At 59.3% G+C, this 57,671-nt stretch carries 49 protein-coding genes (1 of these 49 only partly in view); 25 read left to right on the forward strand and 24 right to left on the reverse strand.

What is annotated here, in order from left to right; translation table 11 throughout:
* Window positions 1–542, reverse strand: a 542-nt coding sequence (locus tag ACSIPU_RS09100) for a BCCT family transporter (RefSeq protein ID WP_435321888.1), incomplete at its 3' end; no start/stop codon positions are given.
* A gap of 128 nt (window positions 543–670) precedes the next feature.
* Between ACSIPU_RS09100 and betI the strand changes: the two genes are divergently transcribed.
* The 3 genes from betI to betA are packed head-to-tail and all read left to right on the forward strand — an operon-like array spanning window position 671 to window position 4,426.
* Window positions 671–1,264, forward strand: a complete 594-nt coding sequence (gene betI / locus ACSIPU_RS09105; protein ID WP_004111216.1) for a transcriptional regulator BetI — start codon at window positions 671–673, stop codon at window positions 1,262–1,264.
* A gap of 10 nt (window positions 1,265–1,274) precedes the next feature.
* Window positions 1,275–2,747: a betaine-aldehyde dehydrogenase gene (betB, locus tag ACSIPU_RS09110; RefSeq protein ID WP_196557932.1), complete on the forward strand. Its 1,473-nt coding sequence runs from the start codon at window positions 1,275–1,277 to the stop codon at window positions 2,745–2,747.
* A gap of 14 nt (window positions 2,748–2,761) precedes the next feature.
* Window positions 2,762–4,426 (forward strand): choline dehydrogenase, encoded by a 1,665-nt coding sequence (gene betA / locus ACSIPU_RS09115; RefSeq protein ID WP_017146393.1) that lies wholly within the window; start codon window positions 2,762–2,764, stop codon window positions 4,424–4,426.
* A 133-nt stretch (window positions 4,427–4,559) separates the two neighbouring features.
* Here betA and ACSIPU_RS09120 read toward each other — a convergent pair whose 3' ends face one another.
* Entirely contained in the window at window positions 4,560–5,255 is a 696-nt protein-coding gene (locus ACSIPU_RS09120) for a GNAT family N-acetyltransferase (RefSeq protein ID WP_004100037.1), read from the reverse strand.
* A gap of 209 nt (window positions 5,256–5,464) precedes the next feature.
* On the opposite strand from ACSIPU_RS09120, the gene ACSIPU_RS09125 reads away from it, so the two are divergent.
* From ACSIPU_RS09125 to ACSIPU_RS09145, 5 genes are all read left to right on the forward strand, one after another.
* The gene (locus tag ACSIPU_RS09125; protein WP_004100036.1) at window positions 5,465–7,033 is read left to right on the forward strand and encodes an ABC transporter substrate-binding protein; all 1,569 of its coding nucleotides are present in this window, start codon (window positions 5,465–5,467) and stop codon (window positions 7,031–7,033) included.
* Between the two features lie 164 nt (window positions 7,034–7,197).
* Window positions 7,198–8,247 carry an ABC transporter permease gene (locus tag ACSIPU_RS09130; RefSeq protein ID WP_004100034.1) on the forward strand — a complete coding sequence of 350 codons (1,050 nt, stop codon included), beginning with the start codon at window positions 7,198–7,200 and terminating at the stop codon, window positions 8,245–8,247.
* Entirely contained in the window at window positions 8,247–9,080 is an 834-nt protein-coding gene (locus ACSIPU_RS09135; RefSeq protein WP_004100032.1) for an ABC transporter permease, read from the forward strand. Before ACSIPU_RS09130 ends, ACSIPU_RS09135 begins: the two co-directional genes overlap by 1 nt.
* The gene (locus ACSIPU_RS09140) at window positions 9,073–9,909 is read left to right on the forward strand and encodes an ABC transporter ATP-binding protein (protein ID WP_023320527.1); all 837 of its coding nucleotides are present in this window, start codon (window positions 9,073–9,075) and stop codon (window positions 9,907–9,909) included. The genes ACSIPU_RS09135 and ACSIPU_RS09140 overlap by 8 nt, the downstream gene beginning before the upstream one ends.
* Complete coding sequence (locus ACSIPU_RS09145) at window positions 9,896–10,600, forward strand: ABC transporter ATP-binding protein (RefSeq protein ID WP_004100030.1); 705 nt, start codon at window positions 9,896–9,898, stop codon at window positions 10,598–10,600. Before ACSIPU_RS09140 ends, ACSIPU_RS09145 begins: the two co-directional genes overlap by 14 nt.
* A gap of 96 nt (window positions 10,601–10,696) precedes the next feature.
* Here the strand turns inward: ACSIPU_RS09145 and ACSIPU_RS09150 are convergent, their stop codons facing one another.
* On the reverse strand, window positions 10,697–12,034 hold the full coding sequence (locus tag ACSIPU_RS09150) for an aspartate aminotransferase family protein (protein ID WP_196557934.1): 1,338 nt from the start codon (window positions 12,032–12,034) through the stop codon (window positions 10,697–10,699).
* Between the two features lie 182 nt (window positions 12,035–12,216).
* Between ACSIPU_RS09150 and ACSIPU_RS09155 the strand changes: the two genes are divergently transcribed.
* Complete coding sequence (locus ACSIPU_RS09155; RefSeq protein ID WP_004100028.1) at window positions 12,217–12,981, forward strand: SDR family NAD(P)-dependent oxidoreductase; 765 nt, start codon at window positions 12,217–12,219, stop codon at window positions 12,979–12,981.
* Between the two features lie 709 nt (window positions 12,982–13,690).
* Here the strand turns inward: ACSIPU_RS09155 and ACSIPU_RS09160 are convergent.
* The 4 genes from ACSIPU_RS09160 to ACSIPU_RS09175 are packed head-to-tail and all read right to left on the reverse strand — an operon-like array spanning window position 13,691 to window position 16,667.
* Window positions 13,691–14,452: an amino acid ABC transporter ATP-binding protein gene (locus ACSIPU_RS09160; RefSeq protein WP_196557936.1), complete on the reverse strand. Its 762-nt coding sequence runs from the start codon at window positions 14,450–14,452 to the stop codon at window positions 13,691–13,693.
* Complete coding sequence (locus ACSIPU_RS09165; RefSeq protein WP_004100026.1) at window positions 14,445–15,110, reverse strand: amino acid ABC transporter permease; 666 nt, start codon at window positions 15,108–15,110, stop codon at window positions 14,445–14,447. Before ACSIPU_RS09165 ends, ACSIPU_RS09160 begins: the two co-directional genes overlap by 8 nt.
* A 14-nt stretch (window positions 15,111–15,124) precedes the next feature.
* Window positions 15,125–15,766 carry an amino acid ABC transporter permease gene (locus ACSIPU_RS09170; protein ID WP_023329417.1) on the reverse strand — a complete coding sequence of 214 codons (642 nt, stop codon included), beginning with the start codon at window positions 15,764–15,766 and terminating at the stop codon, window positions 15,125–15,127.
* 49 nt (window positions 15,767–15,815) lie between these two features.
* Window positions 15,816–16,667, reverse strand: coding sequence for a transporter substrate-binding domain-containing protein (locus ACSIPU_RS09175; protein WP_004100024.1), 852 nt, complete (start codon window positions 16,665–16,667; stop codon window positions 15,816–15,818).
* Window positions 16,668–16,901: 234 nt separating this feature from the next.
* On the opposite strand from ACSIPU_RS09175, the gene ACSIPU_RS09180 reads away from it, so the two are divergent.
* On the forward strand, window positions 16,902–18,368 hold the full coding sequence (locus ACSIPU_RS09180) for a MocR-like pyridoxine biosynthesis transcription factor PdxR (protein ID WP_204746164.1): 1,467 nt from the start codon (window positions 16,902–16,904) through the stop codon (window positions 18,366–18,368).
* On the opposite strand, the gene ACSIPU_RS09185 is transcribed toward ACSIPU_RS09180, so the two are convergent.
* Window positions 18,365–19,699, reverse strand: a complete 1,335-nt coding sequence (locus tag ACSIPU_RS09185) for an aminotransferase-like domain-containing protein (protein WP_196557939.1) — start codon at window positions 19,697–19,699, stop codon at window positions 18,365–18,367. The genes ACSIPU_RS09180 and ACSIPU_RS09185 overlap by 4 nt on opposite strands.
* A 108-nt stretch (window positions 19,700–19,807) precedes the next feature.
* Between ACSIPU_RS09185 and ACSIPU_RS09190 the strand changes: the two genes are divergently transcribed.
* Window positions 19,808–20,698, forward strand: coding sequence for a DMT family transporter (locus ACSIPU_RS09190; protein WP_195606994.1), 891 nt, complete (start codon window positions 19,808–19,810; stop codon window positions 20,696–20,698).
* 183 nt (window positions 20,699–20,881) lie between these two features.
* Here the strand turns inward: ACSIPU_RS09190 and ACSIPU_RS09195 are convergent, their stop codons facing one another.
* From ACSIPU_RS09195 to ACSIPU_RS09225, 7 genes are read right to left on the reverse strand one after another with little or no spacing between them, the layout of a single operon-like run.
* Window positions 20,882–22,150: a Zn-dependent hydrolase gene (locus tag ACSIPU_RS09195; protein ID WP_004100018.1), complete on the reverse strand. Its 1,269-nt coding sequence runs from the start codon at window positions 22,148–22,150 to the stop codon at window positions 20,882–20,884.
* Complete coding sequence (locus ACSIPU_RS09200; protein WP_196557942.1) at window positions 22,140–23,324, reverse strand: amidase; 1,185 nt, start codon at window positions 23,322–23,324, stop codon at window positions 22,140–22,142. Before ACSIPU_RS09200 ends, ACSIPU_RS09195 begins: the two co-directional genes overlap by 11 nt.
* A gap of 18 nt (window positions 23,325–23,342) precedes the next feature.
* Window positions 23,343–24,353, reverse strand: coding sequence for an ABC transporter ATP-binding protein (locus ACSIPU_RS09205; RefSeq protein WP_196557944.1), 1,011 nt, complete (start codon window positions 24,351–24,353; stop codon window positions 23,343–23,345).
* Window positions 24,343–25,386 carry an ABC transporter ATP-binding protein gene (locus ACSIPU_RS09210; protein ID WP_023320521.1) on the reverse strand — a complete coding sequence of 348 codons (1,044 nt, stop codon included), beginning with the start codon at window positions 25,384–25,386 and terminating at the stop codon, window positions 24,343–24,345. The genes ACSIPU_RS09205 and ACSIPU_RS09210 overlap by 11 nt, the downstream gene beginning before the upstream one ends.
* Window positions 25,387–25,389: 3 nt before the next feature.
* Window positions 25,390–26,283, reverse strand: a complete 894-nt coding sequence (locus ACSIPU_RS09215) for an ABC transporter permease (protein ID WP_004100014.1) — start codon at window positions 26,281–26,283, stop codon at window positions 25,390–25,392.
* Between the two features lie 2 nt (window positions 26,284–26,285).
* The gene (locus tag ACSIPU_RS09220) at window positions 26,286–27,239 is read right to left on the reverse strand and encodes an ABC transporter permease (protein ID WP_004111182.1); all 954 of its coding nucleotides are present in this window, start codon (window positions 27,237–27,239) and stop codon (window positions 26,286–26,288) included.
* 18 nt (window positions 27,240–27,257) lie between these two features.
* Entirely contained in the window at window positions 27,258–28,922 is a 1,665-nt protein-coding gene (locus ACSIPU_RS09225; RefSeq protein ID WP_105889878.1) for an ABC transporter substrate-binding protein, read from the reverse strand.
* A 324-nt stretch (window positions 28,923–29,246) separates the two neighbouring features.
* Between ACSIPU_RS09225 and ACSIPU_RS09230 the strand changes: the two genes are divergently transcribed.
* The gene (locus ACSIPU_RS09230) at window positions 29,247–30,362 is read left to right on the forward strand and encodes a YbdK family carboxylate-amine ligase (protein WP_196557946.1); all 1,116 of its coding nucleotides are present in this window, start codon (window positions 29,247–29,249) and stop codon (window positions 30,360–30,362) included.
* 51 nt (window positions 30,363–30,413) lie between these two features.
* Window positions 30,414–31,133, forward strand: a complete 720-nt coding sequence (locus ACSIPU_RS09235; protein WP_163524691.1) for a phosphodiester glycosidase family protein — start codon at window positions 30,414–30,416, stop codon at window positions 31,131–31,133.
* A 486-nt stretch (window positions 31,134–31,619) separates the two neighbouring features.
* Here the strand turns inward: ACSIPU_RS09235 and ACSIPU_RS09240 are convergent, their stop codons facing one another.
* The 3 genes from ACSIPU_RS09240 to ACSIPU_RS09250 form a co-directional block, all read right to left on the reverse strand.
* Complete coding sequence (locus ACSIPU_RS09240; protein WP_196557753.1) at window positions 31,620–34,712, reverse strand: efflux RND transporter permease subunit; 3,093 nt, start codon at window positions 34,710–34,712, stop codon at window positions 31,620–31,622.
* 10 nt (window positions 34,713–34,722) lie between these two features.
* Entirely contained in the window at window positions 34,723–35,805 is a 1,083-nt protein-coding gene (locus tag ACSIPU_RS09245) for an efflux RND transporter periplasmic adaptor subunit (protein ID WP_049127372.1), read from the reverse strand.
* Between the two features lie 69 nt (window positions 35,806–35,874).
* Window positions 35,875–38,589 (reverse strand): cation-transporting P-type ATPase, encoded by a 2,715-nt coding sequence (locus ACSIPU_RS09250; protein WP_148673696.1) that lies wholly within the window; start codon window positions 38,587–38,589, stop codon window positions 35,875–35,877.
* A 503-nt stretch (window positions 38,590–39,092) separates the two neighbouring features.
* Between ACSIPU_RS09250 and ACSIPU_RS09255 the strand changes: the two genes are divergently transcribed.
* Entirely contained in the window at window positions 39,093–39,341 is a 249-nt protein-coding gene (locus ACSIPU_RS09255) for a DUF1158 domain-containing protein (RefSeq protein ID WP_004100000.1), read from the forward strand.
* Here the strand turns inward: ACSIPU_RS09255 and ACSIPU_RS09260 are convergent.
* Window positions 39,270–40,892, reverse strand: a complete 1,623-nt coding sequence (locus tag ACSIPU_RS09260) for an alpha/beta hydrolase-fold protein (RefSeq protein ID WP_023329407.1) — start codon at window positions 40,890–40,892, stop codon at window positions 39,270–39,272. The two genes, ACSIPU_RS09255 and ACSIPU_RS09260, sit on opposite strands and share 72 nt — an antisense overlap.
* Before the next feature lie 153 nt (window positions 40,893–41,045).
* On the opposite strand from ACSIPU_RS09260, the gene ACSIPU_RS09265 reads away from it, so the two are divergent.
* Window positions 41,046–43,190 (forward strand): TonB-dependent siderophore receptor, encoded by a 2,145-nt coding sequence (locus tag ACSIPU_RS09265; protein WP_004099998.1) that lies wholly within the window; start codon window positions 41,046–41,048, stop codon window positions 43,188–43,190.
* Between the two features lie 36 nt (window positions 43,191–43,226).
* On the opposite strand, the gene ACSIPU_RS09270 is transcribed toward ACSIPU_RS09265, so the two are convergent.
* Together ACSIPU_RS09270 and ACSIPU_RS09275 are read right to left on the reverse strand one after the other, a co-directional pair.
* Window positions 43,227–43,568 carry a RamA family antibiotic efflux transcriptional regulator gene (locus ACSIPU_RS09270; RefSeq protein WP_004099996.1) on the reverse strand — a complete coding sequence of 114 codons (342 nt, stop codon included), beginning with the start codon at window positions 43,566–43,568 and terminating at the stop codon, window positions 43,227–43,229.
* A 32-nt stretch (window positions 43,569–43,600) separates the two neighbouring features.
* Entirely contained in the window at window positions 43,601–44,701 is a 1,101-nt protein-coding gene (locus ACSIPU_RS09275) for an MBL fold metallo-hydrolase (protein WP_004111167.1), read from the reverse strand.
* Between the two features lie 190 nt (window positions 44,702–44,891).
* Here ACSIPU_RS09275 and ACSIPU_RS09280 point away from each other — a divergent pair, with 190 nt between their 5' ends.
* The 9 genes from ACSIPU_RS09280 to ACSIPU_RS09320 all read left to right on the forward strand — a co-directional run bounded on the left by ACSIPU_RS09280 (window position 44,892) and on the right by ACSIPU_RS09320 (window position 51,504).
* Window positions 44,892–45,473, forward strand: a complete 582-nt coding sequence (locus tag ACSIPU_RS09280) for a TetR/AcrR family transcriptional regulator (RefSeq protein ID WP_004099994.1) — start codon at window positions 44,892–44,894, stop codon at window positions 45,471–45,473.
* Complete coding sequence (locus ACSIPU_RS09285; RefSeq protein WP_004099993.1) at window positions 45,473–45,841, forward strand: MmcQ/YjbR family DNA-binding protein; 369 nt, start codon at window positions 45,473–45,475, stop codon at window positions 45,839–45,841. The genes ACSIPU_RS09280 and ACSIPU_RS09285 overlap by 1 nt, the downstream gene beginning before the upstream one ends.
* A gap of 118 nt (window positions 45,842–45,959) precedes the next feature.
* The gene (gene nfsB / locus ACSIPU_RS09290) at window positions 45,960–46,613 is read left to right on the forward strand and encodes an oxygen-insensitive NAD(P)H nitroreductase (RefSeq protein WP_004111163.1); all 654 of its coding nucleotides are present in this window, start codon (window positions 45,960–45,962) and stop codon (window positions 46,611–46,613) included.
* 248 nt (window positions 46,614–46,861) lie between these two features.
* On the forward strand, window positions 46,862–47,296 hold the full coding sequence (locus ACSIPU_RS09295; RefSeq protein ID WP_004111161.1) for a PTS sugar transporter subunit IIA: 435 nt from the start codon (window positions 46,862–46,864) through the stop codon (window positions 47,294–47,296).
* The gene (locus tag ACSIPU_RS09300) at window positions 47,289–47,759 is read left to right on the forward strand and encodes a PTS sugar transporter subunit IIB (protein WP_004099987.1); all 471 of its coding nucleotides are present in this window, start codon (window positions 47,289–47,291) and stop codon (window positions 47,757–47,759) included. The genes ACSIPU_RS09295 and ACSIPU_RS09300 overlap by 8 nt, the downstream gene beginning before the upstream one ends.
* A gap of 14 nt (window positions 47,760–47,773) precedes the next feature.
* Window positions 47,774–48,517, forward strand: a complete 744-nt coding sequence (locus tag ACSIPU_RS09305; protein ID WP_004099986.1) for a PTS mannose/fructose/sorbose/N-acetylgalactosamine transporter subunit IIC — start codon at window positions 47,774–47,776, stop codon at window positions 48,515–48,517.
* A gap of 2 nt (window positions 48,518–48,519) precedes the next feature.
* On the forward strand, window positions 48,520–49,374 hold the full coding sequence (locus ACSIPU_RS09310; protein WP_004099982.1) for a PTS system mannose/fructose/sorbose family transporter subunit IID: 855 nt from the start codon (window positions 48,520–48,522) through the stop codon (window positions 49,372–49,374).
* Between the two features lie 17 nt (window positions 49,375–49,391).
* On the forward strand, window positions 49,392–50,453 hold the full coding sequence (locus tag ACSIPU_RS09315) for an SIS domain-containing protein (protein WP_004099981.1): 1,062 nt from the start codon (window positions 49,392–49,394) through the stop codon (window positions 50,451–50,453).
* A 64-nt stretch (window positions 50,454–50,517) separates the two neighbouring features.
* A complete protein-coding gene (locus ACSIPU_RS09320; RefSeq protein ID WP_004099979.1) occupies window positions 50,518–51,504 on the forward strand; it encodes an SIS domain-containing protein in 987 nt (328 codons plus the stop codon).
* Between the two features lie 52 nt (window positions 51,505–51,556).
* Here ACSIPU_RS09320 and ACSIPU_RS09325 read toward each other — a convergent pair whose 3' ends face one another.
* The 3 genes from ACSIPU_RS09325 to ACSIPU_RS09335 all read right to left on the reverse strand — a co-directional run bounded on the left by ACSIPU_RS09325 (window position 51,557) and on the right by ACSIPU_RS09335 (window position 56,475).
* Entirely contained in the window at window positions 51,557–54,286 is a 2,730-nt protein-coding gene (locus ACSIPU_RS09325) for a sigma 54-interacting transcriptional regulator (protein ID WP_016809123.1), read from the reverse strand.
* Between the two features lie 91 nt (window positions 54,287–54,377).
* Complete coding sequence (locus ACSIPU_RS09330) at window positions 54,378–55,415, reverse strand: DUF2157 domain-containing protein (protein WP_196557750.1); 1,038 nt, start codon at window positions 55,413–55,415, stop codon at window positions 54,378–54,380.
* Window positions 55,416–55,608: 193 nt separating this feature from the next.
* A complete protein-coding gene (locus ACSIPU_RS09335; RefSeq protein ID WP_004099973.1) occupies window positions 55,609–56,475 on the reverse strand; it encodes a helix-turn-helix transcriptional regulator in 867 nt (288 codons plus the stop codon).
* 109 nt (window positions 56,476–56,584) lie between these two features.
* Between ACSIPU_RS09335 and ACSIPU_RS09340 the strand changes: the two genes are divergently transcribed.
* Window positions 56,585–57,671: the 5' portion of an MFS transporter gene (locus tag ACSIPU_RS09340; protein WP_004099971.1), read on the forward strand. The gene runs 341 nt beyond the window's last position; the window shows 1,087 of its 1,428 coding nt (coding positions 1–1,087); its start codon is at window positions 56,585–56,587; its stop codon lies beyond the right edge, outside the window.

The raw sequence follows: 57,671 nt of genomic DNA on the forward strand, positions 1-57,671 counted from the left end.
ATCGGATAGAGCGCGGAGCGGATGGTCAGGGGTAAATTATAACGATAGCTAAAGTATCCCAGCGCCATCCCCATCAGGGCATACATCGACCAGCCGGTCAGCCCGTAGTGAAACAACGTCCATACCATCGCCTGGCGCGCCGCCTCCATGGTCTGCCCCGCCCCTTCCGGCGGCTGCATATACTGGGTCACCGGTTCGGCGACGGAGAAAAACATCAGGTCGATACCGATACCGGCGGCGAACAGCATTGCCGCCCAGCTCATGACGCTAAACTCCGGCTTCGAGTGCTCCGGCCCGAGCTTCACCGAACCGAAACGCGAGCAGGCGATGCACACCACAAACACGATATACAGCGTTGCCGCCAGCAAATAGTACCAGCCGAAGGTCTTTGAAACCCAGTTCAGGGTACGGCCAATCCAGGCCGCGGAAAAATCGCTGAAGAAGAGAGTCATCAGGGAAAACAACAAAATCAGTCCGGCGGAGGTATAAAAAACCACCGGATTGATTTTGTCCTTTTCTCTGCTCGGCGAAAGGTCTGTCATCCATTCTCCTTACTTTTTTTGCAACTATTAAAACCAAAATCGGCAACAATTAAGACACATTTTATATTGAACGTCCAATCAAAAACCGCTTTAATAGATAAACAAAGCTGATGAATGGAGTCTGAGAAATGCCCAAACTGGGGATGCAACCGATACGGCAGCGGCAGCTGATTGACGCGACCCTGGCCGCCATCAATGAAGTGGGAATGCACGATGCCACCGTCGCGCAGATCGCCCGACGTGCTGGCGTATCGACCGGCATCATCAGCCACTATTTCAAAGATAAGAACGGCCTGCTGGAGGCGACGATGCGCGATATCACCGGCCAGCTGCGCCAGGCGGTGTTGAGCCGCCTGCACGCCCTGCCCGGGGCCGGCCCGCGGGAACGCCTGCGCGCCATCGTGGCCGGCAACTTCGACGAGAGTCAGATAAGCAGCGCGGCAATGAAGGCCTGGCTCGCCTTTTGGGCCAGCAGCATGCATCAGCCGATGCTCTATCGCCTGCAGCAGGTCAGCAGCCGACGACTGCTGTCGAATATCGTCTATGAGTTTCAGCGCGCCCTGCCGCGCGAAGAGGCGCAGGAGGCCGGATACGGTCTCGCCGCGCTGATCGACGGGCTGTGGCTACGCGCGGCGCTGAGCGGTAAACCGCTCGATAAAGCCCGCGCCGAAACGCTCGCCGAGCACTTCATCAGCAAATATCTGCCACCGACTTCTCAATAATGGAGGACCCATGTCCCGAATGGCCGAACAGCAGCTTTACATCGACGGTGGTTATGTTTCCGCCACCAGCGGTAAAACCTTCGAGACGATTAACCCCGCCAACGGGGAAGTGCTGGCGACCGTCCAGGCCGCCGGTCGCGAAGACGTCGACCGGGCGGTAAAGAGCGCCCAAAAAGGGCAAAAAATCTGGGCGGCGATGAGCGCCATGGAACGTTCGCGCATTTTGCGTAAAGCGGTCGACATTCTGCGCGAGCGCAACGACGAACTGGCGCGTCTGGAAACTCTCGATACCGGCAAACCGCTGAGCGAAACCGCCGCCGTCGATATCGTCACCGGCGCTGATGTCCTGGAGTACTACGCGGGCCTGATCCCGGCGCTGGAAGGGAGCCAGATCCCGTTACGCGAAAGTTCATTCGTCTATACCCGCCGGGAACCGCTGGGCGTCGTCGCCGGGATCGGTGCCTGGAACTACCCGATCCAGATCGCCTTATGGAAATCAGCCCCGGCGCTGGCGGCCGGGAACGCGATGATCTTTAAGCCGAGTGAAGTCACCCCGCTCACCGCCCTGAAGCTGGCGGAAATTTACCGCGAAGCGGGACTCCCGGCGGGCGTATTTAACGTGCTGCCGGGCACCGGCGCCGAAACCGGCCAGTATCTCACCGAGCACCCGGACATCGCCAAAATCTCCTTTACCGGCGGCGTCGCCAGCGGCAAAAAAGTGATGGCCAACTCCGCCGCCTCCTCACTGAAGGAAGTGACTATGGAGCTGGGCGGCAAATCACCGCTGATCGTCTGCGAAGACGCCAACCTCGACCTCGCCGCCGACATCGCGATGATGGCTAACTTCTACAGTTCAGGCCAGGTCTGCACCAACGGCACCCGGGTATTCGTTCCGGCGCGCCTGAAAGCGGTATTTGAAGAGAAAGTCCTCGCCCGCGTGGCGCGTATCCGCCCCGGCGATCTGTTTGCTGAAAGCACCAACTTCGGACCGCTGGTGAGCTTCCCGCACCGCGAGAACGTGCTGCGCTACATCGAGACGGGTAAACAAGAAGGCGCGCGCCTGCTCTGCGGCGGCGAAGTGCTGAAAGGGGAAGGCTTCGACCACGGGGCATGGGTCGCCCCGACGGTATTTACCGACTGCGATGACCAGATGACCATCGTCCGCGAAGAGATCTTCGGCCCGGTGATGTCGATTCTGAGCTACGACGATGAGGAAGAAGCGGTTCGCCGCGCCAATGCCACCGAATACGGCCTCGCCGCTGGCGTCGTCACGCCGGATTTAAACCGCGCCCATCGTCTGATTCATCGGCTGGAGGCCGGGATCTGCTGGATCAACACCTGGGGCGAATCCCCTGCGGAGATGCCGGTCGGCGGCTACAAGCACTCCGGGATTGGCCGCGAAAACGGCGTACAGACGCTGCACAGCTACACCCAGATAAAATCCATCCAGGTTGAGATGGGTCAGTTTCAATCCATATTTTAACCAGGAGGTCATTTTTGCAGTTTGACTACATTATTATTGGTGCCGGTTCCGCCGGCAACGTACTGGCTACACGACTGACGGAAGATCCTGACACCACCGTCCTGCTGCTGGAAGCGGGCGGCCCGGATTACCGTTTCGACTTCCGCACCCAGATGCCCGCCGCGCTGGCGTTTCCTCTACAGGGGCGTCGCTATAACTGGGCCTACGAGACCGAGCCTGAACCGCATATGAACCATCGCCGCATGGAGTGCGGACGCGGTAAGGGACTCGGCGGATCCTCGTTAATCAACGGCATGTGCTATATCCGCGGCAACGCTATGGATCTTGATAACTGGGCCTCGGCGCCGGGGCTTGAGCACTGGAGCTACCTGGACTGCCTGCCCTATTACCGCAAAGCAGAATCCCGCGATATCGGCGCCAACGATTACCACGGCGGCGACGGCCCGGTCAGCGTCACCACGCCAAAGCAGGGCAATAATCCGCTGTTCCACGCGATGATTGAAGCTGGCGTACAGGCTGGCTATCCGCGCACCGACGATCTTAACGGCTACCAGCAGGAGGGATTTGGCCCGATGGATCGTACCGTGACGCCGCAGGGACGCCGCGCCAGCACCGCGCGCGGCTATCTCGACCAGGCGCGCGCGCGTCCCAATCTGACTATTCGCACCCATGCGCTGACCGATCATATTATTTTTGCCGGCAAGCGCGCCGTCGGCGTCGAGTGGCTGGAGGGCGACAGCACCGCGCCGTCGAAAGCGACCGCCAATAAAGAAGTGCTGCTCTGCGCGGGGGCTATCGCTTCGCCGCAAATTCTGCAGCGATCCGGCGTCGGCAGCCCGGAACTGTTGCGCCAGTTCGATATTCCGCTGGTACACGCCCTGCCGGGCGTCGGGGAAAACTTGCAGGATCATCTGGAGATGTATCTGCAGTACGAATGCAAAGAGCCGGTGTCGCTTTACCCGGCGCTGCAGTGGTGGAACCAGCCGAAAATCGGCGCCGAATGGCTGTTCGGCGGAACCGGCATCGGCGCCAGCAACCAGTTTGAAGCGGGCGGATTTATTCGCAGCCGGGAAGCCTTTACGTGGCCGAATATTCAGTATCACTTCCTGCCGGTCGCGATTAACTACAACGGCTCAAACGCGGTGAAAGAGCACGGCTTCCAGTGCCACGTCGGCTCTATGCGCTCCCCGAGTCGCGGCCACGTGCGGCTGAAATCGCGCGATCCGCACGAACATCCGGCGATTCTGTTTAACTATATGTCCAGCGAACAGGACTGGCAGGAGTTTCGCGATGCGATTCGGATTACCCGCGAAATCATGCATCAGCCGGCGCTGGATAACTATCGCGGCCGGGAGATCAGCCCGGGTGCGGAGTGCCAGAGCGATGCCGAGCTGGATGAGTTCGTGCGCAATCATGCGGAAACCGCCTTCCATCCGTGCGGCACCTGTAAAATGGGCTATGACGAGATGGCGGTGGTCGATGGCGAAGGTCGGGTTCACGGACTGGAAGGCCTGCGCGTGGTCGACGCCTCGATCATGCCGCAGATTATTACCGGCAACCTTAACGCGACCACAATTATGATTGGCGAAAAAATGGCTGATGCCATTCGTGGCCGTCAGCCGCTGCCGAAGAGCACGGCGGCGTATTACGTGGCGAACGGCGCGCCGGTTCGCCGGTAAGAGGCGGTTCCCGTCACCCCGCCCTCTCCCCAACGGGGCGAGGGCGAAAACCGCATCAGTAGCCCCCTCAGGCCCTGTGCCGGGAGGCAACGTTTGCGCCGAACGGCTCCCTCTCCCTCCGGGAGAGGGAAAACTAGCGAAAATCTTCCAGCCGCTTTATCTGCCGTCCATTAGCATCAAAATTCTCCGGCGCCAGCCAGGCCCGCAGCGCCGCATCGCGCGCGGGCCATTCGCTGTCGATAATCGACAGCATATCGCTATCGCGGGTTCGTCCTTTACGCACCATCCTCTGGCGAAGTCGTCCTTCCCAGGTGAATCCCAGTCGGTCGGCGGCGCGGCGGGAAGCAATATTCATTGAATCGCACTTCCACTCCAGTCGACGATAGCCATGGGCAAAACCATTTTGCAGCAGCAGCCAGACCGCCTCGGTGCCGAGCGGCGTATTTTTCATCGCCCGCGACCAGGTGACGTGGCCAATCTCCACCGTGCCCATCGCCCGCTCAATCGCCATATAGCTGACCAGCCCGACGGCTCGCTCGCAGCGCAGATCGACAACCGCGTAGGGCACCAGTCCGTCATCCATAACCTTGCCGGTGATCCAGTTCGCCGTTGACTCAACGCTCTGCGGACGCGTGCTCGCCAGCCACGTCCAGTCACTGTCGTCGCCGAGAGCATAGGCAGCAAACAGATCCGCCGCGTGCCGGTCGGTATCCAGCGGCTCCAGTCGGCAATAGCGGCCATTTAACGCCGTGCGGCGCAGAAACCCCGCCCCCCGCCACCCGGGCACGCGATCGTTGACCTGCTGACCAAATTCATTAATTTCCGGCACGCTTATCCCTCCCGTATTGTTATCAAATTGTTATAGCAAGAAAGCCGAACGGGCGGAAGATGCCCGGTACGATCGATCGTCATAACCCATTGGTCTTGCTTATGCTTTTTAAGAATAAACTTAGCCGATCTTTGACTTTACGCCCGTAATTAAGCGGCCTAACGTAGCGAAACATCAATAATCACAATAACTTTTTTCAGGGATCGCATATGACTAAAAAACTGCTGCCGCTGCTGGCGCTCGCCGCGTTATCCGCCGCCGTTCACGCCGCCACGCCGCCGGGGACCCTTGTGGTCGCCCAGGGCCTCGACGATATCGTCAGCCTCGACCCGGCGGAAGCCAACGAGCTCTCCAGCATCCAGACGGTACCGAGCCTTTATCAGCGTCTGGTGCAGCCGGACCGCGATAACCCTGAAAAAATCACCCCGATCCTGGCCGAAAGCTGGCAGGCCGATCCGGCGGCGAAAACGCTGACCATCAAGCTAAAGCCCGACGCCAAATTCGCCTCCGGTAACCCGCTACGCCCGGAAGATGTCATTTACTCATACACCCGCGCGGTCACCCTGAACAAATCGCCGGCGTTTATTCTTAACGTCCTCGGCTGGCAGCCGGATAACATCGCCAGCCAGTTGAAGAAGGTAGACGACCATACCCTCACGCTACGCTGGACTGCCGACGTCAGCCCGGCGGTGGCGCTGAATATTCTCTCCACGCCGATCGCCTCTATCGTCGATGAGAAACAGGTCGCCCCGAACGCCAAAGATAACGACTTCGGCAACGGCTGGCTGAAAATGCACTCGGCGGGCAGCGGCGCGTATAAAATGCGGGTCTATCAGCCGCATCAGGCCATCGTGCTGGAGGCCAACAGCAGCGCACCCGGCGGCGCACCGAAGCTGAAAAGCATCATCATTAAAAACGTTCCGGACCCGGCCTCACGTCGTCTTCTCATCCAGCAGGGTGATGCTGACGTGGCGCGCGATCTCGGCGCCGACCAGATTGCGGCTCTGCAGGGTAAAGCGGGCGTCAAGGTTCTCAGCATCCCCTCCGCTGAGCAGAACTATCTGGTCTTTAATACCGGCAACAGCGCTAACCCGCTGCTGAAAAACCCGGCCTTCTGGGAAGCGGCGCGCTGGCTGGTGGATTACAACGGCATCACGAAAGATTTGCTGAAAGGGCAATATTTCGTCCATCAGAGCTTCCTGCCGGTCGGCCTGCCGGGCGCGCTGGAGAATAACCCGTTTACATTCAACCCGCAAAAAGCCAAAGACATCCTCGCTAAAGCGGGCATTAAAGAGGCGCATTTCACCCTCGACGTCGAAAACAAGCCGCCGTTTATCACCATTGCTCAGTCGATGCAGGCGAGCTTCGCCCAGGGCGGCGTGAAGGTGGATTTGCTGCCGGCCGCGGGTAGCCAGGTCTATGCTCGCGTGCGCGCCAAACAGCATCAGGCGGCGATTCGGCTGTGGATCCCTGACTATTTCGACGCCCATTCTAACGCCAGCGCCTTTGCCTACAACGACGGTAAATCCAGTACCGTCGCCGGGCTAAACGGCTGGCAGATCCCGGAGCTGAATAAAGCGACCCTGGCGGCAGTCGCCGAGCCGGACGCAGCGAAGCGCCAGGATCTGTATAAAAACATTCAGGAGGAACTGCAGCGCAATTCGCCTTACGTGTTTATCGATCAGGGTAAAACCCAGATTGTGGTTCGCGATAACGTGAAGGGTTATCAGCAGGGTCTCAATGCCGATATGGTGTGGTATGACCGGGTAACCAAATAACGCCTGGGGCAGGTACGATCAGGTAGCCCGGACAGGCGCAACGCGCCGCCTCCGGGAACGCAGGCCCCGATACCTTATGTTTTCCCGTTGGCGCTGCGCTGACCGGGCTACAACAACAGATCGCACCAGCTGATAACACTGTACTTTTTACCAACGGAATAACCATGTCTGCTGTTTTACCTCCCCGAGCAGAGCGGCGCGCAAAACGCCCCCTGCTCGCGCTGTTTCAGGGACTGCTGACGCTGGCCCTGACGCTGCTCGGCCTGCTGCTGGTGACCTTTGCGCTCTCTGCGCTGTCGCCGGTTGATCGGGTGCTGCAAATCGTCGGCGACCACGCCAGTCAGTCCACCTATGACCAGGTACGCCACCAGCTCGGCCTCGACCAGCCGTTGCCGCTGCAGTTCTGGCACTATCTGCTGAATCTCGCCCACGGCGATCTTGGAATCGCCAGCTCAACCGGCCAGCCGGTGCTGCACGACCTGCTCGCCGCTTTCCCGGCAACCCTTGAGCTGGCCACGTTGGCGTTGATTATCGGCGCGCTGTCGGGCGTTATCGCAGGCGTTCTCTGCGCCCGCTACGTCGGCTCGCCGTGGGATCTGGCGATGCGCACCTTTACGCTGCTCGGCAACTCGGTGCCGATCTTCTGGCTCGGCCTGCTGATGCTGGCGCTGTTTTACGCCAAACTGCAGTGGACGCCGGGGCCGGGGCGGCTGGACGATATTTATCAATACACCGTCGAACCGCGCACCGGCTTTGCGCTCATTGATACCTGGCTCTCGGGTGATAAAGAGGCGGTTAAAAACGCCGCCGGGCACCTGCTGCTGCCGGTGCTGCTGCTGGCCTATTACTCTCTGGCGAGCATCACCCGCCTGACCCGTTCCGCCTGCCTGAGCGAAATGAACAAAGAGTACATCCTGCTGGCGCGCGCCAAAGGGGCCGGTGAGATGACGATTCTGCTGCGTCACGTCCTGCCCAATATCCGCGGCACCCTGCTGACGGTGACCGCCCTCGCCTGGACCTCCATGCTGGAAGGGGCGGTGTTGACCGAAACCGTCTTCTCCTGGCCGGGAATTGGCCGCTATCTGACCACCGCGCTCTTTGCCGGCGATACCACGGCGATTATGGGCGGTACGCTGCTGATCGGCGCGAGCTTTGTGCTGATTAATAACCTCACCGACCTGCTGGTGCGGCTGACCGATCCGAGGATACGCTGATGCCTGGCTACCTTTTTTTACGCCGCCTGCGCCGTTCTCCCGCCGCCTTTTGCGGTCTGATCATCATTACGTTACTCCTGCTGACTGCGCTCTTTGCGCCCTGGCTGGCTCCGCTCGACCCGAACTGGCAGGACGCCGCCGCGCGGCTGCAGGGTCCGGGCGCGCGGCACTGGCTCGGCACCGACAGCTACGGTCGCGATCTTCTCTCAAGGCTGATTTTCGGCACCCGTCCGGCGCTGGGGCTGGTTGCGCTGGTGACGGCGATTACGCTCCCCGCCGGTCTGCTGGTGGGGATCCTGTCCGGCTATTACGGCGGCTGGCTGGAGCGCGTGCTGATGCGTTTTACCGACGTGGTAATGTCGATGCCGCGGCTGATTCTGGCCTTCGCGTTTGTCGCGATGCTCGGCCCGGGCCTGGTGAACGGCGCCCTGGCGCTGGCGCTAACGACCTGGCCCGCTTACGCCCGTCAGGCGCGCAGCGAAATTCAGCGCCTGCGCCACAGCGACTATCTGGCGGCGGCGGAGATGATGGGCATTCGCGGCTGGCGTCTGCTGATTGGCCATATTCTGCCGCTCTGTCTGCCCTCGGCGATCGTCCGGCTGGCGCTGGATCTAGCCGGGATTATTCTCGCCGCTGCCGGTCTCGGCTTCCTTGGTCTCGGCGCCCGCCCGCCAATGGCGGAATGGGGCGCGATGATCGCTGACGGCATGCAGGTCATTTTTGACCAGTGGTGGATCGCCGCCGCCCCTGGCGCCGTCATCCTGATCGCCAGCCTGGCGTTTAACCTGCTGGGCGATGGCCTGCGCGACGTTCTGGAGCCGCAACATGACTGATACTCGTCTGATCGTTCAGGGACTGACCATCGACTATCCCACCGCCAGAGTGGTGGACCATTTAAGCTTCACGCTCGGCAACGAGCGACTGGCGCTGGTCGGCGAATCCGGTTCCGGTAAATCCATGACCGCACGCGCCCTGATGGGGCTGGTCCGCCGGCCCGGCGTCGTCAGCGCCGATGCGCTCAACGTGCTGGGGCGCGACGCATTAACCCTTCGCGAGCGCGGCTGGCGCGCGCTACGCGGCAACAATATTGCGATGGTGCTGCAGGATCCGCGCTACGCGCTCAATCCGGTAAAAAGCATTCAGGCGCAGCTGGAAGAGGCATTAACTCTGCATCAGCGCCTTAGCCGCCGCGCGCGGCTGGAGGCGGTCAAAGCCGCCGTTGCCGCCGTCGGTCTGGATTTACCGGTACTCAACCGCTATCCTGGCGAACTCTCCGGCGGGATGGGCCAGCGGGTGATGATTGCCCTTGCGCTGCTCAATAATCCGCAGGTGCTGATCGCCGATGAGCCCACTTCAGCCCTCGATGCCCGACTGCGCAATCAGATCCTTGAACTGCTGGTAGAGCAGTGCGAACAGCGGCGGATGGCGATGCTGTTGATTAGCCACGACCTGCCGCTGGTGGCCGAGCACTGCCAGCGGGTGCTGGTCCTGTATCAAGGGAAAAAGGTCGATGAGATGGCGGCGCGAGATCTGCCGACGGCGACGCATCCCTACACCCGTACGCTCTGGACCTGTCGCCCGGCCGCGCAAACTTACGGTCAGATGCTGCCGACCCTCGACCGAACCCTGAACTTGACGGAGGCGGCGCATGGCAATCGTTAATCTCAACAATCTACAGGTGAATTTTGCTGAAAAAACCGCGGTGTCCGCCGCCAGCTTTGCCGTTGATGCAGGGGAAACGTTCAGCCTGATCGGCGCATCCGGCTGCGGAAAATCAACGATTCTCCGGGTATTAGCCGGGCTGCAGCGGGACTGGCGCGGCCGCGTTGAACTGTTCGATAAGGCCATTACGCCGGGCGCGCGTTTTCAGGGCGAACTGCGGCGCAACGTACAGATGGTGTTTCAGGACCCGTACGCCTCGCTGCATCCCAATCATACGCTATGGCGTACGCTGGCGGAGCCGCTGAAAATTCACGCTATCGGCGAGATCGAGCAGCGGGTGTCCACCGCCCTGGAAGAGGTGGGGCTGCCTGCCGACGCCGCGCGCCGCTATCCGCACCAGCTTTCCGGCGGCCAGCGCCAGCGGGTGGCGATTGCTCGCGCGCTGCTGCTGCGGCCAAAGATTCTGCTGCTGGATGAGCCAACGTCGGCGCTGGATATGTCGGTGCAGGCGGAAATACTGAATCTGCTCAATCGGCTAAAGCAGGAGCACGGAATGACCTATCTGCTGGTCAGCCACGATGCCGATGTGATTGCCCATATGTCGGACCGGGCAGCGTTTATGGCGGAAGGCGTGATTCAGCGCTTCTTTGACCGCGAAGCGCTGGCGAACGGCGAACATCGGTTAGACTGAAAACCCGCCCCCGCTTGCGGGGCTACGGGTTCGCCGCCATCTGCGAGAAGGTCGCCCGGGTAAGGCGTTTACGCCGCAACCCGGAAAATCATCCCCTTACTGAGCCAGGTTCGCGAAGCGGGCGAATACCGCATCAAAAATCGCCAGGCCTTTTGCCACCTGCCCGGCGCTGATGGTGCACGGCGGCACCACATGAATGCGGTTCTCCACCACAAACGCCAGCAGGCCGGCTTCGGTTAACGCGCCTTTAATGGCCGCCATATCGGCAGCGCCCAGCGGCGTTTTATGTTCGCGGCAGCTGACCAGCTCCAGCGCCTGGAACAGACCGCGGCCGCGCACGTTGCCGATAATCGCGTGCTTCTCCGCCAGCGCCTCCAGCCCCGGACGCAGCACCTCGTTGCCGATGGTCGCCGCGTTCTCCACCACCTTCTCTTCCTTCATCGCGTCAATGGTGGCGACAATCGCCGCCATCGCCAGCGGATGGCCGGAATAGGTCAGCCCCCCGGCAAAGAAATGGTCATCAAAGTAGCGGGCGATTGGCTCGCTAATCAGCACGCCGCCGGCCGGGACGTAGCCCGCATTGACCCCTTTGGCGAAAGTCACCAGATCCGGCACCACGCCATCCTGCTCGAAGGCAAACCAACTCCCGGTACGACCAAAACCGGCCATCACTTCATCAAGGATCAGCACAATACCGAACTCATCGGCCAGCGCCCGCACCCCCTGCATATAGCCCTCGGGCGGGACAAGAATCCCGGCGGTGCCCGGAATCGACTCCAGCAGAATCGCGGCTATCGCGTTCGGGCCTTCGCATTCAATCATCCGCCGCAGATGGGCCAGCGCGCGCTGGCACTCCTCCTCTTCCGTCGCGGCGTTAAATTCGCTGCGATAGAGGTAGGGATTGAAAAAGTGTACGTGGCCGCGGGAATACTCGTTCGGCACCCGGCGCCAGTCGCCGGTGGCGGCAATGGCGCTGCCGGTGTTGCCGTGATAGGAGCGATAGGCGGAGAGCACTTTATCGCGCCCGGTATAGAGCCGCGCCATGCGGATGGCGTTCTCGTTGGCGTCGGCGCCGGCGTTGGTGAAGAACACTTTGCTAAAGCCTTCCGGCGCCAGCTCGACGATGCGCTTCGCCGCTTCGCCGCGGGCGAGGTTGGCAGTGGCGGGCGCGATGGTCACCAGCTCTTCCAGTTGGGCTTTCATCGCCGCCAGCACGCGCGGATGCTGATAGCCAATGTTGACGTTGACCAGCTGGCTGCTGAAATCCAGGTAAGTATTGCCTTCGTAATCCCACAGCTCGCAGCCTTTAGCCCCGGCGATCACCAGCGGATGTAAATTGCCCTGCATCGACCATGAATGAAACACATAAGCGCGATCCAGCTGCCGAACTTCATCATTGCTTATCGCTACCTCGTTCTGTAGTGCCAGCTTCATACCCTGCCCTCTCTCATGTCGTTGTTGTTGGCCTCATCATTGGTCGTTCAGGGCAGAAACGGATAGAGCCAGTCAGGCGAAAATGATGTGACACCGTGTCACATCGCCGCGCGCCGACTGGCTCTGTGCCCGCGCGCGCGGGGTTTTTATAGTGGGAGCGACAACCTGCACAGGAGAATGAAATGGCAACGAGCAAAGTGGTGTTTATTACCGGGGCGACCTCGGGTTTTGGGGAAGCAGCGGCGCAGGTCTTCGCCGATGCGGGCTGGTCGCTGGTGCTGAGCGGACGCCGTTTTGAGCGGCTGAAGGCGCTACAGGATAAGCTCGCCTCGCAGGTGCCGGTGCACATTATCGAACTCGACGTCCGCGATAGCGATGCGGTCGCCGGGGCCGTGGCGGCGCTGCCCGCTGAATTCGCCGATATCACGACGCTGATTAACAACGCCGGGCTGGCGCTGTCGCCGCAGCCCGCGCAGAAAGTGGATCTGGACGACTGGAAAACGATGATCGACACCAATGTCACCGGGCTGGTCAACGTGACCCATGCCCTGCTACCGACGCTGATTCGTCACGGCGCGGGGGCGAGCATCATCAATATTGGCTCTATCGCCGGGCAGTGGCCCTATCCCGGCAGCCACGTCTACGGCGCCAGTAAGGCTTTCGTGAAGCAGTTCAGCTATAACCTGCGCTGCGATCTGCTCGGGACCGGGGTGCGCGTGACCGATCTCGCGCCGGGTATTGCCGAAACGGAATTTACCCTGGTGCGCACCAAAGGCGACCAGGCGGCGTCGGACAACCTGTATCGCGGTACCACGCCGCTGAGCGCGCGGGATATTGCCGAACAGATGTTTTATATCGCCACCCTGCCGGACCATATGAACATCAACCGGGTCGAGGTAATGCCGGTACGTCAAGCCTGGCAGCCGTTCGCGATCGATCGGGATTGAGGTTTGGTAGGGCGGAGAGGCGCGTCAAGCGCCGCCTCCGGGAATGGTAGCCCGGACAGGCGCGATAAGCGCCGCCTCCGGGAAAGTGTGCAGGGGTTCCGTTCACTATTATCCCGCAGAAAATGTCTCAACGTGGTAGGTGAACGGGTAAAGGGGGAGAAAACCGTCTCCCCCTTTACAATCCCCGCGGTCCCGCAAAGAAATCGGTGCTGCGCACTGCGCTCACCTCCCGGACCTCAGCCTGCGGTCGGCTCAACTCGACATCACTGTCTCGATTCGCCTCTGTCCGCCATCCCTGGCGGCCAGCCCTTGTCTTCGGTCCTCCGGTTCGCCGATTTCAGCGGGGGCCAGGGCATCGCTGCATCTCACGTTGTTTCAGAAATATCCCCGCTGCTGTATGAAACTCTCCCGGAGGCGGCGCTTGACGCGCCTGTCCGGGCTACTCAATCTGCCACCCTCAGGCGCCGGGCCCGGAAATCCCGGGTCGCGGCGTAAACGCCTTACCCGGGCTACCGCCCCTGCATGAACATCTCCCGGAGGCGGCGCTTATCGCGCCTGTCCAGGCTACTCAATCTGCCACCCTCCAACACCGAGCCCGGAAATCCCGGGTCGCGGCGTAAACGCCTTACCCGGGCTACCGCCCCGCAGACGGCTGGAAACCCGTAGCCCCGGTAAGCGCAGCGCGACCGGGGAGATTGGCCGCTGGAGATTACCGGCTGCTCTGCAGAAACTGCCTGACGCGCTCGGAGTCCGGGTTGCTGAAAAACTTCTCCGGCGGCGCTTTCTCAATCAACAATCCCTTCTCAAGAAACACTACCTCATCCGATACCTGTCGCGCAAAGTCCATCTCGTGGGTCACTACCACCATCGTGTAGCCCTCGGCGGCCAGCGCCTTCATCACCCCCAGCACCTCATTGACCAGCTCGGGGTCCAGCGCCGATGTCGGCTCATCAAACAGAATCACCTCCGGCGACATCGCCAGCGAACGGGCAATAGCCACCCTCTGCTTCTGTCCGCCGGAGAGCGTGATCGGGTAAACGTCGGCTTTATGCGCCATCCCCACTTTCTCCAGCTGCTGCATGGCGATAGCCTTCGCTTCATCACGCTTCATCCCCTTGACGTGCAGCAGCGCTTCGCTGACGTTCTGCTGCACCGTCAGGTGCGGCCACAGGTTAAAGCTCTGAAACACCATCCCTACCCGCTCGCGGATTTTCGACAGCTGACGATGGGACATCGCCCGGCCATTTTGCTCATCAATCCCCAGCAGCTGGCCGCTGATGCGGATCTCGCCGCGATCCGGCTGTTCCAGCCAGTTCATGCAGCGCAGCAGCGTTGATTTACCTGACCCCGACGAGCCGAGTATGCTCACCACGGTCCCTTTCTCTACCGTCAGATTGATATCACGAAGAACTTCAACATTATCAAACTGTTTTGAGACGTTTTTGACGCTTACAGCAGTCGTATCAGGCATGACTCATTCCTCTTCTCGCTCCCCAGGCGCTCAGACGCTTAATCAACAGCTCCAGCAGGATGCTGATCGCCCAGTAGAGCCCAATGGCGACAATAAAGGCGTTAAACGGGATAAAATAGGTGGCCTGCACGCTGTTAGCCGCGGCGGTTATCTCCTGGACGGTGATAATGCTGAGGAAAGCGGTATCTTTCAGGCAGATAATCAGCTGATTGCCCATCAGCGGTAGTGCCGATGACAAAATATTGGGCAGAATAATGCGGCGGAATATTTTGTAGCGCGAGAATCCCTGCGCTACCGCCGCCTCGATATAGCCTCCGGAAAAGACCCGACGCTGGCTGCGCAAAATCTCAAAGAAATAGGCGCCGTGGTAGATAATCAGGGCGATTAATCCGGCGGTCCAGGGCTCCAGACTAATACCCACTTGCGGCAGTCCGTAATAGAGCAAATAGGCGAGGATCAAAAAGGGAATCGCCCGCATTAAGCTGACAAAGCCAATAATAAGCCGGTTAAGAGTTTTCTTTTGATACTCGGTTAAATAGCACAGGGCCACGCCGATAATTAAGCCGGCTATTGCCGCAGTAATAAAAAGCTCAAGGGTGGCGAGTAAACCGGCAATAAAGCTGTCGCGCACCGACCAGATAACGGCCCACTGATTCATAGCACCTCCTCTCTTTATCGTGCCAGACGCTTCGCTTTACGCTCGGCCATCCCCTGCAGTTTCAGCAGCAGGCCAATAATCACCACGTACAGCAGACCCGCCGCCAGAATCGGCGAAAGCGGCTCATAGGTGACCGAAGAAATTCGGTTGGTCACGCGCGTCAAATCCACCACGCCAATCACCGCAATGGCGGGACTGCCCTTAATCAGGAACGACATCTCATTAACCAGCGCGGGCAGGCTTTCAATCCACATTTGCGGCAGCATGATGTAGCGGAAGTAAGCCCAGCGGCGCATCCCTACCGACTCCGCCGCTTCCCGCTGTTCGCGGGGGAAAGTGCGAAAGGCATTGCGCCAGATTTCGGCGTTGAAGGCCGAGGTGTTGAGCGTCAGCGCCACAATCGCCGCGACGTTTTTATCGAGATTAATCCCGATGGTCGGCAGAGAAAGAAACAGGAACAGCACCAGCGTAACCAGCGGCGTCGCGCGGGCAAGGCTGATATAGACCACCAGCAGCTGATCGATAACCGGGATACGCAGCATGCGCACCAGCGCGATCAGCAGACCAATCACCACCCCAAAGGCAATGGCGATGGCCGAAATCCAGAGGGTCGTCCATGCGCCTTCAATCAGTAACTGCCAGGAAATTGCATCCATGAAGCCCTCCTTCACCTGAACAGGCGGCGGTTTCCCGCCGCAGAACTCATTACAGCCCGGCTAATTTATGGAACTGTTCCGGGCTGGTAATCGCTTCGGTCGGCAGGTCGTCATAGGTTTCGCCAAACCACTTTTTCTGGAGTTCCGCGAGCTTGCCGGTCTCCTTCATGTGGTTCATAAATTTGGTCATATAGGCCAGCAGCTGCGGCGAGTTTTTCGGGATCGGCCACGCCATATAGCCCGGGCCGGATACCGCCAGACCTTTGGCAAACACCTTCGGCTTAGCCTTCGCCAGGTCGTTGACCGAGATAACCACGTTAATCACGTAGTCCAGGCGTTTGTTGGCGAGGTCGGCGTAGGCTTCAGGATAGGAGGGATACTCCACCACCGGCCCCAGCTTACCGCCGGTTTTCTCCAGCATCGCTTTCAGTTCTGGCAGCCTTGCCAGCAGCGCGCTGCCCGCCTGAACGCCCACTTTTTTCCCGCTCAGTTCGGCAATGGTATTCAGGGAATTATCGCCCGCGCGTTTGACAAAATAGTGCTGCGCTGACGCCCACGGCGGCGTGAAATCAAAGACCTTGAGACGGTCATCGGTAATCACCGCGCCGGTTAACGCCATGTCGTATTGCCCGGTGGAGACCGCCGCCAATAATCCGGTCCATGGCAGAATGCTCTGGTCGACGTTGAATTTCGCGTATTTACGTAATTCATCGAGCATATCTTTGTTGAAGCCATCCGCCTGGCCGTTATTCATAAAGTTAAAAGGCGCGTAATCATCTTCGGTCGCGACTTTCAGGGTGCCGGATTTTTCTATTTCCGGAAGATCTGCGGCGGCTGCGTGATAAGAAAAGGCCATCGCCATGATGGCGCCCAGACAAATTGAACCTAATGATTTGTTCATTAATTCACCCCTAATTAATTCGCCAGACGTGTTCATTCCAGAACATGAAAAGGTTTTGCAAAATATGTGCCGACGGAAGTTCCGGTCCGCGACTGATGAATACGTTTTTACTGTAGGGAGCGTTTTAAATTTCCGGATAGAGCCAGATTCATCGTGCGGATGTGTCAGTCATTCTCAGGGTGGTATGGAATTTGCTCCGGTTCCTGTACAGAGCGTTTGAGTAAGGAGCCAGCCATGATCCGACACCGGTTACACGTTGATTTCGACCCGCGCCGCGGTTTGCAGGAGCAGGTACGCGAAACGCTGATTAACGCCATTCTGGGCGGCATTTTTTCCGCCGACACGCCGCTTCCCTCCTGCCGCCAGCTGGCCAGCCAGCTGCGGGTATCGCGCAACACCACGGCGCTGGTGTTTGAGGGGCTGGTTAACGAGGGATATCTGGTGAGTCGCCCGCGCAGCGGTTATTACCTGCATGCGGATTATCAGCACGCAGCTCCTTCCACGGTAACGGAAGCTGCACCGCAGGACGCGGGTTCTGCACCACGCTGGGGCACGCGGCTGCAAATTACCCCCAGTCAGCAGGAGTCGATTCTCAAACCGGCCGGCTGGATGAACTACCGCTATCCGTTTATCTACGGTCAGCCTGATACCCGCCAGTTCCCGCTGGCGACCTGGCGCTCGGCGGCGAACTGGCTGCACGGCGGCGTAAGGGACCCGGAGTGGGTGGTGGATCATATCGATCGGGACGTGCCGATGCTGATTGAGCAGATCCGCACCCGGGTGCTGCCCAAACGCGGAATTGTCGCCTCGGCGGACGAGATTCTGATAACCCTCGGTTCGCAAAACGCGCTCTACCTGCTGACCCGCCTGCTGATGTCCCCCGGCACGCGCGTTGGCGTGGAGAATCCCTGTTTTCGCGAGGCTATTAACACTTTTCTGCTTGCCGATACCGATATCGTGCCGCATCCGGTGGATGAACAGGGGATCGTCCTTAATGACGCCCCCTGCGATTACTACTATGTGACTCCCGGGCATCAGGTGCCAACCGGGGTGGCGATGAGCAAAGCGCGCCGCAGCCAGCTGCTGGAGCATGCCGCCCGCCATGATGCGGTGATTATTGAGGATGATTACGACTCTGAAAGTAACTTTATGCTCAACCCGCTGCCGGCGCTGAAGGCCAGCGATCGCTGCGGACGAGTGATCTACGTGAGCAGCCTGTCAAAGGCGCTCTCGCCTGGCCTGCGGCTGGGCTTTATGGTCGCTGACCCGGATCTGATTGACGAAGCCCGGGCGCTGCGGCGGCTGGTGTATCGTCATCCGCCAACCAACATTCAGTATCAGATGGCCCATTTTCTCGCCCAGGGTCATTATGAAACCCACCTGCGGCGCTACCATTACGACTCTGCCCAGCGCTGGGAGCGCCTCAATAACGCGCTGCGGCAGCACCTGCCAGAATGCCAAATCATCCCAGGCAGCGAACACGCCAATGCCTTCTGGCTGACCACCCCGGAGCAAATCAACACCCAGCAGCTGACCTGGCGCGCCGCCCACGCCGGGGTGCTGATCGAGCCCGGCGCCCGGCATTTTCTCAGCGACGCGCCGCCGGATAACTTTTTTCGAATGGGCTTTCACGCCATTAACCCTGACGCCATCGAACAAGGCGTGGAGGTGCTGCGCGGCCAGCTGGCGCAGATGGGCTAGCGGTATTGTTCAAATGCCACGGCCTGGCGAACCTCGACCAGCGCCGCGCGCAGGGTATCAAGCGGAACAGAACCGAGGGCGATGCGCAGCGCCTGCGGAACAGTTGCGGCAACGCAGAAGGGTTCGGCGGTCGACACGGAAATATGGCGCGCCATCAGCGTTTTCGCCAGCCTATCGGCCCGACTCTCCTCGCCCAGAGGTAGCCAGAGAAAGTACGAATCCTCATGGCTCACGAAGGGCAGCCCGTCGAGCGCCGCACGGGCAAGCCGCTGCCGCTGCCGCGCATCCTGGCGCTTCTCATTTTCAAAGCGTGCAACCGTGCCATCTTCAATCCAGGCGCAGATCAGCGAGCTCATCAATGACGGCGTATTCCACGTCGTCGCTCGTATGGCGCGCTCAATCTCAGTCCGATAGCGAGGTGGGCAGATGACCGTCCCTATGCGCAGACCGGTGGCGACGTTTTTCGAGAAGCCGGTGACATATACCGTTCTTTCCGGCGCATAGCTCACCAGCGGCGGCGGCGGATTGCGCACCAGGCTGGCATAGGCGGCATCTTCAACGATCAGCAGGTCGTGCTGGCGGGCGAGTTCCGCCAGCGTCTGCCGTTGGCGAGGGCTGAGCACCCAGCCCAGCGGATTGTGCAGCGTCGGCATGGTATACACCGCCCGGACGCGCCGCTGCTGGCATAGTCGGTGGAGCGCATGCAGATCCGGTCCGTCCGCGCGGCAGGGGATCGCCGCCAGTTCCAGATGATACAGCGCCGCCAGAACCTTAAAGCCCGAGTAGGTGAGCGCATCGACCGCCACCACGTCCCCCGGGCGCAGAAGCCCCATCACGGTCACCGCCAGCCCGTGCTGGGCGCCGTTGACGATCAGCACATTTTCCGCGTCAGGGGCAAAGCGGCTGCTGGTCAGATAGCGAGCGATAATTTCACGTTCCGGGAGCCGTCCGGCATGCGGCTGGTAGCGCAGATGAGCCTCGATATCCCCTACCCCCGCCAGCTGCCTGAGCGCCTCGCGCAGCGCATCCCCCTGCGTCGGCAGTGAAGGATAGTTGAAGTTGAGATCCACAACATCGGCTGCCACCGCCTGCTGATCGACACCGTGTCCCGGCGGTAGCGCGATGTCCCGCACGAAGGTGCCGCGACCGGTTTCGCCGCTGACCAGCCCCATCGCTTCCAGTTCATGATAAACGCGCGTGGCCGTGGCCAGCGAGATCCCTTCGTCGGCGGCAAGCGTACGATGCGTCGGCAGGCGGGTTCCGGCCGGCAGCTGTCCGCTCTGAATCGCCTGCGCGTATCTGTCGACAACCGCTTTGTATCGGGCTTTCATCGGTGAATGTATCTATGACAATAATTTGATTGTATTGGATTGACCACATTACCATCGGCGCAGTCATGGCTCAAGCGAGCACAGCCCACCCCACTAAGCGAGGTTAGCGTGGTAGATTCAGCGGTTCATAAAACGGTTCCCGGGCCGTGGTCCGGATGGCTTAATGGTTTACTGGGCGTCATTATTTTTAGCGGTTCGCTGCCCGCAACGCGCCTGGCGGTGCTGGATATGGACCCGTTCCTGCTAACCTTTCTGCGCGCCTCCATCGCCGGCCTCCTCGCTATCGCGCTGGTAGTCGGCTTGCGCCAGAAATGGCCGCGCGCATCGCAGCTTGTCCCCCTGGCCATCGTCTCATCAGGGGTGGTGATCGGCTTTCCGCTGCTCACGGCGCTGGCTTTGCGCCACGTCACTTCAGCGCATTCGATCGTTTTCATCGGGCTATTGCCGTTGATGACGGCCATTTTTGGCGTAGTGCGCGGCGGAGAACGTCCGCGCCGCGCTTTCTGGATCTTTTCCGTTATTGGCAGCCTGCTGGTGGTGGGTTTCGCCCTGACGCAACAAGCTGCGGCGTCGCTGAGCGGCGATCTGCTGATGCTGGCGGCGGTGGTCGCCTGCGGCCTCGGCTATGCGGAGGGTGCTAAGCTGACCCGGGAGCTTGGCGGCTGGCAGGTGATTAGCTGGGCGCTGATTATGGCGCTGCCTTTTATGCTGATCGCCTCGTTACTCACCCGGCCAGCGTCATGGAGCGCCATCTCGGTTTCCGCCTGGATTGCGCTCGGCTATGTGTCGCTCTTTAGCATGCTTATCGGTTTTATTTTCTGGTACAAAGGGCTGGCCGCTGGCGGTATCGCCGCCGTCGGCCAGCTTCAGCTATTACAGCCGTTCTTCGGGCTTGGCCTGTCAGCCGCGCTGCTGCACGAAACCGTCAGCCCGCTGATGCTGACCGTAACCCTGGGCGTGATTCTGTGCGTTATCGGTTCGCGCAAATTTGGCCGCTAGCCTGTATTGCCCTTGTAGCCCGGAAATCCCGGGTCGCGGCGTAAACGCCTTACCCGGGCTACCGCCCCGCGGTATAGCGGTGAACGGAAACCCTTTACACCTTCCCGGAGGCGGCGCGTTGCGCCTGTCCGGGCTACTACCCGTAGCCCCGGTAAGCGCAGCGCGACCGGGGAGGACAACCGGTTACACTACCCGCGCGTACTGCAGCATCACCTGCAGCAGCACGTTCGCGCCGGCCTCAACGTGCTCCGGCGACGCATATTCAATTTCGTTGTGGCTGATCCCGTCCTTACAGGGGATAAAAATCATCCCGGTCGGCGCCAGATAGCTCATATACACCGCGTCGTGTCCGGCGCCGGAGACAATCTCCCGCGCGGGATACCCCAGCCGCTGCGCGGCGTCGGCGATCGCCGCCTGGCACTCCGGGTGGAACGGCGCCGCCGGATAGTGGCTCACCTCTTTTAACGCCACCTTCAGGCCGCTCTCCCGCTCGACCCCGGCGATAAACGCCCGCAGCTGGCGGTCCATCTCATCCACCAGCGCATCGCTGATATTGCGCATATCAATCGAAAAAGTGACCTCTCCCGGCACTACGTTACGGCTGTTCGGATAGACCTGCACTCTTCCAACCGTACCGCGCCCTTCCTCGCTGCGCCCGGCAATCGCCACCACTTCCTGCATAATGCGGGTCGCTATCTGTAACGCATCCTGACGCAGGCGCATCGGCGTCGGCCCGGCGTGGGACTCCTGGCCGGTCACCACGCAGTCATACCAGCGGATCCCCAGCACGCCCTGCACAATGCCGATAATTTTCTCTTCATCTTCAAGAATCGGCCCCTGTTCAATATGCGCTTCAAAGTAGGCGCCAACCGGATGGTCGCCCGGCGTCTGGCTGCCGATATAGCCGATACGCGCCAGCTCCGCGCCCACGGTTTTACCGTCCGCATCCTGCGCGGCGTAGATGGTCTCCAGCGGGAATACCCCGGCAAACACGCCGGAGCCCATCATCACCGGTACAAAGCGCGACCCCTCTTCATTGGTCCAGAACACCACCTCAATCGGCGCTTCGGTTTCAATCTCCCGATCGTTCAGGGTACGTACCACCTCCAGCGCCGCCAGCACGCCGTAGTTACCGTCAAATTTGCCGCCGGTCGGCTGGGTGTCAATATGGCTGCCGGAGACAATCGGCGGCAGCGCCGGATTACGCCCTTCCCGGCGCATAAATACGTTGCCGATTTTATCGACGGTGACGCTCATCCCGGCCGCCTGCGCCCAGCTAATCACCAAATCCCGTCCCTGGCGGTCAAGATCGGTCAGCGTCAGACGGCAGCAGCCGCCCTTCGGCGTGGCGCCAATTTCCGCCAGCGTCATCAGCGAATCCCACAGGCGTGCGCCATTGACCCGGCAGGCGGTGGTTTCGGTTATCGGGGTAAAAAGGACATCACTGCTCATTTCGGTCTCCTTGCATAAACGCGGCGGCCAGCTCGACCAGCAGACGATCGCTGCCGCGCGGGCCCAAAAATGAAATTCCCAGCGGCAGGCCGCCCGTCCGGGCGACCGGCAGCGTCACCTGCGGACGTTGGGTCATGACGGAAATTAACAGCAGATCGTGAGACAGGCGGCGGACCGCCTCTATCTCTTCGGCCTGCGCCGTCAGCAGCGGCGCGCCGTCGGGAACGGTCGGCATCACCAGGACCGTATCGCCCAACTGCGCGTCCCACCAGGCGGTAAAACGCTCGCGCTGCTGGCAGGCGGCGTCAAACTGCGCGCGGGTGACCGCTTTGCCCCAGAAAAAACGCTCGCGGACGTCCGGCCCCAGCTGCAGGCCGTAGCGCTCAATGGTTTCCCCCTGCGCCTGCCAGGCTTCGTAGCCCTGAATCTGGCGGAAGGCGAGATAGATATCATCCACGTCCGGCAGCGGCGCGCCGAGCGGCGTTACCGGGCCGAATAAGCGCGCCAGCTCCTGGCGGACCGGCAGCAGCGCCTGCTGGCTGCGCAGCGGCAGGCGGGAAAACAGCCCTTCATGGCTGGCCAGCCGCACGCCGGTGATATCCGCTCGCCCATCGTCGAACAAACAGGCGGCGACGGTGGAAAAGACCTCCGGCGAGCGGGCAAAGAAGCCGCAGGTATCCATGGTGGCGCATAGCGGCTGGCAGCCGTCGAGGGAGAGTCGGCCATGGGTCGGGCGCAGGCCAAACAGTCCGCAGTAGCTTGCCGGCGTGCGTACCGAGCCGCCGGTATCGCTGCCGAGGGCAAAGTCGCACGCCTCGTTCGATACCGCCGACGCCGAGCCGGACGACGAGCCGCCGGGGATATGATTCGGCGCGGCGCCGTTGCGCGGAGTGCCGTAATGCACGTTGTGCCCGCTCATCGAATACGCCAGCTCGCTGGTATGGGTTTTACCGATAAAGCGCGCGCCGTTATCTAATAATTTTTGCACCACCGGCGCGGTGCGGGTTTTCACCCCGGACAGCGCCAGCAGATGCGGATTGCCGCCGCCGGTGGGGTAGCCCGCTACGTCAAACAGATCTTTGACCGCAAAAGTTAACCCGCTCAGCGGCCCGCTTAGCGCATGCGCCACCGGATGCGGCGGATAGGGCATAAAAGCGCGAATATCATCCTGCATACTGCTTTCCTCATGGCTTCAGGCGTAAAGCGCCTGGTTTTCAACGGACGCACTCAGCTCACGCCAGCGATGGCAGCTCACCACGTGACGCGGCCCGGCCGGTTCGGTAGCCGGCTGGCTCTGCGCACAGGCGGGGCGCGCGTGCGGACAGCGATCGGCGAACGCGCAGCCGGGCGGCAGACGCGAGAGATCCGGCGGCGAGCCGGGGATACAGTGCAGCGCGTCGCCCTTTTTCAGCCCCTCTTTCGGCCGGCTGCCCAGCAGCACCTGGGTATAGGGATGGCGCGGACGATACAGAATCTCCTCAATCGACGCCTCTTCCACGATGCGTCCGGCGTACATTACCGCTACCCGGTCGGCGATCTCCACCGCCGCGCCGATATCGTGGGTCACAAAAATGATCGACAGATCGCGCTGCTTTTGCTGCTCGCGCAGCAGGATCAGGATCTGTATTTGCACCGTGGCATCGAGCGCGGTGGTTGGCTCATCCGCCAGCAGCAGCTGCGGGTTGCAGGAGAGCGCGAGGGCAATCATCGCCCGCTGGCGCATTCCGCCGGACATCTCGTGCGGGTAAGCATCCAGCCGCCGCTCGGGGCTCGGAATGCGTACCTGGCGCAGCGCCTCGAGCGCCCTTTCCCGCGCCGCCTGTCGCGACAGGCCTTCGTGGCGACGCAGCCCTTCGACAATCTGCTGGCCCACGGTATAGACCGGGTCGAAGGCCAGCAGCGGCTCCTGGAAAATCATCGCGCAGCGCGCGCCGCGGTAGCGCCGCAGCTGCCCGGCGCTCATCTTCAACACCTCCTCTTCCCCGACCCTCAGCGTGCCGGAAAGCACGCTGCTTTTTGGCGGATGCAGGCGCATCAGGGCGCGCAGGGTGACGCTTTTACCGGAGCCAGATTCGCCGATCAGCGCTATCACCTCGCCTTTTTGTACATCAAAGGAGACGCCGTTGAGCGCGTTGACCGTCTGACCGTCGCGGCGAAACTCAACCCGCAGGTCGCGGATATGGACGTAAGCTTCATGCGACATAGCTCACCTCCTGAATGGCGATTTTTTGCTGCCAGGGCGACGCGGGCTGCGCCATCAGGCAGGCGCTCAGGTGCCCCTCGCCGACGCTTTCGAGCGTCGGTTTCACCTCCGCGCACACCGCTCTGGCATGCGGGCAACGGGTATGAAAGCGGCAGCCGGAGGGCGGAGAAATCGGGCTGGGCGGATCGCCGCTCAGCGGCGAGGTTAAGGTGCGATTATGCGGGTCCATCGACGGCATCGAACTTAACAGCGCCCGGGTATAGGGGTGGGCCGAGGCGGTAAACAGCTGCTCCGCCGGGCCAATCTCCACCACCTCGCCGAGATACATTACCAGGATGCGGTCCGACAGCCAGCGCACCACGTGCAGATCGTGGCTGATAAACACATAGGTCAGCGCCAGCGTCCGCTTCAGCTCCTGCAACAGCTGCAGAACCTGAGCTTCTACCGATTTATCCAGCGCTGAGACCGCCTCGTCGAGGATCACCAGCCTGGGCTTCATCGCCAGCGCGCGGGCGATATTCACGCGCTGGCGCTGGCCGCCGGAGAGCGCGTGCGGATAGCGGTGCGCAAAACGTCCCGGCTCAAGGCCAACGTGCGCCAGCAGATAGCGGGCATACTCGCTGGCCTCTTTGGCGCTGACGCCGTGTACCCGCTGACCGAAGGCAATGCTCTCTTCCATGGTCATGCGCGGGTTGAGCGAGGCGTAGCTATCCTGGAAAACCATCTGTACCTGGCGGCGATACGCTTTCATCGGCAGGCGCGATGAGCCTACTTCCAGGCCATCAAAGATCAGCTCCCCGCTGTCCTGCTTAAGCAGCTGCATCAGCAGCCGGGCGGTGGTCGATTTACCGCAGCCCGACTCCCCCACGACGCCGAGGGTTTCGCCTTTGATCACCGAAAAACTGACGTCATCCACCGCCTGTACCACTTCGCGCGCTTTGCCGCCGCCGGCGGGAAAATGCTTCAGCAGATTGTTAACCTTGAGCAGCGGCTGCGCCGGCCCGCCGAGGTCGATATTCGTAAAGGGTTGCATCGCTTACTCCTTAATCGCCATTGCCGCACGCAGGCGGTCCGCGAGGATATTGAACGAAATGGAGGTGATAAAAATCATCAGACCGGGCAGCGCCGCCACCCACGGCTGGGTATAAATCGCCGTGCGCAGGGTGTTCAGCATCAACCCCCACTCCGGCTCCGGTGGACGAACCCCGAGGCCGAGAAATGAGAGCCCGGAGGCGAGGATCATGCACACCGAAATCAGGCCGGTGGAGAAGACGAAAATCGGCCCCAGCACGTTGCCCAGCACCTGGACGCGAATAATGGTGAACGCGCTGGCCCCGGTGGCTCGGGCGGCGTCGATGTAGTCCATATGCCGCACCTGCGCGGTGACGCTTTCGGCAATACGCGCCACCTGCGGCACGAACACCAGGGTCAGCGATAGCAGCGCGTTACCGATACCCGCGCCCAGCGCGCCGGAAAGCGCGATCGCCAGCAGCACCGAGGGGAAAGCATAAAATACGTCCACGGTGCGCATGATCAGGGTGTTGGTTTTGCCGCCCGCATAGCCGGCGATAATGCCGATGGCCCCGCCGATAAAAAAGGCCAACACCACCGGGACAATCCCCATAAACAGCGATAGCCTTGTGCCGAGAATCAGCCTTGATAGCATATCGCGCCCGAGCTCATCGGAGCCCAGCGGAAAGCCGTCGGTGCCGATCGGCTTGAGGCGTAAAAACATCGACGTTTGATACGGATCTTTAACGATCAGCCAGGGGCCGAACAGCGCCAGCGCCAGCAGAACGAGAATGATCGCGCCGACGAATACCCCGCCCGGGTCGCGCAGCAGGCGGCCAAACACGCCGCGCCAGTAGCCTTGCCTGGCAACCGTCCTGGCAGAGACGGCAATGCCTTTGGTCGTCACGGTATCCACCATCGTCAGCTCCTCTTAATTCGCGGGTCGAGACTGGTTTGCAGCATATCCACCAGCAGATTGAGCAGGACAAAGAACAGCGCCAGTACCCAGATGGTGCCCTGCAATAGCGGCAGGTCGCGCTGGAAAATGGCGGTGTTCAGCAGCAGGCCGGTGCCGGGCCAGGAGAAAACCGTCTCCACCAGAATCGAGCCGCCCATCAGATAGCCGACCTGCAGCCCCATCACCGCCAGCGCGGTCGGAGCGGCATTCTTCACCACGTGCAGAAAGATCCGCGATTCGTTGAGCCCCCGGGCGCGCAGGCCGACGATAAACTCCTGGCTGAGAATGTCCGCCACCTGCGAACGAACGGTGCGGGCGATGATGCCGGTCGGGATCACCGACAGCGTGAAGGCCGGCAGCAGCATAAACTGCAGGTGTTCCCAGTCCCACTGCCAGCCCACCTCGCCGATTGGCCCGCCGCCGGTTGCCGGTAGCAGCGCGAATTTAACGCTAAAAACGATAACCAGCAGCATCCCCAGCCAGTAGTGCGGCACGCTGACGCCGAATACCGACAGCACCGAGGCCAGGCGGTCAATAATGCTGTTACGAAAATAGCCGGCGACAAAACCAAACAGGCTACCCAGCACAAATCCGATCGCCGTCGCCAGCAGCGCCAGACGCAGAGAGTAGGTCACCGCCGTCATGACCTCGTCGATGACCGGACGGCCGGTGGCGACCGACATGCCCAAATCGCCGTGCAGCGCCCGCCATAGCCAGTGCACAAACTGCAGCGGCAGCGGTTTATCAAAGCCGTAGGCCTGCATTAAGGTCTGACGCAGCGATTCCGAGGCGTCCGGCGGCATCACCGACACCAGCGGGTCGCCCGGTGCTATCTGCACCAGCATAAAACAGATCACCGCGACCCCGAGCATGGTGGGGACGGCCAGCAGGATGCGATATAGCAGGGTATTGATCATCTCTTGCTCCCGAATCAATTACTCTTTTTTGCTCACCAGGCTAAGGTCGATAAACCAGCTTTGCGGCTGCACCACTCCGGTGACGGCAGGCGAAATCGCCCTTGGCCCGACATCGTGAGCGACGAACAGGAACGGCACCTGATCGACCAGCGCGGCGTGCAGTTCGCCCGCGGCTTTATCCATTTCAGCCGGGGTAAACGCGTGCTTTACCGCCGCCGCCAGCTTTTCGGTTTCCGGCGTCGAGAAATAGCCCCAGTTGGTCGCTACCGGCGGGAAGGCCTTCGCGGTGGAGAAGCGGATCATGCCGAAATAGGGATCGTTAACTGCGGCACTAACGTTGATCGCGTCGATCCCTTTCGCCGATGGATCTTTCGCCCCGAGACGCCAGTTGGTAAACAGGGTGTTCCATTCATTAACTTTAATGTCGACGTTAAAGAAGCAGCTTTTCAGGCTCTGCTGGATGTACTCGTTCATCGGCAGCGGCTGCATCTGCCCGGAACCGGAGGCCGAGGTGGCAACCGTGACGTGCAGCGGTTTACCGGCGCTATAGCCAGCTTCGGTCATCAGCTTGCGGGCGGTTTCAGGGTCATATTTGATCTGGAAAGTGGGCTTGCCGTGCCACGGGCTGTCGGCCTCGTAGACGCCGGTCGCTTCGGTCATATAGCCGCCGAGATAGCTTTTAAGCTCGGCGCGATTCAGGCACAGGTTGGCGGCTTTACGCACGCGAATATCTTTCCACGGCGATCCCTCTTCAAAGGAGAACTGCCACGGCCACAGGTGCGGCTGGGTGTTGGCATAGATTTTAAAACCCTGCGCTTTTATCTGATCGACCGCGTCCGGAGCCGGAGCTTCAATCCAGTCCACCTGCTTCGAGAGCAGCGCCGCGGTGCGGGCGTTAGCTTCCGGCAGCGGGATCAGCACCACTTTATCCACCCGTGGAATTCGTTCTTTGTTCCAGTAGTCGGGGTTCTTATCGAGGATCAGCTGCTGGCGGGGAACCAGTTTTTCCATTTTGAACGGGCCGCTGCCCACCGCATGGGCGGCGAACTCGGTCCATGCCTGTTTGCTGCGCGCCGCGGTATCGCCAGCGCTTGCCGGCACCGCGTCATACAGCTTTTGCCACGCGGTGGGCGAAACGATAAACAGATTGGTGATGTTGTAGGGCAGCAGCGCGTCAGGTTCGGCGGTGGTCAGCGCCACGGTATGGTCATCAATTTTCTCCGCGCCGGTCAGTGTCGGCATGCGCGAGAGAGTGTTGCCAATCTGGCCTGGCGCATACTGCGGCGCGGCTTTATTCAGTACCTTCTCCACGTTCCAGACGATGGCGTCGGCATTGACCTCCGAGCCATCGTGAAATTTAACCCCCGGGCGCAGGGTGAAAATCCAGCGGCTTTGATTTTGCGGGTCAACGTGCCACTCGGTTGCCAGTCCCGGCACCAGACCGCTGGGCTTTTCGCCTTGCGACAGATCCCATTCAACAAGGGCGTCGTAAAGCGGAATGCCGGTGAAACGGTTCCCTTCAAAACCCTGATCGGGCTGCCCGAGGGTCAAAGGAATATCGGCGGCAGTCATGGCGATCCGCAGAGTTGAGGCATGGACCGACACGCTGGCAAACAACGCCAATGCCCCGCTAACAGCAACGGCGAGATGGCATCCAGGCGAAAATATTTTTTTCTTCAGCATCACATTGTCCCTGTTAAATAAAAGTCGCTAACTAACAGGCAAGATGCATACCAGTTCTGCAAGGGCGGGAAATAAGGGCGAAACGGCGTATAAAATAAGGATGACTTATATTATCTCGATGATTTTCATTGAAAAATAGAATCAGCTTATCTTTTTGCACCACTGACGGGAAATGTGTTGCAGGATTGCACCAGCCTTACTTTCTTTTGAAAGGGATAATCACGTGGCGTTATTTTCTATAAATTAAATTCATAATATTCGGCAAATCATCAGTTTGAGGCATTGTCTTCTATACTTTCTGATAAAGAGAAAGAGGGAGTCGCCATGCCGTTACCTGATTTTCACCGCTCCGAGCCGTTTACCCTTGGCATCGAGCTGGAGCTCCAGGTCGTCAACCCACCGGGCTTCGATCTGAGCCAGGACTCTTCCGCGCTTATTGATGAGGTCCAGGGCACGCTGAAAGCGGGCGAGGCCAAACATGACATCACCGAAAGCATGCTGGAAATCGCCACCGGCGTCTGTCGCGATATCCATCAGGCCACGGCGCAACTGAGCGCGATCCAACAGGCGGTGCTGCGTGCCGCCGCCCGCCATCATGTGCAAATCTGCGGCGGCGGAACGCATCCGTTTCAAAGCTGGCAGCGCCAGCAGATCAGCGATAACCCGCGCTACCTGAAAACCGTTGAGCACTTTGGTTACCTGGCGAAGCAGGCGACTATTTTCGGCCAGCACGTGCACGTGGGCTGTCAAAATGGCGATGATGCGATTTATCTTCTGCACGGCCTGTCGCGCTTCGTGCCGCATTTTATCGCGCTGAATGCGGCCTCTCCCTGGCTCGACGGGACCGATAGCGGCTTTGCCTGCTCGCGGCTTAATCTTTTTGCCGCTTATCCCGATAACGGCCCGATGCCGAGGGTCAATAACTGGCAGGCGTTTATCGGCCTGTTTCGTCGTCTTAGCTATACCAGCATGATTGATAGCATGAAGGATCTGCACTGGGATATTCGCCCCAGCCCGCGCTTTGGCACCGTTGAGGTACGAGTGATGGATACCCCGCTGACGATTACCCAGGCGGTAAATATCGCCGGGTTTATCCAGATTATTGCCTGCTGGCTGCTGACGGAACGGCCGTTTAAACATCAGCCCGAAGATTACCTGTTGTACCCCTTCAACCGCTATCAGGCCTGTCGCTATGGCCTGGACGGGATCAACACCGATGTGAACGGCGGCGAACAGCGAACCTTTCGCGAAGAAATTCTACGGCTGGCGGATAAACTGGCGCCCAGCGCCCATAAGCTGAATGCCGGCAGCGCGCTGGAGGCGATTGTGCGCCAGGCGAAGCAGGCTCGCAGCGAGCCGCAGCAGATGCGCGAGTTCGTCGCCAACGGCGGTTCCTTAATCGGACTGGTGCAAAAGCACTGCGAGATCTGGACGGCGTAGCGGCGGTAACAGGGTATACTGCACGCTTTCGTCGTCTGTCTGGAACTTGTCGTGCGCTTTTTCTCTCTTCTGCCGCTGCTACTGTTATCTTTGCCCGCCTTCGCCAGCGGGAAATGCTCGCTGACCGATCCATCGCTCACGCTGCAAAGCTATCGCGTCGATCCGCAGCGCGAGCGCATTGTGATGTACTGGCAAAAAGAGGACGGCAAAGCCTGGGGGTCGCTGCGCTCGCTGCTGGCGGATATCGACCGCAACGGGCAGGTGCAGATGGCGATGAACGGCGGAATTTATGATAAAGCCTACGCGCCGCTGGGGCTGTATATCGAGAAAGGCCGGCAGTTGATCCCGCTTAACCGCGCCTCCGGCGGCGGCAACTTTTTTATTCGTCCCGGCGGGGTGTTTTATCTGCGAGGGCAAAACGCGGGAATTGTCAGCATTGATAAATTCAAGCCGTCGCCAGCCATTCAATACGCCGTGCAGTCGGGGCCAATGCTAATTGAAAACGGCAAGATCAACTGGCGGCTGAAGCCGTCCGCCAGCTCGCGCAAGCTGCGTAACGGTGTGGGCATCACCGGCGATGGCAAAGTGGTATTTATGCTCAGCGAGCGCGAAACCAATTTCTACGATTTCGCCTGCTACGCGCAATCCAGGCTCAACGTGAGCCAGATGCTCTATCTCGACGGCACCATTTCGAAGATGTACCGGAAAGGCGGCAGCGTGCCGTGGCAGTACCATCCGTTCGTCACCATGATCGCGGTGGAGAGCAGATAGTCTTAATAACATCGTCTGCGGGGAGTAGCCCCGGGGAGATTTTTATGCCGCTGTGGATATGCCTCTGAAACGACGTGATATGCAGCGATGCCCTGGCCCCCGCTGAAATCGGCGAACCGGAGGACCGAAGACAAGGGCTGGCCGCCAGGGATGGCGGACAGAGGCGAATCGAGACACGACAAAATTGCCTGGAGCAATTTTGAACAGCGCTTGCGCTGGCCCCGTAGGGGCGAGTCCCAGGGATGGGACGAGTAAGGTCGAGTTGAGCCGACCGCAGGCTGAGGACCGGGAGGTGAGCGCAGTGCGCAGCACTTATTTCTTTGCGGGACCGCGGGGATGTAAAGGGGGGGACGGTTTTCTCCCCCTTTACCCGTTCACCTACCGCGGTGAGACATTTTCTGCGAAATAGCGGTGAACGGAACCCCTACCACACCATCCCGGAGGCGGCGCTTGACGCGCCTGTCCGGGCTACCAGGTCCGGGCCACCTACATCCGGCGGTGCGCCCACTCGCGCAGGCGCTGGAACAGCACGTACAGCGACGGAATAAACAGAATGCCGATCGCCGTCGCCACCAGCATGCCGCTGAACACCGTGGTACCGATAATCCGCCGGCTCTGCGCCCCGGCGCCGGTGGCGAGCATCATCGGCACAATCCCGATGATAAAGGAGACCGCCGTCATCATCACCGCGCGGAAGCGACGGGTAGCCCCTTCGCGGGCGGCGTCGACGATCGACATCCCCTCTTCACGCTTCGCCCGGGCAAACTCGACGATCAAAATCGCGTTTTTCGCCGCCAGCGCGATCAGTAGCACCAGCCCTATCTGCACGTACACATCGTTGGCATAACCGGCCCACCATAGCCACAGCAGGGATCCGCCGATAGCGAACAGCACCGACAGCATCACGCTCGCCGGCAGCGTCCAGCTCTCATACTGGGCGACGAGAAACAGCCACGCCATCGCCACCGCCGCCAGCACGATCCATACCGCCTGGTTACCGGTCTGCTGCTCCTGCCACGAGATGCCGCTCCAGGCATAGTCATAACCGTGCGGCAGATTCGATTGTAAAATCTGCTCCATCACCGCCATCGCCGCCCGACTGCTGACGCCTTCAGCCGCCGAACCGCTTATCGATACCGACGGGAACTGGTTATATTGCTGAATAAACGGCGCGCCAACCGTTGGCGTAATCGTCACCAGATTACTCAGACGCACCCGCTCGCCGCTGTCGCTACGCACGTAAAGCTCGCTAATCTGCTCGGCCCGCTCGCGCCACTGCATCTCATTTTGCATCACCACGTGGTAGACACGATTATTGATGCTGAAATCGCCGGCGCGGGTGCCGCCAAACGCGGTCTGCAGGCTGCTGAAAATTCTTGCCACCGGTACGTTCAACCGGGCCGCCTGGTCGCGATCGACGGTGAGCGTCAGCTGCGGCACATTGCTGCTCCAGGTGGTAAAGACCCGGCTAAGCTGCGGATGCTGGTTGGCCATTCGCAGGACCTGATGGGTGACCTGCTCCAGCTCCGCCGGCGATTGTCCAGCCTGCGCCAGAATGCGTAAATCAAATCCAGAGGCGTTGCCCAGCCCCGGCAGCGTCGGCGGCGCAAAAGCCATAATCGTCGCTTCCGGCAGCCCCAGCAGCTGGCCCTGTAGTTTTTCCATTACCGCGTCCAGCGGCGGCCGCTGATGCCACTCTTTCAGCATCACGGAGATAAACCCGCCGTTCGAGGCGCTGGTGCCGTTGAGAATATTAAAACCGGACACCTGAATCACATCCTCAACCGCCGGGTTCCTCAACAGCAGCTCCCGCGCCTGGGCCATCACCGCCTCGGTACGCTCCAGCGAGGCGGCTTCTGGCAGCTGCACGCTGGCAAAGAAATAACCCTGATCTTCCTGCGGCAGAAAGCCTTTCGGCATTGTGGTAAAGCTCAATACCACCAGCCCTGCCGCGGCTACCGTCGCCGCCAGCGCCAGCCAGGGGCGACTGTTCATGCCCCCGACCAGACGCCCGTAGCCGTCCCGCACCGTATCCAGACCGCGGTTAAAGCCGCGCCAGATGGCGGCAGGCCGCTCCGGACGCGGACGCAGCAGCAGCGCACACAGCGCAGGCGTCAGGGTCAGCGCCACCACGCTCGACAGCGTCACCGCCGTCGATAAGGTGACCGCAAACTGGCGATACAGCTCGCCAACGATCCCCGGCAGCATTGCCACCGGCACGAACACCGCCAGCAGCACCAGGGTCGTGGCGATCACCGGCCCGGCGATTTGCCGCAGCGCTTCGGCGGTTGCGGCGCCGCGATCCTGCCCCTCCGCCATTTTTGTTTCCACATTCTCCACCACCACGATAGCGTCATCTACCACCATCGTCAGGGCGAGGATAATCGCAAACAGACTCAGGGTATTGGCGCTGTAGCCCAGCGCGTAGAGCACCGCGAAGGTACCGATAAGCGACACCGGGATGGCCAGCGCGACTATCAGCGTCGCCCGCCAGCTCTGCAGGAACAGGGAGACCACCACCACCACCGCCAGCAGGGTCAGCGCCAGCGACACGCCGATCTCTTTGATCGTCGCCGCAACAAAGCGGGTGGTATCAAACTTCACCTCCCAGGTAAGATCCGCCGGAAAACGCGCATGCAGCCGGGTCAGCTCGGCGCGTACCGCAGTAGCGACCTGCAGCGAGTTAGCGGTGGGCGTCGGGTAGATGCCGAGATAAGCCGAGTCTTTGCCGTTGAGCTGCGCGCCGGAGCTGTAGCTGCGAGCGCCCAGTTCAATAGTCGCCACGTCGGACAGGCGTACCAGCTGGCCGCGTTCGCCGCTGCGAACCACAATTTGTCCGAAACCGGCGGCATCGCTTAATCGCCCAATACCGTTGATGGTCAGCGTTTGCTGCTGGCCGTTAAACACCGGCGGCGTGCCTACCTGCCCCGCCGCGCCCTGCACGTTCTGCTCGCGCAGCGCAAGGGCAATATCGTCGGTCGTGATATTCAGCGCGTTCATGCGGTCGGGGCGCAGCCAGATGCGCATGCTGTAGTCGCGCGCGCCGAACATCTGCACTTCCCCGACGCCGGGAAGACGCGCCAGCGCCTCGCGCACCTGGGTGCTGGCGTAGTTGCTGACAAACAGCGGCGACAGGGTGCCGAGCGGAGAGTAGAGACTCACCCCCATCAGCAGGTTTGTCGCCCGCTTTCGCACCTGTACGCCGTTCTGCTGCACGTCGGCAGGCAGCTGCGCCACCGCCTGCGACACGCGGTTCTGCACGTCGATTGCGGCTAAATCGGCGTCGGTTCCGGCAGCAAAGGTCAGGCTCAGGCTGTAGGTCCCCTCATCGGAACTGGTGGATTCCATGTACAGCATATGATCGACGCCGTTGAGCTGAGTCTCCAGCGGCGCGGCAATAGCTTCCGCTACGTCCGCCGCGCTGGCGCCAGGCCAGCTGGCGCTAACGTTGATGACCGGCGGCGTAATCTGCGGATACTGCTCGACCGGGATCAGCTTTAGCGAGACCGCGCCGACAAAGGTCATCAGCAGGGCAATCACCATCGCAAAGCGCGGGCGTCGGATAAAAAATGTCAGCATCCCCTCTCCCTTATTCACTCAGCAACTGAATGGCCGCGCCGTCACGCAGGCGCTGGGCACCTTCCGTCACTACGCGCTCTCCCGCTTTCAGGCCATCCGCCACCACGAAGCTCTGGCCATGCTGACCGCCGGGCGCTAAACGGCGCATCGTCACGGTGTTGTTCGCCGTTACGACCCAGCAGTAAAAGCCCAGTGCATCCTGCTGTAGCGCAGAGGCCGGGATCATCGGGCTCTCCTTAAGTTGCTGCGGACGGAAGAAAACCGTGACGTTGCCGCCCGGCAGTAAACGGTGCTGCGGGTTAGCAAATTCAGCGCGCAGCGCCACGCTGGCGGTGCGGCTATCAATACGGTTATCAACGGAGGTCAGGACGCCGTCTTCACGCCGTCCATCCAACTCCACCTGCGCCAGCCACGCCTGCTTCATCGCGGCGATATCCGTGTGCTGCCCTGCTTTCGCGAAAAAGGCGGATTCATCGAGCGAGAACGCCACGCGAATCGGATCGAGCTGGACCACATCAACCAGCACGCCGCTGGCGGGATTGACCAGGCTGCCGACGTGAAAAGGACTATGGCCGACGCGCCCGCTCACCGGCGAGGTAATGCGGGTATAGCCGAGCGTTATCTGCTGGGCGGTAATGCGCGCCTGCGCCTGCTCTACGGCGGCGGCGGCGACATCGCGCTGCATCTGCGCGGTATCCACGTCATGACGGCTGATTGAATGGTTATTTTTCAGCTGCTGATAGCGGCTCAACAGCTGCTGGGCCTGGCGCAGGGAAGCCTGCGCGCTTTTCAGTTCGGCCTGTGCGAGCGCCAGCGCGGCTTTCGGCTGGGCGTCATCCAGCGTAAATAGCGGCTCGCCTTTTTTGACGTACTGCCCATCCTGGAAATGGCGCTGCACGATCGTCCCTTCGGTACGGGCGCGAACGTCGACGGCGTGAATGGCCTCAACGCGGCCGGAGATTTGCCGTTCATCGGCATGCGGCGCTTGTTCAACGGTGGCAACGCGCACCGGAATGGCCGGCGCGGCGGCGGCGATAAGCGCGTAGCCTGCCAGGCCGCAGGCCAGCAGGGCGGAGCGGATGATCTTGTTCATGGGGAATTCCTTACGACGATGCGGCGTCCCTTCCCCGCAGGAGAAGGGAAGCCGGACGGGTCAGACACGCTACGCCGCTTTGCGGAAACGACGAGTCAGGCGCTTCTCAACTTCCACCACCAGGAACATCGCGATACCGATGACCAGGGTGATGAACCAGTAGCGCAGCGGCAGCCCTTCGGTGCCAAACATCGTCTGCATCACCGGTACGTAGATGATGACCAGCTGCATCAGCAGCAGCACGCCGCTCACCAGCCAGATGCCTTTGTTACGCAGAAGCCCCATATTCAGCGAGAAGCTGTCGCTGCTGCGGCAGTTAATCATGTAGACCCACTGCGCGGTGACCAGCATCTGCAGCAGGACGGTGCGGATAAACTCCGGGCTGTGGCCGCGCGGCGCCAGCCAGGCTTCAAGAATAAAGGCGGCGACGGCGATCATCGTGCCGACGAAGGCGACGCGCCAGACGGCGAAGGCATCCATGACGTGCTGGCCGGTTTTACGCGGCGGTCGGTTCATGGCGTTGCGCTCGGCGGCTTCAAACGCGAGGCCAAAGGAGAGCGTGGCGGAGGTGGCCATGTTCATCCACAAAATCAGTACCGGCGTCAGCGGGATAATGTTCCCCGCCAGCAGGGCGATGATAATCAACAGCCCCTGCGCCAGGTTGGTCGGCATGATGAACAGAATGGTCTTTTTCAGGTTATCGTAGACCCGGCGCCCCTCTTTGACCGAGCTGGCAATAGTGGCAAAGTTGTCATCGGTCAGGACCATATCGGCGGCCTCTTTGGTCACCTCAGTGCCCTTAATGCCCATGGCGATCCCGACGTCGGCCTGACGCAGCGCCGGAGCGTCATTGACGCCATCGCCGGTCATGCCAACCACTTCACCGTTATCCTGCAGCGCTTTCACCAGGCGCAGCTTGTGCTCCGGGCTGGTGCGGGCAAAGATATCGAACTCCACGGCGGCTTTCGCCAGCTCGGCGTCATCCATGTGCTCCAGCTGGTAGCCGGTCATCGCCTGGCTGCTGTTGGTGATCCCTAACATCTGGCCAATACTCATCGCCGTCTGCGGGTGATCGCCGGTAATCATCTTCACGCGGATCCCCGCGTTCTGGCAGGCGTGGATAGCGTCGATCGCTTCCGGACGCGGCGGGTCCATCATTCCGGCAATGCCGAGGAACACCAGCCCTTCGCGCAGATCGTCGTGGGACAGCGTGGTGCTGCCGACGTCAGCCGGTTTGTAGGCAGCGGCGACCATACGCAGGCCCTGGCGGGCAAAGCGCGCCATCTCCTCTTCCCAGTACTGCGGCTCAAACGGCACCGCCCCCTGCTTGCTCATCTGCTGGCGGCACAGGGCAAAAATCACGTCCGGCGCGCCGGTAATCAGCACCTGCTCGACGTCGCCCATTTTCTGGTGGGTCGCCATGTACTTGTACTGCGAGTCGAACGGGATTTTCGCGACCAGGCGGGCATCGACGGGCTCCAGCCGCGCTTTCGCCGCCAGCACCTTCAGCGCGCCTTCGGTTGGCCCGCCGGTAATGCCCCACAGGCCGCGCTCGTCCTGAACCATCTGGCTGTCGTTACACAGATCGATGGTGCGCAAATAGGTTTCCAGCACGCTGCCCGGTTTAATTTGCACCGGCTCGTTGCTGCCTTCCAGGCAGATGTTACCCTGCGGCTCGTAGCTGTCGCCTTCGACGCGGTAGCAGCAGTCGGCGGTGATGATCGCTTTAACGGTCATCTCGTTCATCGTCAGGGTGCCGGTTTTATCCGAGCACACCACGGTCATGGCGCCCAGGGTTTCCACCGTCGGCAGTTTGCGGATAATCGCCCGCTGACGCGCCATTGCCTGTACGCCCAGAGAGAGAATAATCGAGATAATCGCCGGTAAGCCTTCCGGCACGGCGGCCACCGCCAGGCTAATCAGGGAGAGCAGCAGCTCGCCGAGAGGAATATCGCGCAGCGCCAGGCTGAAGACGAACAGCGCAGCCATCATCGCCAGGATGATAACGAAGATCGCTTTACCGAGCTTATCCATCTGCACCAGCAGCGGCGTACGGTGCTTTTCAATGCCCGCCATCATCTGGTTGATGTGGCCGAGTTCGGTATCCTGGCCGGTTGCGGTCACCACGCCAACGCCGCCGCCGGCGCTGATGGTCGTGCCGGAGAAGAGCATATTGGTACGGTCGCCCAGCGGCAGTTCGCCTTCCAGCGCGTCGGTGGTTTTATCCACCACCGTCGACTCGCCGGTCAGAATGGCTTCTTCAACCCGCAGATTATGGCTCTCAATCAGGCGCATATCGGCCGGCACGCGGTCGCCCGCGCGCAGAATCACAATATCGCCCGGCACCAGGTCGCGGGTCGGGATGGTTTCGTGTTTACCGCTGCGCTGCACGCGCGCGTCGCTGGAGAGCATATTGCGGATGCCCTGTAGCGATTTTTCGGCATTGCTCTCCTGGATATGGCCGATCAGGGCGTTGATCACCGTGACGCCAAGAATGACAAGGGTATCGACCCAGTGCCCCATAACCGCGGTGAGCGCGGCGGCGGCCAGCAGGACGAAAATCAGGACGTCGTTAAAGTGGGCAAGGAAGCGCAGCCAGGCTGGCTTGCCTTTTTTCTCCGGCAAGGCGTTCGGGCCGAAGGTCTGCAAACGCTCGGCGGCTTCAGCGGCGCTGAGCCCGTCGACATGGCTTTTTTTCTGCGCCAGCACCGCATCAACCGTCTGCTGATATGCCCGGCGTGGCGCGACATCCCCTGAGGGGGTGGTATTATTAGTTTTGATCATTTTGGTCAAAATATATCTCCCTTAAAATTCCGTGAGGCGGAAAGCCTGGAATCATTCCGGGCCAATGAGAAAAATTTTAAACAGGCGGGAGATAATTTGAGCTTGCGCAATATTTAATCTCTCGCAAATACAAAATTTATGGTAAGTTAATTCTATAGAACAACTATTGCAGAATATTAATAAACCTAAACTAAACGAGGTCTACTATGTTTGGAATCTATCGCGGACGCCGCCTGGTGCTGTACATTCTGCTGGCCATTATTATCGCTACTCTGGTGGGATATAGCACCTATACTTTTGTAAAAGCGCTGGCTTAATAATGACGTTAATTTACATTAAAGCGTAATTAACTTAATCACAAATAAGCCCAAAATAATTAACAAAGAAATGAGTGAGAACGTTTAAATATAATACTTAAAGCGTATTTTAATTGCGTACGAAACGATATTGCATTGATTCCCTTTTTACCGGACAATATGTTTTTAACTGATGATTAACAAATAATGAAACATCCGCTAGAAACGCTCATGAGTGCCGCCGGCATTCTCCTGCTGGCTTTACTCTCCTGTCTGCTGCTGCCGGCGCCCTCGCTGGGTCTGACGCTGGCGCAGAAACTGGTGGCGACGTTCCATCTGATGGATCTCAACCAGCTTTATACGCTGATCTTTTGCCTGTGGTTTTTAGCGCTGGGCGCCATCGAGTATCTGGCGCTGCGCTGGGTCTGGCGTCGCTGGTTCTCTCTTGAGCGCTAATCCGCTCAGGTCGCGCATACCGTTGATCAGGCCTTCGCACCAGGCGACATAATCGTGGCCGCTCGAGGAGGGATGAAAGCTCACCTTATATCCCTTCTCGCTCAGTACCCGCCCGAACTCAAGCGTATTGGCATAAATACCGCCGTCCGACCCGCGGGTCTCAAATCTTCCCGCCTGTAGCCAGAAACGGACCGGATAGCGCGGCGAGTGCTGATACTGTCGGGTCAGCCAGCTGGCCTCTTCCCCTTTCGGCGCCCACCAGTACGACCCGGACAGGCTCAGTACGTTGCCAAACTGCCGGGGATAGCGCAGCGCCACCCAGGACGCGGCCAGCCCGCCGTAGCTGGATCCTGCAACCACGGTTTTTTGCCGGGTCAGGCTGAGCCCCTGGCGGTTCAGCCAGGGCAGCAGCTCATGGGCCATAAAATCGGCAAAGTGCGGATTTGGCGGCAGCTCCTTTGCCCGCCGCGGATGATCGAGGCTATCGATAAACACCACGTTAATCGGCGGTAGCCTGTGGCTGGCGATCAGGGCGTCCAGCACGTTGGCGAAGCGGTATTCGTCCTGGTAAGTTTTACCGTCAAAGAGCAGCAGGGTCCAACGCGCGGGCTGCGGCAAACGTGGGCGATAAATCATGACTTCACGCGCGTTTTGCAAAAAGTCGCTGCGCAGCTGATGGCGGGTCAGCGTCCCGTAGCGTAGCGGCTGCGCCATCCGCGGCGCCGAGCAAAAACGCGCGGGGTTAAGAGCCAGCAGGGAGTAGCGACTCCAGCGGTCGTGGGCGGCATTGACGCTATTCGGGTTTAGCGGGTCGGCCTGGGCGCTGACCAGAATAGCCCGCCGCTGCTCGCGCGCGCCGCCGGCTACCTGCGGCACATCCGGGGCGAGCTTATACTGCATTAAGGTATCGGCAGGTACGACGTAGCTACGAAACCAGACGTCAGAATCACCGAGACGAAACAGCGGATCGTGATCCCCCGCCGGCGAACCCAGAATAAACACGTTGCGGCTCGCTCCGCGCCACAAGAAGGTCACCCGCTTATGGCTGGCGTCCACCGATTCCACCATGGGCGTTCCCTCCAGTTCACGCTCCCGCCAGAAAGTCGCCGTTGAGCCTCCCGCCGCCAGTTCCTTCTTCAGCAGCTGCAGGCGCGGGCTGACCGGGTCCAGCGTCTGGATTTTGGCCAGCGCGGTGGTTTCCCGCATCTGCCACTGAAAACGCCAGCGGGCTCCTTCTTCACCGTGGAGCACCAGCGAGGAGGCGCGGTTTACCGGCAGAGAAAATAGCAGGGTTTGCTCGCCGTCCGCCGGGCCGCCCGCCAGCAGCGTGCGCAGACGGCGGTTATGTTCATCCAGCAGTCGGGCATCGGTAACGCCGGAGAGCGTCGCCGCGACGTAGTTCTCTCCCAGCCTGGGCAAGTCAAAACAGACCTCACCGCTGGCGTCGAACTTCCCCTCCAGCTCTCCCTGTAACGAAGGGGATTCACAGTTCATCGCCGCCGCCGGTAAAGCACTTAACCCCAGCAGCAGACCGCTCCACGCCGTTTTCATTGCCCGATAGTTCCTTGTAAGAATTTGTTAATAACGCTAATGCAAATAATAACTATTTGCAATAACATTAAGGCCGTTAATGATGACCGCTGAAGGATTCACTTCGATGAGGGCGGTTTTTGATGGCGATTTAACCAAGGAAAAATCATAAATATGTTTAAATATAATAAGATAACAGCATTATGGACTGCGACTCTGGCGGTATCTTCGATCGGGAATCAGGCGCTGGCGGCGGAGGAAACGCTTGTCGTCACCGCGGGCAGTAGCGAAGATCCTACAGCGCCGCTTAAGGGAATAGTGGCCACCAGGACGCTATCCGCGACAAAAACCGCCGCAGAGATCGTCAAAACGCCGCAGTCAGTATCGGTGGTTACCCGCGATCAAATGCGCGCGCTGGACGTCACCTCGGTATCCCAGGCGCTGCGCTATAGCGCGGGCGTTTTTACCGAATATCGCGGTTCATCTAACCGCAACGACGAGGTTTTCGTTCGCGGCTTTAGCTATGTGCCCAAGTTTCTCGATGGCCTGAGCTACGGCGCGACGGCCTCCTCGCAAACCGGTACTTTCGACCCGTGGCTGCTGGAACGCGTCGAGCTGGTACGCGGCCCGGCCTCGGTGCTGTTTGGCCAGGTAAACCCCGGCGGGCTGATCGCCATGACCAGCAAACGCCCTGTCAGCCAGCCGATTCATGAACTGCAGTTCCGCACCGGCAATCATCATCTTGCCGAAGGCGCTTTCGATTTTGGCGGCCCGCTGAGCGATGATGGCCGCCTGCTCTATCGTCTGAACGGGATCGCCCGTACCCAGAATAGCCAGGTTGAAGATTATAAAGAGACGCGGATGGCCATCGCCCCCGCCCTCACCTGGTATCCTGATGACGCCACGCGCATGACGTTATTAACCAGCTATCAGAAAGACCCGGATGCCGGTTACCGTAACTTCCTGCCGCGCTACGGTACGGTGGAAAGCGTCGACGGCAGCTATATTCCGCGTGATTTTAACGTCAGCGATCCCAGCTACAATCAGTCGTGGCGGGAACAAACGATGATTGGCTATGAATTTGAGCACCAGCCAGACGATACCTTTACTCTGCGCCAGAACGCCCGCTACGCCACCATCAAACAGAAGTATCGCTACCTGGTTTATTCCAGTAGCCCCGCCAACAGCTCGGTACTCTCCCGCCGCGCCCAGCATGAAACGCGCCAGACCGATGAGTTTGGCATTGATAACCAGCTCGAAGCAAAGTTTGCCAGCGGCCAGGTGGCCCATACGGTGATTGGCGGTCTGGATTACAAAACCAGTAAAGATAAGCAGTATCTTGGCCGGGCCGGAGGTTCGCAGTACGATCTCGACTGGCGCAGCCCGACCTACGGCGTTAGCGTCGATGAAAGCGCCTTCAGCCCCGCCACTAATGAACAGCAAAATCTCGATCAGGCTGGGGTCTATGTTCAGGATCAGCTGAGCTGGCAGAACTGGGAACTGTTAGTTTCCGGGCGCTATGACTGGGCGGAAGTACGCACCACCGATTTTACCGACGCCAGCAGCACCCAGCAGAATGATAATAAGTTCACCTGGCGCACCGGCCTGCTGTACGCCTTTGATTCTGGTCTTTCCCCCTATATCAGCTACAGCACCTCCTTTGAACCTAACCTGCAAACCAACCGCGCGCCTGGCGTTGGACCGTTCGATCCCAGCGAAGGCAAGCAGGTGGAAGTCGGCGTGAAATACCAGCCTGACCCAAACGCGCTAATCACCCTTGCGCTGTATGATTTAACGCAAAGTAACGTCGCCACCTACAACAGCGCCGCCGGATGGTTTGAGAATAGCGGTAAAGTGCGTTCCAAAGGGGTTGAGGCCGAAGCGCACGCGACGCTCTTTGAGAATCTCAATCTGATCGCTTCATACACTTATACCGATGCAGAAACCGTCAACACTACCGTTGTCGGTACCGAAGGGAAAACGCCAGCGCGTATTCCGACCCATATGGCTTCAGCCTTCACCAGCTATACCCTGCCGGACGGCGCGCTGAAAAGCCTGACTGCGGGAGTGGGCGTACGCTATATCGGTACCAGCTATGGCGATGCGAAAAACACCTTTAAGGTTCCGGCAGTAGATCTGTATGACGCCATGGTCAGCTATGAATTGGGCGAGCTAAACTCGAGCCTGAAAGGTGCGCAGGTACAGTTCAACGTAAACAACATCGCGGATACCAGATATGTGGCCTCCTGCGCCAGCGATAGCGCCTGCTTCTACGGCATTGGTCGGACGGTGACGGCAACGGTCAGCTACGCCTGGTAAGAACAGCCTCCGCCGGTTTCCCCGGCGGACGCTTTTTCAGTGCGCGCGGCTGTGATTTTCTTTACGGTAGGCACCCGGCGGCTGGTTAAACGTACGGGTGAAGATGCGGGTAAAAGTTTGCTGCGAGTCAAAGCCGTATTTCAGGCAAATATCGTAAACCCGCTGATCGGTATCGCGCAGATCGCGCGCCGCCAGCAGCAGCTTACGCTCGCGGATATAGCGCCCCAGACTCTCCCCTTTGTACTGTAAAAACAGTCGTTGTAAATGCCACTTCGAATAACCGGCATGGCGCGCAATATCGTCAATACGTAGCGGTTGATGCAAATTTTCATCAATCCACTCGACGATAGTATCAATGACCTGAGCGGAAATAGTCATATGTCCTCTCTCCTCCTGAACCACTCTCATCGTTAGCGCCACCAGGCGTTAAATGATTGCGTTTTATCAGCGACCCAAACCGGCTCACCCAGCATAGGCGTCAGCAGTCGCCACGGTCGCCCTGTGCTGGCCTCCGCCAGTCGTTTATACGGATCGTCCCACGTGTGTTTTGCCAGCACGAAGCGCCCGGCATGGCCCGGCAGCACCGCGCGTGCATGAATATCGTCAGCGGCCTGCGCCGTCTCTTCCGGCATCATGTGGATGTACTTCCAGTCCTGGTCATACTGACCGTTTTCCATGATCGCTAAATCCACTTCGCCAAACTGTTCGCCAATGGCTTTAAAGTGCGGGCCGTAGCCGCTGTCGCCGCTGTAGTAAATTTTCTGCTGCGGGGTAACGAACATAAAGCTGGCCCATAGGGTCTGGTTGCGCTTGAGGCCGCGGCCGGAGAAGTGGCGCGCGGGCAGGACGTGTACCGTCAGCTCATCGCTCACCTGCAGCGCCTGATTCCAGTCCGCCTCGCTGATTATCGCGCTCTCCATTCCCCAGTAGCGCAGGTGCGACCCCACGCCCAGCGGCGTTATCACGCGCTTGACCTTCGGCATCAGGGCTTTGATGGTGGCGTAATCGAGATGATCATAGTGATCGTGCGAGATGATCAGCAGGTCGATCTCCGGCATTCCCTCAGCGTGCCATGGGTAATCCCCGGTAAAGGCCTTATTAATAAAAGAGAAGGGTGCGGCATAGTTGCTAAATACGGGATCAATCAGGATGCGTTTGCCCGCCAGCTGCAGATACCAGGAGGAGTGACCGAGCCAGACCATCGCGTCCTGCCCTGACGGCAGGCCCGCCAGATCGGTGTTCACCAACGGCAGCGGCTGGGCCGGTCTGGCGTTCTCGCGCCTGGCGACGAGAAACTCCCACCACGCGGCCAGCATATTTTTTTGCCCGGTAAAACCCGGCGTCGGGAGCTGATTGTGAAACTGGCCGTCATGATAGTGCGGCGACTGTTCCACCAGGCTGAGCTGCGCGCCCTGCGGCGCCTGGCCAAATCCGGCATTTAACACAAACGGCAAAGTTGTTGCTGACGCTAATAACATGATGGCGACCACGCTGAAAATGACACGGTTCATATCCTGACCTGGCGAAATCCTCCTTCCTGGAGGTTTTTGTTATAAGGGTTGATTATGAGTGAGTAAGCACTCATTATTAGGAAGAAGCTGAAAGTCGTCAAGACGATTTTCAAATTTTGACAGACAACGTTGCAGTGCCCGTACCGGGCATGCTTAGATCGTGGTTTTATAACCTGTGAGGTAAAGTGTAGTGGCTCGTCCTAAGAGTGAAGATAAAAAGCAAGCGTTACTGGAGGCCGCAACCGCCGCCTTTGCCCAGTCGGGAATCGCCGCCTCAACCTCCGCTATCGCCCGCAGCGCCGGGGTAGCCGAGGGGACGCTGTTTCGCTACTTTGCCACCAAGGACGATCTGCTTAACGAGCTTTATCTCTCTATCAAATCGGGGTTAGTACAGGTCATGGTGGCCAGTCTTAAACCGAACGAATCCCGTCCGAAAGAGAATGCCCGCAATATCTGGAACAGCTATATCGACTGGGGTATGCGCAAACCGATGGAGCATAAAGCCATACGCCGCATGTCCCTGAGCGAACGGATTACCGATGAAACGCGTACCCGGGTTAAAGAGATGTTTCCCGAGCTCAACGAGATATGCCAGCTTTCGGTTAAGCCAATTTTTCTTAGCGATGCCTATCGCACCTTTGGCGATGCGCTGTTTCTGTCGCTGGCGGAAACCACGATTGAGTACGCCAGCAACGATCCGCAGCGTGCCCCGGAGCTCATTGCGCTAGGCTTTGAGGCAATGTGGCAGGCGTTACATGAGGATACGCGCTGATGGACCACCGCTCGCTGCATGACCACGCGCACCGTATTGCGCTGGAGCTTCCCTTTACCGAGCACTGCTGGCCGTTCGGCCCGGAGTACGATGTGTTTAAAGTCGGCGGGCGGATTTTTATGCTCACCGCAACGGTACGCGGCCGCGCGCTGGTCAACCTGAAGTGCGATCCGCAAAAATCGCTGCTTCATCAGGCCATTTACCGCAGCATCGAGCCCGGCTATCACATGAACAAAAAGCACTGGATCACCGTGGTTCCCGGCGAGGATATCAGCGTGGACCTGCTGGCGGAGCTGATTGATGATTCGTGGAATCTGATCGTCGATAAACTGAGCAAAAAAGAGCAGCAGCGGCTGCGCCCGGGGTGATTTTCAGCGCTGCGCGATAAGTGTTATCGCATTTTTGCCCCTTATCATTTGCCCGCCATCGCTGTACTCTTCCTTCACGAAACGCACCCGCAAGGGGTTGTAAACAGTGAGGAAGAGTATGGATATCGTATCGGTTGCCTTAAAGCGCTACTCCACCAAGGCATTTGACGCCACCAAAAAGCTAACTGCCGAGCAGGCGGAAAACCTGAAAACGCTGCTGCAGTACAGCCCGTCAAGCACCAACTCCCAGCCGTGGCATTTTATCGTTGCCAGCAGCGATGAAGGCAAAGCGCGCGTCGCCAAAGCGGCGAGCGGCACCTACGTGTTTAACGAACGTAAAATTCTCGACGCATCGCACGTGGTGGTGTTCTGCGCCAAAACCGCAATGGACGACGCCTGGCTTGAGCGCGTGGTCGATCAGGAAGAGGCCGATGGCCGCTTTGCTAACGCCGAAGCCAAAGCGGCAAACCATAAAGGCCGCACCTTCTTTGCCGATATGCACCGCAAAGATTTGCATGACGACGACCAGTGGATGGCGAAGCAGGTGTATCTGAACGTCGGCAACTTCCTGCTGGGCGTGGCGGCAATGGGCCTGGACGCCGTACCGATTGAAGGCGTCGATTTCGCAATTCTCGATGCCGAATTTGACCTGAAGGCCAAGGGCTACACCAGCCTGGTCGTGGTGCCGGTCGGCCATCATAGCGTTGAAGATTTTAACGCCTCCCTGCCGAAATCACGCCTGCCGCAGGCGACGACGATTACCGAGATTTAATTCCCTTCTGCCGGGAATGCCCGGGCCATGGCGCAGCAGCGTCTCGCCCGGGACTTTCTCCCCCCACTCTTTCCCCCTCTTTTTCTGCCTTTTGTGCCAGGTTTCCGGCGTTAATAAGCCCGCTTGTGCCAGGAATAACGCCTTTAGTGTGAACCAGCCGCTTTAATTAATTGATAAATAATATTTTTTATTTCTGGCACGCCCTTTGCTCTTAACAGATACCACTATCTGGATGAAGGAGAAACCGGGTGAAACATATCTATGTGGCCAGCCACGGCCATTTTGCTCGCGGACTGGTGAACAGTTTATCGCTGCTGATTGGCGACGAACACGGCGTTATCCCGGTCTGCGCCTATGACGAAGATATCGTGACCACCGAACAGCTGGAGCAAACCCTGGAGCATCTCATCGTCCAGGCGAATGGTGATGAAGTGGTGATCTTTACCGACCTGCTTGGCGGCAGTATCAACAATAGCGCCGTGAGCGTCTTGATGCGCCATCGTAACGTTTTCGTGGTCGCCGGCATCAATCTGACTCTGCTGCTGGAGTTTCTGCTGTGCGAAGAAGCCACTACCGAGGCCGCGATTGTCTACGCCACCGGCGCGGCGCGTGAATCCATTGTTTTCATCAACCCTCTACTAACACAACCATCCTCTGACCCACAGGGAGAATCTCATGATTAAACTCGTGCGCATTGATTATCGGCTGCTGCACGGCCAGGTGGTTTTTGCCTGGACCCGAGCGCTGGATATCGACCATATCATCGTCGCTAACGCCAAAGCCGCGGCGGATGCCTTCATTACGATGTCGCTTAACCTGGCCAAGCCGGCGGGCGTCACGCTGGACATCGCCACCGTTGAACAGGCGGCGGAAAAGCTTAACGGCGGCAAGTTGGATCATAAAAAAGTCATGGTGGTCCTTGGCAATACTGCTGAAACCCTCGCGCTGGTAGAAAAAGTCCCGGGAATTAACGCCATTAACTACGGCGGTCTGCCGCAGAAGGAGGGCGCAAGACAATTCGGCAAGGCCATCTATCTGACCGAAGAGGAAATCGCCGATAGCAGAGCGCTGAAAGAGAAAGGCATTCGGCTGGAGATGCGTCAGGTACCCGCCCACTCGGCCGAGCTCCTCAACGAACAACTTTAACTTCGGAGGTCACTATGTTGCTCACCGCAACGTTACTCGGACTGATTGCCGCCCTGGGGATCCTCGATGGCCGCCTGCTTGGGGTATCGATGATCGACCGGCCGCTGGTGATGTGCGCCCTCACCGGTCTGGTCTGCGGCAATCTGCATGAGGGGATTCTGATTGGCGCTACGCTGGAGCTTATTTTTCTCGGCAACGTCGCCATCGGCGCCGCGCACCCACCCGATATCGTGACCGGCTCCGTACTGGCGACCGCGTTTTCGATCATGTCCGGCCGCGGTCCGGAGGCTGCGCTCACCATCGCCATCCCCGTCTCAATGCTGGCGCAAACGCTGGGCATTCTGGTACGCGTGGTGAACGCCCGCTTCGGTCATCTGGCGGACCGCTATGCGGCGCAAGGTAATACCCGGATGGTCGGCCTGATGCACCTCGGCGGTCCGACGCTGCTCTATTTTTTAAACGGATTTCTGCCGGTTTTTTTCGCCATCCTGCTCGGCTCTTCGGCGGTTAGCTGGTTCCTTGAGGCGATTCCGCCGGTGATCACCAACGGATTGATCGTCGCCAGTAAGATCCTGCCGGCGCTCGGCTTCGCCCTGCTGATCAGCATGATGCTCAGCAGCAAACTTATGCCGTACCTCGGTCTGGGCTTTCTGATAGCGGCATATACCAAACTGGATATCATCGCCATCGCGCTATTCGCCGTGGTGTTGGCTTTTATCATCAGCCAGTTTCTTAATCTTAAGCAGCAGGAGAGCTAATCATGAGTGAAATGACGCAGACCCTGTCAGGCGCCGCCCAGCCGCAAAGCGATGACGCAAGCCGGGTCACCGCTCGGGATTTACGCAGCGTGTTCTGGCGCTCCTTTACGCTGCAGGGCTCGTGGAACTACGAGCGCCAGCAGCATATGGGCTACGCCTTCGCAATGTCGCCGGCCCTGAAGCGTATCTATCAGGACCCGACGGAACTGGGGCGCGCCCTGCAGCGCCATCTGGTGCTGTTTAACACCACGCCGCACCTCTCCACCTTTATCTTCGGCTTGTCGATCGCTATGGAAGAGGAGAATCAGCGCAATCCCGAATTTAATGAAGAATCGATAAACGCGATTAAAACCAGCCTGATGGGGCCGCTGGCGGGTATCGGTGATTCCATATTCTGGGGGTCATTGAAGGTGATTGCCGCCGGGATGGGAATTTATTTCGCCCAGCAGGGCAGCCTCCTGGGACCGATAATGGCGTTGTTAGTTTATAACCTACCGCATCTGTTATGCCGCTGGTATGGGCTGAAGCTCGGCTATCGGGCTGGCACCACCTGGCTGATGCGGATTTACCAAAGCGGACTCATGGATCGGGTCACCTATATCGCGTCAATCGTTGGCCTGATGGTCGTCGGCGCGATGACCGCCAGTATGATAGATATCACCACCCCGCTCAGCTTCACTGCCGGGCAGACGACCATGAAGGCACAGGAGTTTATCGACAAAATACTTCCTTCGCTGCTGCCTCTGCTTTTCACCCTTGGGATGTACAAGCTGATCCGTAAGGGAGTCAACATCAACTGGATCCTGTTAGGCACCATCGCATTTGGCATGGCAGCCAGCGCGTTAGGCCTGCTTTAAGAAGAGGAATATCACCCATGCACGTAGAAGACTATATGAATGAAACCCCCGCTCGCCTGCTCGCTATGCTAACGCAGACGCGGGAAGATCTCTGGCAAGCGGCGAAAGCGCTGGCGGATCGCGGGATCTCTCGAATCATCCTGACCGGTTCCGGTACGTCTTACCACGGCGCGCTGACCGCGCGGTCGTTTATGCAGCAGTGGTGCGGCATCCCGGTCGATGTGTACTGGCCCTTCCTGCTGGACGAGACGGCTCTATCCCTCAGCGATAAAGCGCTGGTCATCGGCATTTCTCAGGGAGGCGGCAGCCTCTCCACTCTCGCCGCAATGGAGCGCGCCCGGGCAGCCGGGCACCTTACCGCTTCCATGGCCGGGGAAGCGCCAGCTGCCATCGACCAGGCGGCAGATTTGATCCTGACGGTCCCCTGTGGAGAAGAGCGCGCCGGCGCCAAAACCAAAGGTTATCACTGCACCATACTCAACCTGATACTGCTTGCGCTTGCCGTCGCCAGCCGCCAGCAGCGCCTGAGCGATGAGGAGCGCAAGGCGCTACTCGTCCGCATGGAGAGGACGTTCAATCATTTGCCGACGCTCATTGAGGCCTCGCAGGCGTGGGTTCTCAATCACGCCCGGCCGCTTATCGACAGCGCAGATATTCGCCTGACCGGCCCGGCAGGACTGTTTGGCACCGTTCAGGAAGGCGCGCTAAAGATGCTTGAAACGCTGCGCTGCCCGGTGGCCGGCTATGAATTTGAGGAATTCATCCACGGGATCTATAACGCCTTCGATGAGCGTTCAACCCTGATTATGCTCGATCCGCATCCCGATGAGCGTCAGGATCGTCTGGCGGAAATACTGTCTGGTTGGACGCCGCATATTTATCGCATTGGCCCGCATGTTGACAATAACGGTAAGAACATGCCCTTTACGTTTATTAACGATCCAGACTTTGCAATCTTTGAATATATTATTCCATTGCAAATGGTTTGCGCCAGGCTACCGCCAGTGAAGGGTGTCGATCCCGCAATACCTAAGGATCCGCAGTTCCACCAGAAAATGAAAAGTAAAAAACTTAATTAAATAATGCCCTGTAAAAGTTATCCGCCATGCAGCGGAGGACCCTTTACATCTCAAGGAGACCAATATGTCTATAGCTCAGAAAAACGCCCACCATATTATTCGCGATATTTTAACCAGGCAACGTATTGAACGCGTGTGGTTTGTTGGCTGCGGGGGTTCGTTGACCGGCTTCTGGCCGGGGAAATATTTTCTCGATTGTGAAGCGAAAAAGCTGGCCGTCGGTTATGTGACCAGTAATGAATTTGTCCACGCGACGCCGCAAGCATTAGGGGAAAATAGCGTGGTGATCCTTGCCTCTCAGCAGGGCAACACCGCTGAAACGGTCGAAGCCGCCCGCATCGCGCGTCAAAAAGGCGCGGCTACGATTGGACTGGTATATACCCCCGGCACGCCGCTGTGCGAACACAGCGATTACACTATCGAATACTGCTGGGCTCGCTATCCCGAAACTGTCGATCCGACACAGCAAAAAGCGGCGTACAGCCTGTGGCTGGCGCTGGAGATCCTGGCGCAAACAGAAGGATACGACCATTACGCTGAGATGGTCAGCGCCTTTGCCAGTTTTGAATCCGTGGTGCGCGGCGCTCAGCAGCAGGTGCAAGCGGATGCGCAGCATTTTGCCGAAGCCTGGAAAAGTGAAAAGGTCATTTATATGATGGGCAGCGGTCCTTCGTTCGGTGCCGCGCATCAGGAATCCATCTGTATTCTGTTGGAGATGCAGTGGATTAACTCCGCCAGCATCCATAGCGGCGAGTATTTCCACGGCCCCTTTGAGATTACCGAACCGGGAACGCCGTTCATTTTATTAAAAAGCAGCGGCCGCACCCGTCCGCTGGACGATCGCGCGATCCGCTTTATCGAACGCTATCAGGGAAAACTGCAGATTATTGACGTGGAAAAAGTGGGAATTGATGCGCTTCACGCCAGCGTGCGCGAATATTTCTGCGGCCTGCTGCACAACTGCGTTCTTGATGTGTACAACCTGGCGCTGGCCACCGCCCGCAACCATCCTCTGACCACCCGCCGCTATATGTGGAAAGTCGAATATTAATTCGCTAACCCTCTGCCAGCCCCGGCGACCTGCTCCGGGGCTGCGCTGAGGATTACCAGCGAAAATCGTCAACGCGTAATTCAAAAATATCGTGAATATAACCAATTTCCGCTACCGGCAGCGTCACGTTATAGAGTATTTTCAGGCGCTGAAACGAGTGGTTCACCATAGCAATAAATTCTCCGTGCTGGCGAGAAAATTGCTCAAGATTTTTATAATGGGTAATTTCATTACGCATTACCAGACGCTCAATCATGCAGCTGAGATGCACATACAGGCTAATAATTAAATTATTATTAAAATTAAAGCCAAGCGTGTTTTGCCACTCTGCAATAATAGTCTCAATATGGCTCATCGTTTTTCCGGCATTCAGTATCGTCAAGGAGTTGACGACGTTATGCAGCGAAAACTCACGAACCATATTTTTATTAATCAGCGCAATTTGCTTCTCATTGAGATAGCCGCTTAAGAGCTGACTGAGATGCCGATGCCCCTGCTCGCCTAGCAGCTCTTCAATACCTACCCATGGCACCCCCGCCAGCTGTGGGTCGTGCGTACCCACAACCGCAATTACTTCATACTGGTGGAGCAAGGATATCGCCGTGCGGCTATTTTTTAAGCGCGTATACTCGCAGGCGATAATGTTAATATCAAAGTCGCTGAGCAGGCTCTTCTCCATCAGATTTTTAAATTTAAACGCAGTACCGATTCCGGTAATGCAGGTCACCAGCAGAGCACGCTCTTTTTTTTCTGTCGGCCAGAAGACATCCCAGCGCGACTGATTGAGCGGCACGATCTCTTCGGCAATATGTTCGATATTTTTCCCCAGCGCGATCTCGCTGGCGACGTTCAGCGCCATGCGCGTCGTGACGTTATCCACCACCACCAGCGGGCCGTTAATCACCGACAAAAGCGCATCGGCAATCTCTTTGGTATAGCCCATATCGATAAGCACCATGACTCCGGCTCGGGTATCGGTATGCTGGAGATAATCAACCACGGCGCGGCTGACGTCGCTGAACGCCACCTCCATCGGCATGTCCATCGCCTGGTAGATCTTCTCGCCAATCAGGCGATTGGCGACCCCCGCAATGCTGCTGGCGGTCGAATAGCCGTGGGCGATAATCACCGCTTTCACTTTTCCGCCGCTGGTCGCATCAATCGCATTGCTGACGATAGCGGCAACCGCCAGGCGGTCAAGCGTATCGATGAGCAGATCGTATTTGTTATTGACGACATCCAGTAGTTTCCCCGCGATACGCTGCGCCAGCCCCGCTGAGGACTCCAGCCAGCGCTGCATCACCAGACGCGCGGGCTCGGCAACGCTGCGCGGAGCAAGAGGCAGGCTGGTCAGGTAGCGGCCAGTAAGATAGGCGAATTCGGCATTCAGCTGGAGATCGTAATTGGCGGCGATCGCCTTGCCCACATCCTCAATAAAGCGCAGCCGCTTGTCCTGAAGAGAGACCGCGCTCTCCTGATTCATCAACGCATCGAGATAGAGCGTCACGTTTTGATAAATGAGCTTTTCAAAGGTCCTTGCGCTGATATTGTCCTTCCCGAGTTCCTCGCAGAGGCTGCAAATATTTTCCGTTAGCCGTTGATACTCATGATGACGACCGGAAAACAAAGGCTGCGCGTCGCCATCGCGGTAAATCATGACCCGTTCGCTATTTTGCTGAAGAGAAAAAGGCGCATCCGCCAGCAACCGGTCGGGCAGTAAACCCGCTTTTATCTGTAAAAGATCGCTATCCCGCTCGCCAAATGTCCAGGCGCTGGCGCAAATATTGCGGATCAAATTCTCTAGTCCGCCGACGTTACCCTCGAGCGTTTCGCGCATCAGCTGGCTGATGATTTCGCCGTCCAGCGCCAGATCGTGATGTAATCGCTGCGCTTCACGGCGAAAAAAGTGATGGATAAACGCCAGTCTTTCATACTGTCCACGCTCGGCGATCGGCAGGATTTTGACGATCACCGGAATACGACGTATAAAAGTCGCCAGGAAGTGCTTTTCCAGATCCTCCGTTGAAGCAAAAATCAGCCGTACCGTGGCGCTGCGCTCCTCGCTGCTCTCCCCCAGCCGCCGCCAGCTACCGTTATCCATAAAATGGAACAGCTTCTCCTGTCCTTCGGGGGGCAGACGATGAACCTCATCAATAAACAGTACCCCGCCGTTGCTGGTCTCGATAAGACCGGGGACTGATTTATCCGCACCGGTAAAGGCGCCCTTCGCGTGCCCGAATAATTTCGAGGTCAGCAGCTCTGGATTATTCGCGTACTCAGCGCAGTTAAACACGGTAAAAGGCGCATCGGCAGGCAAAACGCCCTGTTCCATCGCATAACGCCAGAGCTGGCGCGCAAGGAAACTTTTCCCCGTGCCGGTGGGACCGCGCAGCAGAAGCGGTAGACCTGCGCCGGGGTAGCTGATGGCGGCCTTGCACTGCCGCAAAGCTTCCTGCAGGCTGCCCTGAGCGCCTATCAGCTGCGCCAGACTATCCTGGCGCTCAGCGCACAGGGCCTGAAGGGAAGCGTATTCGCCGTGTCGAACCGCGAGGCGGTGGTGGTCGCGCAGCGCGGCAATGGGTAAAAACAGCACCGGGCGACCATTTACTTTGACCACCCGCTGCTCGCGATGGAGATTATTCAGATGATGGCTGATGATACTGCGTTTTTGCTTCAGGCTATCGGCAATCGCCATCGCATTAAACTCGCCAAGCGCTTCCGCGGTCAGCGGTCGCCCGACGATCCGTTGTTCTAGCTGGCGAAAAATCGACTCCTTATTCATCTTGCGCCCCTGTCAAAAGCGTAAAATTCGCTTATACGACAATTCGCGTAAGACGTCGCTGCCCCCTGCCACACTTCTTAAAAAAGCTTAATTATTCATGGGTTACCCTTCCCGCATGCCAGATGCGCTCCGCATAGCGGCCAATTACCGCCAGCGAGACTGCGAGGATCAGGAAAAATGCGACTTTGTGCATGCCATCCCAGAAGAACTCGAAGAAACGGGTATAGAGGTTGATCGCCAGGAACGTCAGACCGAAGCCGCGCAGCATGCCGTCGTCGGTTTTCAGGCTGATATAGATACAGATCCCCGCCGCCACGGCGAACAGCAGCCCCCACGGCAGCAGCTGCCTTTGCGCTATGCTGGACCAGCTATCCAGGTCATAGTTGCCAAAAATCGACAGGATCCACAGGGCGATAAACAGATAGATCAGCCCCATCGCTTTACTGACGGTAAACAGCTGGCGCTGGCGCAAAGCGTGTTGCGCGCCGTAGCAGAGCGCAAGCAGCGCGCCGCCGAACAGCACGAAGCGGATCGGGTAGTTCATGCCCAGCCAGTAGGCGCCCCAGCCCGAAACGTAGCCGGTTTCTGCACCGAACCAGTTGCCCAGCGACAGCAGAAAAAAGAGCCACACCAGCCCGGAGCGAGCAAAAAAGCCAATCGCGCCGTAAATCAGGCATCCGGCCAGGAACAGCGGCGCGATATGACCGCTGCCGGTATCCAGACGTTCGCCAAGCTGCCACAGCGCCACGGCGGTAAAAATAACCCCCAGAAAGAGGATCGCCTCAGTGCTGTAGTGCCACTGCGTTTCCCGCCGCTGGCGGCGAAAACCCCAGGCGTAGCAGGCCACCGCCAGCAGCGCGGGCAGGATGATTCGCGTCAGCGCCGAGCGGCTGAACAGGCTCAGCAGAAGCTCAATCAGGGCGCTGTCGGCAAACAGGCTGCCCAGCGCGACCAGCACGCAGGCCAGCGAGGTCCAGAACGCATAGCGGCTCAGCCGCTGCCAGTCGAAGGGAGAGACGCGCAGCGTTTGCGCCAGCCGCTGGCTATCCTCAGGGGCTAAATCGCCGCTGGCCTGCCACGCCTTTAGCGCGCGCTGAATAATGCGCTGCTCTTTACGGGTAATATTCATGGGCATTCCTTGAGACTGATGACAAACCTTTTTTTGGCTATTGTGCTCGCATTTCTGCCGGGCGGCGCCTTGCCGGGCCTACGAAAAACCGCAATATCAACCTGCTATGCAATGCGCTGTAGGCCTGCGCAAGCATCGCGCCGCCGGGCAGTTCCTGAAGATTGAACTTTGTCAGCAATCTGATTCCTTGTCATTAGTGTTTATCCAGCCACGCCAGCGCCCGTTCGCCCATTTCATCCATCGGCAAATAGACCAGCAGGCGCGAGCCGTTACGCGGGGCCGAGTACCAGTACATCTGCTGCAGGCTGAAGCGTCCGAGCTGCGGATGGTTAAAGTTTTTCACCTGATTTTCCACCCCGCGCACCTCATAGCGCTGATGCCAGAGGGACTCAAACTCCGCCGACGCGGCAAAAAAGCGCGCCAGCTTATTCTCCCACAGCGGATCGCCGCGGTGCTCCGCCATCGCCGCGCGAAAATAGGAGACAAACGTCGCCAGCACATCGCGATTTTCAATACGGCTGCGCCAGGTTTCATTGGTCAGATACAGATAAATACAGTTGCGATCCTCTTCCGGAATGGTGGCGAAATCGATACCCATCAGGCGGCAGAAGCTGTCGTTCCAGGCCACAATATCGAAGCTCGGCTTCTGAATACTGGCGGGCTGCGGCATCAGGCTATCAAGCATCCGCCGGGTGCCGGGGCTGATGCCTTCGCATACCGTGACCTGCGCGGCTTCCGGCGGCGTCAGTCCGGCCAGGACAAACAGGTGCCGGGTCTCCAGCGGGCTGCACTGCAGCGCGTTCGCCACCGACACCAGCACGGCCTCGGACGGATTAACGTCCCGCCCCTGCTCCAGCCAGGTGTACCAGGTGACGCCGACCTCCGCCAGCATCGCCACCTCTTCCCGCCGCAGACCCGGCGTGCGTCGTCGGCCAACGCGCGGCAACCCCAGGCGCTGCGGATCGAGGCTCTCACGCCGGGCGCGCAGAAATGCCCCCAGCTGTTTACGGGCATCATCGGGCGCGGCGATCGTCGATTCACGTTGCGGCATGGTCGTCATAAAACCTCCAGCATGGTAGTGCCAATACCAGTATAAGCAGGAACTGGTACCCGTTTAATTTATCGGTGATGCTACGGCCATCCGCTGAATGACGCAATGGAGAGATCCGATGAATTCGTCTGCTGTTTCACCCGGCCGCGCCGGTTTATTCCTTCTGTTGACCGGCCAGATGCTGCCGCTGATCGACACCTCGATCGCCAACGTCGCGCTGGACTCCATCACCCAATCGCTGAACGCCAGCGCCACCCAGCTGGAGCTGATCGTCGCGCTGTACGGCGTCGCCTTTGCCGTCTGCCTGGCGATGGGCAGCAAACTTGGCGATAACTATGGCCGCCGCCGTCTGTTTATGTGGGGCGTGGCGATTTTTGGCGTCGCCTCCCTGCTGTGCGGAATGGCAAACTCTATCACCACGCTGCTGGCGGCGCGCACGGTCCAGGGCGCCGGCGCGGCGCTAATCGTGCCGCAGATCCTCGCCACGCTGCATATCACCCTCAAAGGCAACGCCCACGCCCGGGCCATCAGCCTGTACGGCGGCATTGGCGGTATCGCCTTTATCGTCGGTCAGATGGGCGGCGGCTGGCTGGTCTCGGCGGATATCGCCGGTTTAGGCTGGCGGAATGCCTTCTTTATTAATGTGCCGATCTGCCTGCTGGTGCTGGCCTTTAGTCCGCGATACGTCCCGGAGACCCGGCGCGAAGCGCATTCGCGCATCGACTGGCAGGGCACCTTCAGCCTTGCGCTGATCCTCTGCTGCCTGCTGTTTCCGATGGCGCTGGGGCCGGAGCTGCACTGGCCGTGGACGCTGCAGCTGATGTTAGCTGCGGTGCTGCCGCTGCTGGTCTGGATGCGGGCCAGCGCGCTGAGCAAACAGCAGCGCGGCGAGCAGCCGCTATTGCCACCTCGCCTGCTGAAGCTCACCAGCATTCGCTTTGGCATGGCCATCGCCCTGCTCTTTTTCAGCGCCTGGTCCGGATTTATGTTCTGTATGGCGTTGACCATGCAGGCCGGTCTGGGAATGGCGCCGTGGCAGTCCGGGAATAGCTTTATCGCGCTCGGCGTGGCCTACTTCATCTCCGCGCTGTACGCGCCGAAGCTGATTGCCCGCTACAGCATGGGACGCATTTTGCTGACTGGCCTGTCGGTGCAGATTGTCGGCCTGCTGCTGCTGTGCGCGACCTTTTATCGCCTCGCTACCC

This window comes from Klebsiella sp. HN106 (assembly GCF_051209435.1).
Taxonomy (GTDB): domain Bacteria; phylum Pseudomonadota; class Gammaproteobacteria; order Enterobacterales; family Enterobacteriaceae; genus Klebsiella; species Klebsiella oxytoca.

Coding starts and splice junctions, on each gene's coding strand:
- ACSIPU_RS09325 (WP_016809123.1), bottom strand. CDS start 54,286: ATGAATAAGGAGTCGATTTTTCGCCAGCTAGAACAACGGATCGTCGGG.
- ACSIPU_RS09150 (WP_196557934.1), bottom strand. CDS start 12,034: ATGAAGCTGGCACTACAGAACGAGGTAGCGATAAGCAATGATGAAGTT.
- ACSIPU_RS09230 (WP_196557946.1), top strand. CDS start 29,247: ATGCCGTTACCTGATTTTCACCGCTCCGAGCCGTTTACCCTTGGCATC.
- ACSIPU_RS09260 (WP_023329407.1), bottom strand. CDS start 40,892: ATGAAAACGGCGTGGAGCGGTCTGCTGCTGGGGTTAAGTGCTTTACCG.
- ACSIPU_RS09125 (WP_004100036.1), top strand. CDS start 5,465: ATGACTAAAAAACTGCTGCCGCTGCTGGCGCTCGCCGCGTTATCCGCC.
- ACSIPU_RS09215 (WP_004100014.1), bottom strand. CDS start 26,283: ATGGTGGATACCGTGACGACCAAAGGCATTGCCGTCTCTGCCAGGACG.
- ACSIPU_RS09140 (WP_023320527.1), top strand. CDS start 9,073: ATGACTGATACTCGTCTGATCGTTCAGGGACTGACCATCGACTATCCC.
- ACSIPU_RS09160 (WP_196557936.1), bottom strand. CDS start 14,452: ATGCCTGATACGACTGCTGTAAGCGTCAAAAACGTCTCAAAACAGTTT.
- ACSIPU_RS09155 (WP_004100028.1), top strand. CDS start 12,217: ATGGCAACGAGCAAAGTGGTGTTTATTACCGGGGCGACCTCGGGTTTT.
- ACSIPU_RS09255 (WP_004100000.1), top strand. CDS start 39,093: ATGAAACATCCGCTAGAAACGCTCATGAGTGCCGCCGGCATTCTCCTG.
- ACSIPU_RS09335 (WP_004099973.1), bottom strand. CDS start 56,475: ATGACGACCATGCCGCAACGTGAATCGACGATCGCCGCGCCCGATGAT.
- ACSIPU_RS09185 (WP_196557939.1), bottom strand. CDS start 19,699: ATGAAAGCCCGATACAAAGCGGTTGTCGACAGATACGCGCAGGCGATT.
- ACSIPU_RS09275 (WP_004111167.1), bottom strand. CDS start 44,701: ATGAACCGTGTCATTTTCAGCGTGGTCGCCATCATGTTATTAGCGTCA.
- ACSIPU_RS09320 (WP_004099979.1), top strand. CDS start 50,518: ATGTCTATAGCTCAGAAAAACGCCCACCATATTATTCGCGATATTTTA.
- ACSIPU_RS09310 (WP_004099982.1), top strand. CDS start 48,520: ATGAGTGAAATGACGCAGACCCTGTCAGGCGCCGCCCAGCCGCAAAGC.
- ACSIPU_RS09175 (WP_004100024.1), bottom strand. CDS start 16,667: ATGAACAAATCATTAGGTTCAATTTGTCTGGGCGCCATCATGGCGATG.
- ACSIPU_RS09315 (WP_004099981.1), top strand. CDS start 49,392: ATGCACGTAGAAGACTATATGAATGAAACCCCCGCTCGCCTGCTCGCT.
- ACSIPU_RS09330 (WP_196557750.1), bottom strand. CDS start 55,415: ATGAATATTACCCGTAAAGAGCAGCGCATTATTCAGCGCGCGCTAAAG.
- ACSIPU_RS09130 (WP_004100034.1), top strand. CDS start 7,198: ATGTCTGCTGTTTTACCTCCCCGAGCAGAGCGGCGCGCAAAACGCCCC.
- ACSIPU_RS09250 (WP_148673696.1), bottom strand. CDS start 38,589: ATGATCAAAACTAATAATACCACCCCCTCAGGGGATGTCGCGCCACGC.
- ACSIPU_RS09135 (WP_004100032.1), top strand. CDS start 8,247: ATGCCTGGCTACCTTTTTTTACGCCGCCTGCGCCGTTCTCCCGCCGCC.
- betI (WP_004111216.1), top strand. CDS start 671: ATGCCCAAACTGGGGATGCAACCGATACGGCAGCGGCAGCTGATTGAC.
- ACSIPU_RS09205 (WP_196557944.1), bottom strand. CDS start 24,353: ATGTCGCATGAAGCTTACGTCCATATCCGCGACCTGCGGGTTGAGTTT.
- ACSIPU_RS09210 (WP_023320521.1), bottom strand. CDS start 25,386: ATGCAACCCTTTACGAATATCGACCTCGGCGGGCCGGCGCAGCCGCTG.
- ACSIPU_RS09200 (WP_196557942.1), bottom strand. CDS start 23,324: ATGCAGGATGATATTCGCGCTTTTATGCCCTATCCGCCGCATCCGGTG.
- betB (WP_196557932.1), top strand. CDS start 1,275: ATGTCCCGAATGGCCGAACAGCAGCTTTACATCGACGGTGGTTATGTT.
- ACSIPU_RS09225 (WP_105889878.1), bottom strand. CDS start 28,922: ATGCTGAAGAAAAAAATATTTTCGCCTGGATGCCATCTCGCCGTTGCT.
- ACSIPU_RS09305 (WP_004099986.1), top strand. CDS start 47,774: ATGTTGCTCACCGCAACGTTACTCGGACTGATTGCCGCCCTGGGGATC.
- ACSIPU_RS09300 (WP_004099987.1), top strand. CDS start 47,289: ATGATTAAACTCGTGCGCATTGATTATCGGCTGCTGCACGGCCAGGTG.
- ACSIPU_RS09240 (WP_196557753.1), bottom strand. CDS start 34,712: ATGCTGACATTTTTTATCCGACGCCCGCGCTTTGCGATGGTGATTGCC.
- nfsB (WP_004111163.1), top strand. CDS start 45,960: ATGGATATCGTATCGGTTGCCTTAAAGCGCTACTCCACCAAGGCATTT.
- ACSIPU_RS09285 (WP_004099993.1), top strand. CDS start 45,473: ATGGACCACCGCTCGCTGCATGACCACGCGCACCGTATTGCGCTGGAG.
- ACSIPU_RS09245 (WP_049127372.1), bottom strand. CDS start 35,805: ATGAACAAGATCATCCGCTCCGCCCTGCTGGCCTGCGGCCTGGCAGGC.
- ACSIPU_RS09170 (WP_023329417.1), bottom strand. CDS start 15,766: ATGGATGCAATTTCCTGGCAGTTACTGATTGAAGGCGCATGGACGACC.
- ACSIPU_RS09270 (WP_004099996.1), bottom strand. CDS start 43,568: ATGACTATTTCCGCTCAGGTCATTGATACTATCGTCGAGTGGATTGAT.
- ACSIPU_RS09220 (WP_004111182.1), bottom strand. CDS start 27,239: ATGATCAATACCCTGCTATATCGCATCCTGCTGGCCGTCCCCACCATG.
- ACSIPU_RS09195 (WP_004100018.1), bottom strand. CDS start 22,150: ATGAGCAGTGATGTCCTTTTTACCCCGATAACCGAAACCACCGCCTGC.
- ACSIPU_RS09180 (WP_204746164.1), top strand. CDS start 16,902: ATGATCCGACACCGGTTACACGTTGATTTCGACCCGCGCCGCGGTTTG.
- ACSIPU_RS09165 (WP_004100026.1), bottom strand. CDS start 15,110: ATGAATCAGTGGGCCGTTATCTGGTCGGTGCGCGACAGCTTTATTGCC.
- ACSIPU_RS09265 (WP_004099998.1), top strand. CDS start 41,046: ATGTTTAAATATAATAAGATAACAGCATTATGGACTGCGACTCTGGCG.
- ACSIPU_RS09145 (WP_004100030.1), top strand. CDS start 9,896: ATGGCAATCGTTAATCTCAACAATCTACAGGTGAATTTTGCTGAAAAA.